Annotated in this window: 56 protein-coding genes, 1 tRNA gene and 1 pseudogene (1 of these 58 cut by a window edge); 22 read left to right on the plus strand and 36 right to left on the minus strand. The window is 60.9% G+C overall.

Features of this window, described 5'->3' with window-relative positions:
• On the minus strand, nt 1-469 hold the 5' portion of the coding sequence (locus VGO04_RS12295) for an invasion associated locus B family protein (protein WP_327496235.1). It extends 158 nt beyond the left edge of the window; the window shows 469 of its 627 coding nt (coding positions 1-469); its start codon is at nt 467-469; the stop codon falls past the left edge of the window.
• Nucleotides 470-741: 272 nt separating this feature from the next.
• Between VGO04_RS12295 and VGO04_RS12300 the strand changes: the two genes are divergently transcribed.
• The gene (locus VGO04_RS12300) at nt 742-2,556 is read left to right on the plus strand and encodes an extracellular solute-binding protein (RefSeq protein ID WP_327496236.1); all 1,815 of its coding nucleotides are present in this window, start codon (nt 742-744) and stop codon (nt 2,554-2,556) included.
• 88 nt (nt 2,557-2,644) lie between these two features.
• Nucleotides 2,645-3,307 (plus strand): DsbA family oxidoreductase, encoded by a 663-nt coding sequence (locus VGO04_RS12305; protein ID WP_327496238.1) that lies wholly within the window; start codon nt 2,645-2,647, stop codon nt 3,305-3,307.
• Between the two features lie 78 nt (nt 3,308-3,385).
• Here VGO04_RS12305 and mfd read toward each other — a convergent pair whose 3' ends face one another.
• On the minus strand, nt 3,386-6,889 hold the full coding sequence (gene mfd, locus VGO04_RS12310; protein WP_327496309.1) for a transcription-repair coupling factor: 3,504 nt from the start codon (nt 6,887-6,889) through the stop codon (nt 3,386-3,388).
• Nucleotides 6,890-6,895: 6 nt separating this feature from the next.
• Nucleotides 6,896-7,201 carry a succinate dehydrogenase assembly factor 2 gene (locus VGO04_RS12315; RefSeq protein ID WP_327496239.1) on the minus strand — a complete coding sequence of 102 codons (306 nt, stop codon included), beginning with the start codon at nt 7,199-7,201 and terminating at the stop codon, nt 6,896-6,898.
• A 220-nt stretch (nt 7,202-7,421) separates the two neighbouring features.
• On the opposite strand from VGO04_RS12315, the gene recG reads away from it, so the two are divergent.
• Nucleotides 7,422-9,527 (plus strand): ATP-dependent DNA helicase RecG, encoded by a 2,106-nt coding sequence (recG, locus tag VGO04_RS12320; RefSeq protein WP_327496240.1) that lies wholly within the window; start codon nt 7,422-7,424, stop codon nt 9,525-9,527.
• Between the two features lie 58 nt (nt 9,528-9,585).
• Here the strand turns inward: recG and VGO04_RS12325 are convergent, their stop codons facing one another.
• From VGO04_RS12325 to glmU, 4 genes are all read right to left on the minus strand, one after another.
• On the minus strand, nt 9,586-10,275 hold the full coding sequence (locus VGO04_RS12325) for a DUF502 domain-containing protein (RefSeq protein WP_327496241.1): 690 nt from the start codon (nt 10,273-10,275) through the stop codon (nt 9,586-9,588).
• Between the two features lie 18 nt (nt 10,276-10,293).
• A complete protein-coding gene (locus tag VGO04_RS12330) occupies nt 10,294-10,791 on the minus strand; it encodes an N-acetyltransferase (RefSeq protein WP_327496310.1) in 498 nt (165 codons plus the stop codon).
• On the minus strand, nt 10,791-12,617 hold the full coding sequence (gene glmS, locus VGO04_RS12335; protein WP_327496242.1) for a glutamine--fructose-6-phosphate transaminase (isomerizing): 1,827 nt from the start codon (nt 12,615-12,617) through the stop codon (nt 10,791-10,793). Before glmS ends, VGO04_RS12330 begins: the two co-directional genes overlap by 1 nt.
• Before the next feature lie 249 nt (nt 12,618-12,866).
• Nucleotides 12,867-14,237 carry a bifunctional UDP-N-acetylglucosamine diphosphorylase/glucosamine-1-phosphate N-acetyltransferase GlmU gene (gene glmU / locus VGO04_RS12340; protein WP_327496243.1) on the minus strand — a complete coding sequence of 457 codons (1,371 nt, stop codon included), beginning with the start codon at nt 14,235-14,237 and terminating at the stop codon, nt 12,867-12,869.
• A gap of 243 nt (nt 14,238-14,480) precedes the next feature.
• Between glmU and VGO04_RS12345 the strand changes: the two genes are divergently transcribed.
• Nucleotides 14,481-16,244: a hypothetical protein gene (locus VGO04_RS12345; protein WP_327496244.1), complete on the plus strand. Its 1,764-nt coding sequence runs from the start codon at nt 14,481-14,483 to the stop codon at nt 16,242-16,244.
• Nucleotides 16,245-16,325: 81 nt separating this feature from the next.
• Here VGO04_RS12345 and VGO04_RS12350 read toward each other — a convergent pair whose 3' ends face one another.
• Complete coding sequence (locus tag VGO04_RS12350; protein ID WP_327496245.1) at nt 16,326-17,972, minus strand: Na/Pi cotransporter family protein; 1,647 nt, start codon at nt 17,970-17,972, stop codon at nt 16,326-16,328.
• Between the two features lie 350 nt (nt 17,973-18,322).
• Here VGO04_RS12350 and VGO04_RS12355 point away from each other — a divergent pair, with 350 nt between their 5' ends.
• The 5 genes from VGO04_RS12355 to glp are packed head-to-tail and all read left to right on the plus strand — an operon-like array spanning nt 18,323 to nt 23,781.
• Nucleotides 18,323-20,215 (plus strand): peptidylprolyl isomerase, encoded by a 1,893-nt coding sequence (locus VGO04_RS12355; protein ID WP_327496246.1) that lies wholly within the window; start codon nt 18,323-18,325, stop codon nt 20,213-20,215.
• A gap of 18 nt (nt 20,216-20,233) precedes the next feature.
• Nucleotides 20,234-21,247, plus strand: coding sequence for an anthranilate phosphoribosyltransferase (gene trpD, locus VGO04_RS12360; protein WP_327496247.1), 1,014 nt, complete (start codon nt 20,234-20,236; stop codon nt 21,245-21,247).
• Nucleotides 21,248-21,261: 14 nt separating this feature from the next.
• Entirely contained in the window at nt 21,262-22,077 is an 816-nt protein-coding gene (trpC, locus tag VGO04_RS12365) for an indole-3-glycerol phosphate synthase TrpC (RefSeq protein WP_327496248.1), read from the plus strand.
• The gene (moaC, locus tag VGO04_RS12370; RefSeq protein WP_327496249.1) at nt 22,077-22,565 is read left to right on the plus strand and encodes a cyclic pyranopterin monophosphate synthase MoaC; all 489 of its coding nucleotides are present in this window, start codon (nt 22,077-22,079) and stop codon (nt 22,563-22,565) included. Before trpC ends, moaC begins: the two co-directional genes overlap by 1 nt.
• A gap of 4 nt (nt 22,566-22,569) precedes the next feature.
• The gene (gene glp, locus VGO04_RS12375; protein WP_327496250.1) at nt 22,570-23,781 is read left to right on the plus strand and encodes a gephyrin-like molybdotransferase Glp; all 1,212 of its coding nucleotides are present in this window, start codon (nt 22,570-22,572) and stop codon (nt 23,779-23,781) included.
• A gap of 206 nt (nt 23,782-23,987) precedes the next feature.
• On the opposite strand, the gene VGO04_RS12380 is transcribed toward glp, so the two are convergent.
• The 8 genes from VGO04_RS12380 to pcsA all read right to left on the minus strand — a co-directional run bounded on the left by VGO04_RS12380 (nt 23,988) and on the right by pcsA (nt 32,890).
• Entirely contained in the window at nt 23,988-25,280 is a 1,293-nt protein-coding gene (locus tag VGO04_RS12380) for a hemolysin family protein (protein WP_327496251.1), read from the minus strand.
• A gap of 165 nt (nt 25,281-25,445) precedes the next feature.
• Nucleotides 25,446-26,189, minus strand: coding sequence for a FadR/GntR family transcriptional regulator (locus VGO04_RS12385; protein WP_327496252.1), 744 nt, complete (start codon nt 26,187-26,189; stop codon nt 25,446-25,448).
• Nucleotides 26,190-26,430: 241 nt separating this feature from the next.
• On the minus strand, nt 26,431-27,501 hold the full coding sequence (locus tag VGO04_RS12390) for a BMP family ABC transporter substrate-binding protein (RefSeq protein WP_327496253.1): 1,071 nt from the start codon (nt 27,499-27,501) through the stop codon (nt 26,431-26,433).
• A 49-nt stretch (nt 27,502-27,550) separates the two neighbouring features.
• Nucleotides 27,551-28,471 carry an ABC transporter permease gene (locus VGO04_RS12395; protein WP_327496254.1) on the minus strand — a complete coding sequence of 307 codons (921 nt, stop codon included), beginning with the start codon at nt 28,469-28,471 and terminating at the stop codon, nt 27,551-27,553.
• Entirely contained in the window at nt 28,471-29,565 is a 1,095-nt protein-coding gene (locus tag VGO04_RS12400) for an ABC transporter permease (protein ID WP_327496255.1), read from the minus strand. The genes VGO04_RS12395 and VGO04_RS12400 overlap by 1 nt, the downstream gene beginning before the upstream one ends.
• Nucleotides 29,555-31,129: an ABC transporter ATP-binding protein gene (locus VGO04_RS12405; protein WP_327496256.1), complete on the minus strand. Its 1,575-nt coding sequence runs from the start codon at nt 31,127-31,129 to the stop codon at nt 29,555-29,557. Before VGO04_RS12405 ends, VGO04_RS12400 begins: the two co-directional genes overlap by 11 nt.
• 48 nt (nt 31,130-31,177) lie before the next feature.
• The gene (locus tag VGO04_RS12410; RefSeq protein ID WP_327496257.1) at nt 31,178-32,155 is read right to left on the minus strand and encodes a quinone oxidoreductase; all 978 of its coding nucleotides are present in this window, start codon (nt 32,153-32,155) and stop codon (nt 31,178-31,180) included.
• Nucleotides 32,156-32,164: 9 nt separating this feature from the next.
• Complete coding sequence (pcsA, locus tag VGO04_RS12415; protein WP_327496258.1) at nt 32,165-32,890, minus strand: phosphatidylcholine synthase; 726 nt, start codon at nt 32,888-32,890, stop codon at nt 32,165-32,167.
• A gap of 275 nt (nt 32,891-33,165) precedes the next feature.
• Between pcsA and VGO04_RS12420 the strand changes: the two genes are divergently transcribed.
• Nucleotides 33,166-34,377, plus strand: a complete 1,212-nt coding sequence (locus tag VGO04_RS12420) for a UbiH/UbiF family hydroxylase (RefSeq protein WP_327496259.1) — start codon at nt 33,166-33,168, stop codon at nt 34,375-34,377.
• Here the strand turns inward: VGO04_RS12420 and VGO04_RS12425 are convergent.
• Complete coding sequence (locus VGO04_RS12425) at nt 34,345-35,307, minus strand: AEC family transporter (protein WP_327496260.1); 963 nt, start codon at nt 35,305-35,307, stop codon at nt 34,345-34,347. The genes VGO04_RS12420 and VGO04_RS12425 overlap by 33 nt on opposite strands.
• Before the next feature lie 133 nt (nt 35,308-35,440).
• Entirely contained in the window at nt 35,441-36,187 is a 747-nt protein-coding gene (locus VGO04_RS12430; protein ID WP_327496261.1) for a cytochrome c biogenesis CcdA family protein, read from the minus strand.
• A 189-nt stretch (nt 36,188-36,376) separates the two neighbouring features.
• Between VGO04_RS12430 and VGO04_RS12435 the strand changes: the two genes are divergently transcribed.
• Nucleotides 36,377-36,452, plus strand: a tRNA-Lys gene (locus tag VGO04_RS12435).
• Nucleotides 36,453-36,545: 93 nt separating this feature from the next.
• Here VGO04_RS12435 and VGO04_RS12440 read toward each other — a convergent pair.
• A complete protein-coding gene (locus VGO04_RS12440; RefSeq protein ID WP_327496262.1) occupies nt 36,546-37,706 on the minus strand; it encodes a hypothetical protein in 1,161 nt (386 codons plus the stop codon).
• A gap of 459 nt (nt 37,707-38,165) precedes the next feature.
• On the opposite strand from VGO04_RS12440, the gene VGO04_RS12445 reads away from it, so the two are divergent.
• Both VGO04_RS12445 and VGO04_RS12450 read left to right on the plus strand, forming a co-directional pair.
• Complete coding sequence (locus VGO04_RS12445; RefSeq protein ID WP_327496263.1) at nt 38,166-38,420, plus strand: YMGG-like glycine zipper-containing protein; 255 nt, start codon at nt 38,166-38,168, stop codon at nt 38,418-38,420.
• A gap of 325 nt (nt 38,421-38,745) precedes the next feature.
• Nucleotides 38,746-39,009, plus strand: coding sequence for a hypothetical protein (locus tag VGO04_RS12450; protein ID WP_327496264.1), 264 nt, complete (start codon nt 38,746-38,748; stop codon nt 39,007-39,009).
• 90 nt (nt 39,010-39,099) lie between these two features.
• Here the strand turns inward: VGO04_RS12450 and VGO04_RS12455 are convergent, their stop codons facing one another.
• Both VGO04_RS12455 and VGO04_RS12460 read right to left on the minus strand, forming a co-directional pair.
• The gene (locus VGO04_RS12455; protein WP_327496265.1) at nt 39,100-39,546 is read right to left on the minus strand and encodes a DUF2441 domain-containing protein; all 447 of its coding nucleotides are present in this window, start codon (nt 39,544-39,546) and stop codon (nt 39,100-39,102) included.
• 108 nt (nt 39,547-39,654) lie between these two features.
• Nucleotides 39,655-40,635 carry a GlxA family transcriptional regulator gene (locus VGO04_RS12460; RefSeq protein WP_327496266.1) on the minus strand — a complete coding sequence of 327 codons (981 nt, stop codon included), beginning with the start codon at nt 40,633-40,635 and terminating at the stop codon, nt 39,655-39,657.
• Nucleotides 40,636-41,024: 389 nt separating this feature from the next.
• On the opposite strand from VGO04_RS12460, the gene VGO04_RS12465 reads away from it, so the two are divergent.
• Nucleotides 41,025-41,168, plus strand: coding sequence for a hypothetical protein (locus VGO04_RS12465; RefSeq protein ID WP_327496267.1), 144 nt, complete (start codon nt 41,025-41,027; stop codon nt 41,166-41,168).
• A gap of 199 nt (nt 41,169-41,367) precedes the next feature.
• Entirely contained in the window at nt 41,368-41,622 is a 255-nt protein-coding gene (locus tag VGO04_RS12470; protein ID WP_327496268.1) for a hypothetical protein, read from the plus strand.
• A 996-nt stretch (nt 41,623-42,618) separates the two neighbouring features.
• Here VGO04_RS12470 and VGO04_RS12475 read toward each other — a convergent pair.
• The 6 genes from VGO04_RS12475 to VGO04_RS12500 all read right to left on the minus strand — a co-directional run bounded on the left by VGO04_RS12475 (nt 42,619) and on the right by VGO04_RS12500 (nt 45,622).
• A complete protein-coding gene (locus VGO04_RS12475) occupies nt 42,619-42,783 on the minus strand; it encodes a hypothetical protein (protein WP_327496269.1) in 165 nt (54 codons plus the stop codon).
• Nucleotides 42,784-42,838: 55 nt separating this feature from the next.
• Nucleotides 42,839-43,363: a hypothetical protein gene (locus VGO04_RS12480; protein ID WP_327496270.1), complete on the minus strand. Its 525-nt coding sequence runs from the start codon at nt 43,361-43,363 to the stop codon at nt 42,839-42,841.
• A 26-nt stretch (nt 43,364-43,389) separates the two neighbouring features.
• Nucleotides 43,390-43,923 (minus strand): hypothetical protein, encoded by a 534-nt coding sequence (locus VGO04_RS12485; protein WP_327496271.1) that lies wholly within the window; start codon nt 43,921-43,923, stop codon nt 43,390-43,392.
• A 74-nt stretch (nt 43,924-43,997) separates the two neighbouring features.
• Nucleotides 43,998-44,321: a hypothetical protein gene (locus tag VGO04_RS12490; RefSeq protein ID WP_327496272.1), complete on the minus strand. Its 324-nt coding sequence runs from the start codon at nt 44,319-44,321 to the stop codon at nt 43,998-44,000.
• A 51-nt stretch (nt 44,322-44,372) separates the two neighbouring features.
• The gene (locus tag VGO04_RS12495) at nt 44,373-44,624 is read right to left on the minus strand and encodes a hypothetical protein (protein ID WP_327496273.1); all 252 of its coding nucleotides are present in this window, start codon (nt 44,622-44,624) and stop codon (nt 44,373-44,375) included.
• Nucleotides 44,600-45,622 carry a glycoside hydrolase family 108 protein gene (locus VGO04_RS12500; protein WP_327496274.1) on the minus strand — a complete coding sequence of 341 codons (1,023 nt, stop codon included), beginning with the start codon at nt 45,620-45,622 and terminating at the stop codon, nt 44,600-44,602. Before VGO04_RS12500 ends, VGO04_RS12495 begins: the two co-directional genes overlap by 25 nt.
• A gap of 41 nt (nt 45,623-45,663) precedes the next feature.
• Between VGO04_RS12500 and VGO04_RS12505 the strand changes: the two genes are divergently transcribed.
• From VGO04_RS12505 to VGO04_RS12515, 3 genes are all read left to right on the plus strand, one after another.
• On the plus strand, nt 45,664-46,068 hold the full coding sequence (locus VGO04_RS12505) for a hypothetical protein (RefSeq protein ID WP_327496275.1): 405 nt from the start codon (nt 45,664-45,666) through the stop codon (nt 46,066-46,068).
• A 78-nt stretch (nt 46,069-46,146) separates the two neighbouring features.
• Complete coding sequence (locus VGO04_RS12510; RefSeq protein ID WP_327496276.1) at nt 46,147-46,362, plus strand: hypothetical protein; 216 nt, start codon at nt 46,147-46,149, stop codon at nt 46,360-46,362.
• 192 nt (nt 46,363-46,554) lie between these two features.
• Entirely contained in the window at nt 46,555-47,259 is a 705-nt protein-coding gene (locus VGO04_RS12515) for a class I SAM-dependent methyltransferase (RefSeq protein WP_327496277.1), read from the plus strand.
• A 179-nt stretch (nt 47,260-47,438) separates the two neighbouring features.
• Here the strand turns inward: VGO04_RS12515 and VGO04_RS12520 are convergent, their stop codons facing one another.
• The 7 genes from VGO04_RS12520 to VGO04_RS12545 form a co-directional block, all read right to left on the minus strand.
• Nucleotides 47,439-47,573 (minus strand): hypothetical protein, encoded by a 135-nt coding sequence (locus tag VGO04_RS12520; RefSeq protein ID WP_327496278.1) that lies wholly within the window; start codon nt 47,571-47,573, stop codon nt 47,439-47,441.
• A 781-nt stretch (nt 47,574-48,354) separates the two neighbouring features.
• The gene (locus tag VGO04_RS33030; protein ID WP_422653419.1) at nt 48,355-48,726 is read right to left on the minus strand and encodes a phage tail assembly chaperone; all 372 of its coding nucleotides are present in this window, start codon (nt 48,724-48,726) and stop codon (nt 48,355-48,357) included.
• Nucleotides 48,726-49,142, minus strand: coding sequence for a hypothetical protein (locus VGO04_RS12525; protein ID WP_327496279.1), 417 nt, complete (start codon nt 49,140-49,142; stop codon nt 48,726-48,728). Before VGO04_RS12525 ends, VGO04_RS33030 begins: the two co-directional genes overlap by 1 nt.
• A gap of 9 nt (nt 49,143-49,151) precedes the next feature.
• Nucleotides 49,152-49,643: a phage tail tube protein gene (locus VGO04_RS12530; protein ID WP_327496280.1), complete on the minus strand. Its 492-nt coding sequence runs from the start codon at nt 49,641-49,643 to the stop codon at nt 49,152-49,154.
• Between the two features lie 12 nt (nt 49,644-49,655).
• The gene (locus VGO04_RS12535; RefSeq protein WP_327496281.1) at nt 49,656-50,084 is read right to left on the minus strand and encodes a phage tail terminator-like protein; all 429 of its coding nucleotides are present in this window, start codon (nt 50,082-50,084) and stop codon (nt 49,656-49,658) included.
• Nucleotides 50,085-50,291: 207 nt separating this feature from the next.
• On the minus strand, nt 50,292-50,738 hold the full coding sequence (locus VGO04_RS12540; RefSeq protein ID WP_327496282.1) for an HK97 gp10 family phage protein: 447 nt from the start codon (nt 50,736-50,738) through the stop codon (nt 50,292-50,294).
• 1 nt (nt 50,739) lies between these two features.
• Nucleotides 50,740-51,777, minus strand: a complete 1,038-nt coding sequence (locus tag VGO04_RS12545) for a phage minor head protein (protein WP_327496283.1) — start codon at nt 51,775-51,777, stop codon at nt 50,740-50,742.
• Between the two features lie 139 nt (nt 51,778-51,916).
• Between VGO04_RS12545 and VGO04_RS12550 the strand changes: the two genes are divergently transcribed.
• Nucleotides 51,917-52,678, plus strand: coding sequence for a hypothetical protein (locus VGO04_RS12550; protein WP_327496284.1), 762 nt, complete (start codon nt 51,917-51,919; stop codon nt 52,676-52,678).
• Between the two features lie 4 nt (nt 52,679-52,682).
• Here the strand turns inward: VGO04_RS12550 and VGO04_RS12555 are convergent, their stop codons facing one another.
• Both VGO04_RS12555 and VGO04_RS12560 read right to left on the minus strand, forming a co-directional pair.
• On the minus strand, nt 52,683-53,045 hold the full coding sequence (locus VGO04_RS12555) for a hypothetical protein (protein ID WP_327496285.1): 363 nt from the start codon (nt 53,043-53,045) through the stop codon (nt 52,683-52,685).
• A pseudogene (locus VGO04_RS12560) lies at nt 53,045-53,335 on the minus strand (DnaT-like ssDNA-binding protein); the annotation flags it as partial. The pseudogene VGO04_RS12560 and the gene VGO04_RS12555, both read right to left, overlap by 1 nt.
• A gap of 47 nt (nt 53,336-53,382) precedes the next feature.
• Between VGO04_RS12560 and VGO04_RS12565 the strand changes: the two are divergent.
• The 3 genes from VGO04_RS12565 to VGO04_RS12575 all read left to right on the plus strand — a co-directional run bounded on the left by VGO04_RS12565 (nt 53,383) and on the right by VGO04_RS12575 (nt 55,370).
• Entirely contained in the window at nt 53,383-53,883 is a 501-nt protein-coding gene (locus VGO04_RS12565; RefSeq protein WP_327496286.1) for a hypothetical protein, read from the plus strand.
• A gap of 447 nt (nt 53,884-54,330) precedes the next feature.
• Complete coding sequence (locus tag VGO04_RS12570) at nt 54,331-54,972, plus strand: DUF433 domain-containing protein (RefSeq protein WP_327496287.1); 642 nt, start codon at nt 54,331-54,333, stop codon at nt 54,970-54,972.
• Entirely contained in the window at nt 54,969-55,370 is a 402-nt protein-coding gene (locus VGO04_RS12575) for a DUF5615 family PIN-like protein (RefSeq protein WP_327496288.1), read from the plus strand. Before VGO04_RS12570 ends, VGO04_RS12575 begins: the two co-directional genes overlap by 4 nt.
• Nucleotides 55,371-55,506: the final 136 nt, after the last annotated feature.

Raw genomic sequence — 55,506 nt, forward strand, 5'->3', positions numbered from 1 at the left:
TCTTGATCGGGTTCGGCGCGCGCTGGAAGTTGACCGACGTGAAGACGACTTCATTGCCCTTCTTCAGGCTGGCGATCAGCTGGTCGGAAAGCGGTGCTTCGGCAACGCACTTGTCGGGCATGCAGATGGCATAGTCGAGCTTGACCGGCTTGCCGCCGTCAATCTGCATCTGGATACCGGTCGGGATCAGGCGTGCGGACGGTACGGAAACCTGGATGATCTTGCGGTTGACCTTGCCGCTCACGGTGATGAGGCCGACAGCGGTCACGAGCTGGCCGTTGTTGGCGGTCAGGAGGTTCTGCACGATGCAGACGTCGTTGTCTTCCTGCTTGGTGCAAACCTTGAACCAGCCCTGCGGCGGCTTGCCGCCTGCCTGCTGAGCCGAGGCAACGCTCGGTACGCCCGCAGCTGCTACAGAGAGCGCCAGCGCCGCCAGTCCTGAGCGAGTAATATTCGACTTGAACATCATTGTGATTCCGTCTCCTGAAATCCGGTAACGGAACAGTTCGTTCCGCAGGTGAGTATCGTCAGCCGCCGTTGTCCTGTTGGCCAAATAAGGCAAATGCATGACCCCGTTTCCGGAAACACCTGTTACATTGGCTTGCACCGATTATCCAGTGTTTCGTGTCATTTTTTGACTTTCCACTGGTCGGATTTTGGACATTCAATCGGTTGGATTCATCGACCACCGTTGGTAACGTTAGGGGAATCGACCTGTTGACGCCCTCACGGGAGGTAACCTTGCGTGCAATTCTTTCCGGTCTGGCGTTGCTCCTGACCGCAACTTCGTTCGGCACCGGTGCCGCAGCCGCTCCGGTGCATGCCATAGCCATGCACGGTGAGCCGGCGCTGCCTGCCGATTTCAAGAATTTTCCCTACGTCAATCCGAACGTGAAGAAGGGCGGAAAGATCTCCTACGGCGTCGTCGGCACCTTCGACAGCGTCAACCCCTTCATCCTGAAGAGCATGCGTACGACTGCGCGCGGCATGTGGGACCCCGAGTACGGCAATCTCGTCTACGAATCGCTGATGCAGCGCTCGCGCGACGAGGCCTTCACCATGTACGGCCTGCTCGCCGAATCGGTTGAGTGGGATGACGACCGGACGTTCATTCAGTTCAACCTCAACGCCAAGGCGCGCTGGGCCGATGGGCAACCGGTCACGGCCGACGACGTCATTTTCACGTTCGAACTCCTGCGCGACAAAGGTCGCGTCCCCTTCGCCAACCGTCTGGCGAAAGTGGCGAAGATGGAAAAGGTTGGCGACCTCAGCGTACGCTTCACCTTCACCGAGGAAGCCGACCGCGAACTTCCGCTGCTGCTCGGATTGTCGCCGGTCCTGCCGAAACACGCGATCGATGTCGCCACGTTCGATCAGACGAGCCTGAAGCCGCCGATCGGTTCCGGCCCCTACCGCGTAGCCGAGGTCAAGCCGGGCGAGCGGATCGTCTATAAGAGAAATCCTGACTACTGGGCAAAGGATCTGCCCTCCAAGGTCGGACAGGACAATTACGACGAAATCTCCGTCGAGTACTTTCTCCAGGAAAACACGCTGTTCGAAGCCTTCAAGAAGGGCGAGATCGACATCTATCCCGAAGGCAGCGCGACCAAATGGGCGCGCGGCTACGACTTCCCGGCAGTGCGCTCCGGTGACGTCGTCAAGGAGACGTTCACGCCGAAGACGCCGTCCGGCATGCTCGGCATCGTCTTCAACACGCGCAAGCCGATGTTCGATAATCTCAAGCTGCGGCAAGGTCTGGCGCTCGTGTTCGATTTTGAATGGGTGAACAAGAACCTGTTCGACAGCGCCTATACGCGCACCCAGAGCTATTGGCAGAATTCGACGCTGAGCTTCCTTGGCGCGCCGGCCGACGACCGCGAGCTCGGCCTCATCGGCGATGCGCGAGAGCGAATCAATCCGGCGATCCTCGACGGCACCTACCGCCTGCCGGTGACCGATGCGTCCGGACGCGACCGCAACGTGCTTCGCGTCGCCGTTTCGCTGATGCGCGAGGCCGGCTACCAGATCAAAGACGGCAAGATGATCGATCCGCAGGGCAAGCCGCTCGCCTTCGAGATCATGAGCCAGAATGCGGGCCAGGAGAAAATCGCGCTCGCCTATCAGCGCTTTCTCGCACCGCTCGGCATCCAGGTATCCGTGCGCACCGTCGACGATTCGCAGTACCAACAGCGCAGCCAGTCCTTCGATTACGACGTGATCATCAAGTCCTTCCCGTCGACGCTGTCTCCCGGCATCGAGCAGTCCGGGCGCTGGTCTTCTCAAGCCCGTGACAGGCAAGGCAGCGATAACTTTGCCGGTGTCGCCGACAAAGACGTCGACCGGATGATCAACAACATCCTCCAGGCACGCACGTCCGAGGACTTTACCGCCGCCGTGCGCGCGCACGACCGGTTGCTCGTCAACAACTCCTACCTGGTGCCCCTCTACCACCTTGATGCCCAGTGGGTGGCTCGGCGCAAGCACATTGCCCGTCCTGACGTCGTGCCGCTCTACGGCTACCAGCTTCCAACCTGGTGGGACCAGAACGCACAATAAAGGGTCGGTTCCCTTTTGGTAACGCATTGAAAGCCGTGTGAAACCGGCTTATCTCGCGTCAGACCAAACAAGGAAAGGCAATCGCACCATGCAAACCGTCAGCATCGATATCGTCTCGGACGTCGTCTGCCCCTGGTGCTATCTCGGCAAGGCAAGGCTCGACCAGGCGATCGCCAACGTGCCTGACGTCGCCGTCTCGGTGCAGTGGCGCCCCTACCAGCTCAATCCCGACCTTCCGCCTGAGGGCGTCGACCACAAGCAGCACCTCGCCGCAAAGCTCGGCGGCCAGGAGGCGGTAGACCGCGCACATGACATGCTCAGCAAGCTCGGTGACGCCGATGGCATCGCCTTCGACTTCGACGCGGTCAAGATTAGCCCGAACACGCTTGACGCCCACCGGCTCGTCCGCTGGGCCGCAACCCACGGCGCCGATGCGCAATCGGCTGTCGTCAGCCTCCTGTTCAAGGCGAATTTCGAAGAGGGCCGCAATGTCGGCGATCACGCCGTACTTCTAGAGATTGCCGAGGCAGCCGGACTGGACCGCCCCGTCATCGCGACATTGCTTGCGTCCGATGCTGACAAGCAAGCGGTGAAGGAAGAGGTCGAGATGGCCCGCGAAATGGGCGTGACCGGAGTGCCCTGCTTCATCATCGAAGGGCAGTATGCAGTGATGGGCGCGCAATCGGTCGAGGTTTTGACCAATGCGCTCACCGAAATCGCACAGATGAAGGCAAGCGGCAAACCGAACTGACGGCGCGATCGCGGTTCAGGAAACCGTACTGGAAATGCCCTGAAGCGCTGCCGCATCGCGCGGCAGCGCGGCGCCTTGCTACTTTGCCAATCCCGCCAGTTGCGTCATCACCATCGCTGCCCCGGAAAGCCGCTTTTCCGGCGTCGCCAGTTCCCGCTGGAGGAAGACACTGTGGTCCGGCCGGATCTTCGCCAGCGTGCCCTGCTTGGCGATATAGCCGACGAGCGCTGCCGGGTTCGGGAATTCCTTGTTGCGGAACTGCACGACGACGCCCTTCGGCCCCGCGTCGAGTTTTTCGACGTTGGCGGTGCGGCACAGCGACTTGATGTAGACGATCTTCAGCAGATGTTGCACCTCGATCGGCAGCGGTCCGAAACGGTCGATCATTTCGGCGCCGAAGCCGTCGATGTCCTTCAGATCCGTCAGTTCGCCAAGGCGACGATAGAGACCGAGCCTGAGATGCAGATCCGGAACATAGTCTTCGGGGATCATGACCGGCGTTCCGACCGAAATCTGCGGTGACCAGCCGGTATCGTGGATTTCTTCCTCGCCCTTGAGCTCGGCGACCGCCTCCTCGAGCATCTGCTGGTAAAGCTCGAAGCCGACCTCCTTGATATGACCGGACTGTTCCTCGCCGAGCAGATTGCCGGCGCCGCGGATATCGAGGTCGTGGCTGGCCAGCTGGAAACCGGCACCGAGCGTGTCGAGGGACTGCAGCACCTTCAGCCGCCGCTCGGCCATGCCCGTCAGCGTCTTGTTGACCGGCAGCGTGAAGAGCGCGAAGGCGCGCACCTTCGAGCGACCGACGCGGCCGCGAAGCTGGTAGAGCTGCGCCAGGCCGAACATATCGGCGCGATGGACGATCAGCGTGTTGGCCGTCGGCACATCGAGGCCGGACTCGACGATCGTCGTCGACAGGAGGACGTCGTAGCGCCCGTCGTAGAAGGCGTTCATGATGTCTTCGAGCTCGGTCGCCGGCATCTGGCCATGGGCAACCGCTACCTTCAGCTCCGGAACGTCTGACTTCAGGAAATCATGAATCTCCGAGAGATCGCTCAGCCGTGGGCAGACGTAGAAGCTCTGGCCGCCGCGATAATGCTCGCGCATCAGCGTTTCGCGGATCACCAGCGCATCGAAGGGCGAGATGAAGGTGCGCACGGCCATGCGGTCGACCGGCGGCGTGGTGATCAACGACAGCTCGCGCACGCCCGTCAGCGCCAGCTGCAGCGTGCGCGGGATCGGCGTTGCCGACAGCGTCAGCACGTGCACGTCGGACTTCAGCTCCTTCAGCCGCTCCTTGTGCTTGACGCCAAAGTGCTGCTCTTCGTCGATGATCAGCAGGCCGAGATTGGCGAAATTGACCGAAGTGCCGAGCAGCGCATGCGTGCCGACGACCACGTCGGTCTTGCCGTCGGCCACTTCCTTCTTGGTGAGCGTCAGTTCCTTCGATCCGACGAGGCGCGAGGCTTGCTGGATGCGGATCGGCAGGCCGCGGAAGCGCTCGGAGAAGGTTTTGAAATGCTGGCGCGCAAGCAGCGTCGTCGGCACGACGACGGCAACCTGCACGCCGTTCATGGCAGCGATGAAGGCGGCACGCAGCGCGACCTCCGTCTTGCCGAAGCCGACGTCGCCGCAGACGAGACGATCCATCGGACGGCCGCTGCCGAGGTCGCCGCGTACCGCTTCGATCGAGTTCAGCTGGTCCTCGGTTTCGTCGTAGGGGAAGCGGGCCGCAAATTCGTCATAGACGCCGTCCTGGGCGACGAGGACCGGAGCATGGCGGGTGTGGCGCTCGGCGGCGATACGGATAAGGCCGCCCGCCATGTCGAGCAGCCGCTTCTTGAGCTTGGCCTTGCGCGCCTGCCAGGCAACGCCGCCCAGCTTGTCGAGGATCGCATCGGTTCCCTCCGTCCCGTACCGTGACAGAAGCTCGATGTTTTCAACCGGCAGGAACAGCTTGGCCTCGTCGGCATAGACGAGCTCAAGGCAATCATGCGGCGCGCCGACGGCCTCAATGGTGCGCAGGCCGACGAAGCGGCCGATGCCATGCTCGGCATGCACGACGTAGCTGCCCTCATCGAGACCGGCCACTTCCGCAATGAAATCGGCACCGCGTTTGCGTCGCTTCGAGCGACGAACCATGCGATCGCCAAGGATGTCCTGCTCGCCGATGATAACGAGATCACCGGTTTCGAAACCGGCCTCGATGCTGAGAACGGCCGCGGCCGCTTCGCCCGGCTTCAGCGCCTTGACCTCAGCAAGAGCCTTGATCGGCTTGACGTTGCCGAGACCGTGCTCGGCAAGCACCTGCAGCAGGCGGTCGAGCGAGCCCTCGCTCCAGCCTGATATCACCACCTTTGCGCCTTTCGAGCGGCGCTCGGCGATGTATTTCACCGCCTGGTCGAAGACGTTGACGCGCTCGTTCTCGGCGTCCCCTTCGCCTGCCGACTTCGCCCAGCGCATGCCCTGGCGCGCGTCGACCGTCATCACCTGCCGGGCCTCGCCTTCATGCTCGTTGAACGGCGAAAGGCGAATGGCGTCGCGCGCGCTCAAGGCCGCGCTGAACCCTTGCGACGTCAGATAGAGCAACTCAGGCGGCGCCGGCTTGTAAGGCGTGCCCTGGGTCGCCTGCGCCTTGCCGGGCGATGCGGAGGCCAGGCGGGCATCGTAGTAATCGAGAATGAGCTTCGATCGCTCGGTCGCAGCCTCGCGCGCCAGGTGATCGGTGACAATCCGGAACCCTTCGAGATAGTCGAAGACCGTCTCCAGCCCGTCGTAGAAGAGCGGCAGCCAATGCTCCATGCCGGCATAGCGCCGCCCTTCAGAAACCGCCTGATAGAGCGCGTCGTCGCGGGTGGCTGCACCGAAAAGCGAGAGATACTGCTTGCGGAAATGGCTGATCGTCTCGGGCGTCAGGGACACCTCGCTCATCGGGTTGAGGTCGAGAGACCGGACCTGGCCGGTGGTGCGCTGGCTCGCGGGATCGAAGGAACGGATGGTTTCGAGCGTATCGCCAAAGAAATCGAGGCGCAGCGGTTCAGCGCTTCCGGGCACGAAGACATCGAGAATGCCGCCGCGTACGGCGTATTCGCCAACTTCGCGCACGGTCGCGACCCGGTCGAAGCCGTTGCGCTCGAGCCGGGCGGCAATGTCGTCCATGCGCACCTGGTTGCCGGGCCGCGCAGAAAACGCGAGGCTCTGGATGACGTCCTGCGGCGAGATCTTCTGAAGCGCGGCGTTGACGGTCACCAGGACGATCGCGGCGTGCGGCTTCTTCTTATGCGCGATCAGAGCGCTCAGCGCCGCAAGGCGCCGGGCCGACGTGTCTGCGCTTGGCGAAACGCGGTCATAGGGAAGGCAGTCCCAGCCGGGCAATGTCAGCACCGGAATATCCGGCGCGACGAAACCCAAGACCTGCTCCAGATCAGCGATCCGCTGGCCGTCCGAGAGAATATAGGCAACCGGCTGGCCGGCGCGCGCTAGTTCCGCCAGCACCAACGCTTCAGCGCCTGAGGGAACCGGGCCGACCGTGATCTCCCGTTGTGCGTCGACAATCTTCTTCGGATCAAGGCCAGCCAGCATCATCGGTTACTTCATCCCTTCGGGAAGCTTGTCGAAATCGGGACGATAGGCAGCGATGCGATCAAACATGGGCGTCCGATAGCGCTCCGGCACCGGCTGCTCGCCCGTGATCCATTTGACGAGATCGTTGTCCTCTTCGCGCATGATCGTCTCGAGTTCGTCGAGATCTGCGTCGGAAAGCACCGACAGCTCGGCTTCGGCGAATTGCCCGAGAACGAGATCCATCTCGCGAATACCACGATGCCAGGCACGAAACAGGATCCGCCGTCGACGCGGATCGAGATCGGCGCTGGTGCGTGAAATGCCTGTCATGGGAATTCCTTCCTGCCCGCTCGAAAGAGCGCCGCGGGTCTTACCAGACACGCGAGAACGCTCCTGCGTTTTGATACCTGGGCGTGCCGCCGGCCTTCGGTGAAAGCACTCAAACGCGGCGTGCCCCAGGGTAAGGTTTGTCGTCCATGGGCTCTATAAACTCTGAATAGGTGATTGTCAGCCTTGCCAAAGCCGGATTTATCATCGCAATTTCATTGCCATGCGCCCTGCCCTGCTCGATCCACTCTTCTCGCCACTCGACACGCTTCCCGGCATCGGCCCGAAGATCGGCGAGCTCTATGCCAAGCTGCTCGGACGCGAAACGATCGAGGATTGCCGGGTCGTCGATCTCGTGTTCCATGCCCCGCATTCTCTGATCGACCGGCGCCAGCAGCCCGGCATTGCGCATGCGCCGCAAGGGGTGATCGTCACGATCACCGGCCGCGTCGATCGGCATCAACCACCGCCGCGCGGGAAGCCCAACCTGCCCTATCGCGTCTTCCTGCACGACGAGACCGGCGAATTGGCGCTCACCTACTTCCGGGTCAAGGGCAACTGGCTGGAGAAGTCCCTGCCGGTAGACGAAACCGTCATCGTCAGCGGCAAGGTCGACTGGTTCAACGGCCGGCCCTCCATGGTCCATCCGGATTACGCGGTTCGGGCTGCCGAGGCCGACAACCTTCCGCTCGTCGAACCTGTCTACGGACTGACGGCCGGGCTTTCACCGCGGACATTGCGCAAGTCGATCGAGGCGGCTGTCGCCCGCGTTCCGGAGATGCCCGAATGGATCGATGAGGCTCTCATCGACAAACAGGGCTTCCAGAGCGCCAGCGACAGTTTCCATGCCTTGCACGAACCCCGCGATGCCACCGACATCGATCCGCAGGCACGCGCCAGGCGACGCCTCGCCTATGACGAGTTTCTCGCCGGCCAATTGTCACTGGCGCTCGTCCGCCAGCGTCTTCGCAAGGTTGCGGGAACACCTGTTATCGCGACCGGTGCTCTTTCTCGCCCCGTTATCGCCGCCCTCCCGTTCTCCCTGACGACCAGCCAGTCCACGGCGATTACCGACATCCTGAAGGACATGTCCGGCACGGAGCGCATGTTGCGCCTGTTGCAGGGGGATGTGGGCTCCGGCAAGACCATGGTGGCGCTGATGGCGATGCTCGCCGCAGTCGAGTCCGGCGGTCAGGCCGTACTGATGGCGCCGACCGAAATTCTCGCCCGCCAGCACCATGCGACCCTGGCGCGGATGGCGGCTCCGGCTGGCGTGACGATCGACGTGCTGACCGGCCGTACGAAAGGCAAGGAGCGCGACGCGATCCTGGAGCGGATCGCGTCGGGCGAAACGCGCATGGTGATCGGCACCCACGCCCTGTTCCAGGACACGGTGAACTACCAGAGCCTGACGCTCGCCGTCGTCGACGAACAGCATCGCTTCGGTGTCCACCAGCGCCTGCGGCTGACCGCCAAGGGGATTTCGCCGCACATGCTTGTGATGACGGCGACCCCGATCCCGCGGACCCTCGTGCTTGCGGCCTTCGGCGATATGGACGTATCCAAGCTCACGGAGAAGCCGGCCGGGCGAAAACCGATCCAGACCGTGACAATCCCGACCGAGCGCGTGGGCGACATTGTCGATCGGCTGGATGCCGCATTGCGCGAGGGCAAGAAGGCCTACTGGATCTGCCCGCTGGTCGAAGAATCGGAAGCCGTCGACGTGATGTCGGCCGAAGAGCGATACCAGACCCTTGTCCAGCGCTTCGGCAATCAGGTCGGGCTGGTGCATGGCCGCATGAACGGAGCGGAGAAGGACGCCGTCATGCTCGCCTTCAAGAACAGCGAAATCCGCCTGTTGGTCGCAACGACGGTGGTTGAAGTCGGCGTCGACGTGCCTGATGCGACGATCATGGTCATCGAACACGCCGAGCGTTTTGGGCTCGCCCAGCTGCACCAGCTGCGCGGGCGGGTCGGGCGGGGCGACGAGGCCTCGACCTGCATCCTGCTTTACAAGGGGCCACTCGGCGAAACCGGGCGGGCGCGGCTCTCGATCCTGCGTGACAGCGAGGACGGCTTCCTGATCGCGGAAGAAGACCTGAAATTGCGCGGCGAAGGCGAGCTGCTTGGCACGCGCCAGTCGGGCACGCCGGGCTTCCGCATCGCCAGCCTCGAGGCCCATGCAGACCTCCTTGAAATCGCCCGCAAGGACGCCGCCTACGTGATCGAGCGCGATCCGGACCTGACGTCGCCACGCGGCGAAGCGCTCCGCACGCTGCTCTATCTCTACCGCCGCGACGAAGCGATCCGCTTCCTGCGCGCCGGCTAGAGCAACTCCAGGAAAAGTGTAGAACGGTTTTCCGTCCGGAGTTGCGTGATTTCGCCGCTCAGGCGGTCTTCTGCTGGTTGATTTTGACGGGCGCGTTGGCGAGCGGCTTGTAGTCGGGGGTCACGAGACCGCCTGAAATCAGCAGCTTGGCAGCGTCTTCCGCGCTCATTTCGAGCGGGGTAATCTTGTCGCGCGGAACAAACAACAGAAATCCGGCGGTCGGGATCGGGGTCGGCGGCAGGAAGACCGCCACCATGTCCATGCCGCGTTCGTCGAAGATGGAGGCGATCTCGCCTTTGACATCGGTCGCGATGAAGACGAGCGACCAGAGACCCGGGCTCGGATACTCGATCAACCCGGCCTTCTTGAAGGAGGACGACTGTTCCTGCAGCACCGTCTGGAAGATCTGTTTCGTCGATTTGTAGATCGTGCGCACGAGCGGCGTGCGATTGACGAGGGACTCGGCGAAATTGACGATCGAGCGGCCAACCAGGTTTGCCGTCATGAAGCCGACAAACGTGATCACGAAGATGGCAACGAGCAGGCCGAAGCCGGGAATGGCGACGGGCGAATAGGTATCCGGGTTATAAAAATTCGGCAGATATGGCTTCACCCAGCCGTCGGCCCAATCGATGAATGTGCGCACGAGCCAAACGGTGATCGCCACCGGTGCGCAGATGATCAGACCGGTCAGGAAGTAGTTGCGCAGCCGGGTACCGATGTAGCTGCGTTTCGAATGTTCCGTCATGCTTCTTCCGTCTAAATCTCACGCAACCCCGAAGGCCGGATGATAGGCGACCGTGCCGGATGCCATGGCGCCGGACAACGCCTGCGCCATGAAATATTGCGGCGCACAACCGGGGAATACAAGAGCCGATTCGTTGCGGAAGCCGAACTTTTGATAGTAGGCGGGGTCACCGACGACAACGCAGCCTGAAGCCCCCTCGGCACGCAGCCATTCCAACCCTTCGCGGATCAATTGCCTGCCGATCCCCTGCGCCTGAAGATCCGGCAGGACCGAGACGGGACCGAGACCGAACCAGCCCTCTTCGGCCGGCGTCAGCGTCACCGGCGAAAACGCGATATGACCGACGATGGCCTCGTCTTTTTCCGCAACCAGCGAGAGGCTCAAGGCACCTGCCTCGCGCAGCCGCCCGATGATGAACGGCTCGCTCTGGTCGCTGTGCGGATGGCCATCAAAGGCCGCGGCAGTCACATCGTGGATCGCCTGCTCGTCGCCCGGACGCTCGTGGCGGATGTAGATCATTCGACGGTCACCGATTTGGCAAGGTTGCGGGGCTGGTCAACGTCGGTGCCCATGAACACTGCCGTGTGATAGGCAAGGAGCTGGATCGGCAGCGAGAAGATCATCGGCGCGATGATTTCGTCGACATTCGGCAGCACGATCGTCGCCATCGTCTCGAGCTTGGAGGCCGCCGCCCCCTTTTCGTCGGTGATGAGGATGATCCGGCCACCACGGGCGGCCACTTCCTGCATGTTCGACACCGTCTTTTCATAGAAGCGGTCATGCGGCGCGATGACGATGACGGGCATGTTTTCGTCGATCAGCGCGATCGGCCCATGCTTCAGCTCGCCGGCGGCGTAGCCCTCGGCGTGGATGTAGGAGATTTCCTTGAGCTTCAGCGCGCCTTCCATCGCCAGCGGGAAGCTGGTGCCGCGGCCGAGGTAGAGCACGTCTCGGCACTTCGACAGCTCGCGCGACAGAAGCTCGATCTGCGGCTGGATGGCGTTCAGCACCTGGCCCATGATGCGCGGCATTTCGGCGAGGTGGCGCACCAGAACGCGCTCCTCATCCGCGCTTACCGTGCCGCGGGCACGGCCGGCGCCGATTGCCAGCGACGCCAGCACGGCCAGCTGGCAGGTAAAGGCCTTGGTCGAGGCGACGCCGATTTCCGGGCCGGCCAAGATCGGAAACACCGCGTCAGACTCACGCGCTATCGTCGATTCTCGGGTGTTGACGACGGCCCCGATCTTCAAGCCCTGCTCCTTGCAGTAGCGCAACGAGGCGAGCGTGTCGGCGGTTTCGCCGGACTGCGAGATAAACAGCGCCGCCGCCTCCGATGACAGCGGGATCTCGCGGTAGCGGAACTCGGAGGCAACATCGATCTCGACCGGCAGGCGGGCGTAGCGCTCGAACCAGTACTTGCCGACGAGACCGGCGAGATAGGCCGTGCCGCAGGCTGAGATCGCAAGGCTTGGAACCTTGGCAAAATCGATGGCGCCGTCCGCTGCCTTGATGCGGTTTCCGGCAAAATCGATGTAGTGACCGAGCGCGTGCGAGATCACCTCCGGCTGTTCATAGATTTCCTTTTCCATGAAATGGCGGTGGTTGCCCTTGTCGATCATGTAGGCCGCGGCGAGCGAAATCTGCTTCGGGCGATCGACGGCGTTGCCGGAGAGATCGAAAATGTGGACGCCGTTTGCGCCGATCACCGCCCAGTCGCCGTCGATCAGATAGGTGATCTCATTGGTGAAGGGAGAGAGTGCGATCGCGTCGGAGCCGAGGAACATCTCGCCCTTGCCGTGGCCGATTGCCAGCGGCGGACCGTTGCGCGCCGCCATGATCGTCGAGGGATCATCCTGATAAAGCACGGCGAGCGCATAGGCGCCGGTGACGCGCTTCAGCATCGCGTGCATCGCCTCGCGCCGGCCAAGGCCCTCGCGGCGGAATTTCGAGAGCAGATGCGCGACCACCTCGGTGTCGGTGTCCGTCTCGAACCGGGCGCCGCCGGCGATCAGTTCGTCCTTCAGTTCGGCGAAATTTTCGATGATGCCATTGTGCACGACGGCAACGCCGTCGGTGAAATGCGGGTGCGCGTTGCGCTCGGTCGGCGCACCATGGGTCGCCCAACGCGTGTGGGCGATGCCGATGGTGCCGCCGAGCGGCTCTTCGCGCAGCCGGATCTCGAGGTTGACGAGCTTGCCCTCGGCGCGCCGGCGCTCCAGCTTTCCGCCCACCACCGTGGCGACCCCGGCAGAATCATAGCCGCGATACTCAAGCCGCTTCAGCGCATCGACCAGTCGTTCCGATACCGGCTGGTTGCCAACGATGCCAACAATACCGCACATAGTCGTCTCCGAATTCGTCCCCGCGCCGACATCGACGCCTTAACCAATTGGGGCGGTTGTCCCGCCCGGTGTGTAGCCTTGGTAAAGCATTTACGGGGCGAGACAATCCGCCCCGATTTCACTTTCGGTTTCAGTATTTAACGCCGTTGCGTCTTTCCCTGGTCGAACCGGCCAGACGGAAAAGCGCAGAATAAATCCAAACGCCGCAGCGAAGCGTTGCGCCTTCGCCAAAAGGCGCGTGCCGCTGACCTATTCGGCCGCCTTCGCCGCCTTCTTGGCGGCCTTCACCGCCGCATAGCGTTCGCGCAGCAGCTTTGCCCTGCCCGGCTTGATGTCCTGGCGCGCCCGGCCGAAGGCGACGGCATCTGCCGGAACATCCTCGGTGATCACGCTGCCGGAGGCAACCAGCGCCCCGTCGCCGATCGAAACCGGAGCGACCAACGACGAATTCGACCCGATGAAGGCGTTTTCGCCGATCCGGGTCTCATGCTTGTTCACGCCGTCATAGTTGCAGGTGATCGTACCGGCGCCGATGTTCGTGCCCGCGCCGACATAGGCGTCGCCGATATAGGTCAAATGGTTGACCTTGGCGCCTGCACCGATCTCCGCCTTCTTGACCTCGCAGAAATTGCCCACCTTGGACTTCTCGCCAAGGTCCGCACCGGGCCTCAGCCGCGCATACGGGCCGACCGTCGCACCATTGCGAACCGTTGCGCCCTCGACATGCGAGAACGCATGAATGATTGCACCGCTTTCGACGCGCACGCCGGGGCCGAAAACGACATTGGGTTCGATCAGCACGTCCTGCTCGAGGACCGTGTCCCAGGCAAGGAACACCGTTTCCGGCGCGATCATCGACACGCCCGACAGCATGAGCTCATGGCGGCGGCGCTGCTGCCAGAGCCGCTCGATGAAGGCAAGTTCGGCACGCGTGTTGCAGCCGGTCAGCTCTTCCTCCGGCGCCTCGACCGCGATTGCGTGGCCGCCGATCTCTCTGACGATCTCGACAAGGTCGGTCAGATAGTATTCGCCCTTGACGTTGTCATTGCCGATACGAGCGAGCAGATCGAGCGCCTTGCGACCGTTGATCGCCATCAGCCCGCCATTGCAATAGGTGATGCGGCGCTCTTCGTCCGTCGCGTCCTTGTGCTCGCGGATTGCGAGCAAGGCCCCATCCTTGACGATGAGACGACCGTAGCCGGTCGGATCCGCCGTCTCGAAGCCGATGACCACGACGTCATTGCCGGCAGCCAGGCCTTCGCGCGCAGCCTTCAGCGGCTCCGGCTTGATCAGTGGCGTGTCGCCGAAGACGACGAGAATGTCGTCATAACCTTTCGCGATGGCTTCGCGGGCAGCAAGCACGGCATGTCCGGTGCCGAGCCTTTCCTTCTGCAGATAGGACGAAATCGACACATCGCCGATATCGGCAGCCGCGGAGACCGCTTCCGCGTCGCGCCCGACGACCAGTGCGACATCGGAAATCGACGCGCGCGCCAGAGCCTCGACAACATGGGCAATCATCGGCCGGCCGGCCACCGGATGCAGCACCTTCGACATGGATGACTTCATCCGCGTGCTTTCACCCGCAGCCAAAACGATGGCCAGGCACGTCCGTTCCATGTGTCTCTCCTTGGTCTTTCGCGGGCCGGAGCCCTTCGGGCGATCCCTTAAATCGGAATCAGCTCAAGTACAAAATCGCGCCCGATTCGGCGCGGTGCTAGCAGCAAGATATTGCGAGAAGCATAATTCGCACAATCACGTCGCATTAACCGGCTTAAAACCCGATGATGGCATAAGGAAGCGCGGGGCCTGTGTCGGCAAAGAGTGCGGGTGCATCGCTCCCCTCGGGAGAACGACGCCGCGATGCACAGCCGCACCGATTTCGACACATCGTCAAGCGTCAGAGGCGAGACCTTGCTTCTTGTTCGCTCTCCGCTCCTGCTGCTTGCCGTGACCTTCGGCGTGCTGGCGCTTCTGCTCACCTTCACGATCCCTCAGCCGATCGGCCCTATGTTCTGGGATCATTACCTTTATCTCGACGCAGCCAACCGCATCCGTGATGGACAAGTGCCTTCGGTTGACTTTTTCACGCCCGTCGGCGCGCTCGGCTACTACCTTTTCACGGCCCTGCAGAGCATTTTTCCCAAAGGCCAGCCCCTGCTGCTTGCAAGCTGGTGCCTGCTCATCGTCAGCGGACCGCTGATCGGCCTCGTCGTCTTCGATGTCAGCAAACGCTCGGCATCTCTCGCCTATGCGATCCTGGTTCCATTCCTGATTTTCTCGGTATTGCCGTTCAATACCGGCGATTTCTACCCCTACCCCGGCTCCGACGGGTTCGGCATCTATAATCGGCAGATCTGCCAGCTGCTTTATGTACTGGCAGCGGCACTCGTTCACGTGCGCGACCGTCGGCTGCTCGCTCTTTCGGTCGCGGGTGCCATGGCCGCCCTCTTCTTCGTGAAGATCACCGGCGCCGTCGCCGGCACCCTCATGTGCCTGATGGCCTTTGCGGCTGGGCGCTTGCCCTTCAAATCGGCGCTCGCGGCTGCGGCTCTGGTCCTGACCGTGCTTGCAATCGTCGAAGTCTCGCTTGGCGGGGTCTCCGCCTATCTCGCCGATATTCTTGCGCTGCTTTCCGTCAATGACGGCAGCCTGCTGCCGCGCCTGTTGCAAGCGGCGTCGCTGAATGCGGGCCTCTTGATCCCCGCCGGACTGCTTTGCCTGCTGCTGTTCGGAATCCACGCCGCATCTTTCGGCCAGTCGCTGCGACGGCTTGGCGCGAGCCCCTCTCCAGCGGCAGTCGGCAGAGCATTCGACCAGCCGTTCCTCTGGCTTGCCGCTTTCGTTTTGGCGGGCATTGTTTTCGAAAGCCAGAACACTGGTAGCCAGGCCTTCATTTTTCTGCTGCCGCTCCTCCTCAAACTCATCGTCGACGAGGCCGTTGGCGCTAGGTCCCGACCGGTTGTAATCGGCGTGGCCATGCTTGCGCTGGCAGCCGCCTTGCCGCCCATCACTGCCGTTACTCAGAAAAGTGCCCGCGCCTGGATCGGCGCGATCAACAACGTGCCGCTGGAAAACCGAAACCTTGGCACGATGGGGGCGGTCAATGTGCGGCCGATCCTGGCGCTGCGCGCCGAGCGCCTGCGCGAAATCTACCAGGCACAGCGCCCCGCTTTCGACGCCTTCTCCTCGGCCGGCGAACTTCCGTCGTTCCTGCTCTACAGCGACTTCGATTTCCAGGCAGGATGGCTGGCGAATGTGGACGAGGCCATCGACGCGATCCGGGCCTACGAAGCGGCAACCGGCATTCGCTTCCAGACGATCTTGAATATCGATTTCGCCAACCCGTTTCCCTGGCTGATGGACCGCAGCGCCCCGGAACATGTGGCGATCGGCGCTGATCCGTTCCGCGCCGTTCCGTCGCCGGATGCCGATGTTCTCGCTGCTGTCTCCGCCGTCGACATTGCGCTGGTGCCGACATGTCCAGTCACCAACGTCAACCAAACACTGCTGGCGCTCTACCTGCCAAGCCTCGAGCCGAACCACAGCCGTGTTAAGCTGACAGGCTGTTACGATGCCTTCGTACGCAACGGCCTGAAGCCTGCCCCGGGAGCCAAGAGTTCGTAGGCGACGACAGAACGAGGCAGGATGCCCTCGAATCAGAGTGCTGGAGCGCCCCTCGGACGTTCGTATTGAACGCAGGGCGTTCTAGGCGCCGGGCCGAAGCCTGCTCTCGCTCAACAGTCCGTTTTCCTCAAGGATGGGATAGGCAACGGATGCGATGTGGGCGTTGACGCGCTTCAAATCGCGCAGCATGTCGAGATGCAGGGAGCTCGTCTGCAAGCTCTGAACCAGCCCGTCGCGCAAGCGCTCGATGTGTCTCTCGGCCGAGCGCTTTTCCATATGCCGGACGTTGACCTTCACCTCGATGAGCTGCTTGGCGAGATCGGCGTTTCTCGTAACGAAGATCGTTTGCGCAACACGCAGGTTGTCGATCGTCAGGTTGAAGAGGCTCTTCAGTTCCTGATACCCCTCCTCCGAGAACTTCAGGCCGTTGTTCACCTTCTTGGCGATCTGCTCGCAGAGCCCTTTCTCGATGATATCGCCCATGTGCTCGAGATTGATGGCGTAGTCGATGATGACGATCGAACGGCGGCCGTCCTCGGGGCTCAAACCGTCACGGCCGAGCCGAGACAGGAAGATCTTCACCTCCTGCTGCAGGAGGTCGACCTGCTTCTCGAACTTCGCGATGTCGCGGATGTCCGACAGTTCGTTGTTGTTGAAGGCGTTCGCAGCGCGCATCAGCATCATCTCGACCAGGTCGCCCACGCGCAGGACCTCGCGGGTGGCACCGGAAAGCGCCATCACGGGAGTGTGCAGCGTCGCCTCGTCAAGATAGCGCGGGCCGGTTTCTTCAGCCTCGCCGTCGGGGATGAACCGGATCATCAGTTGCGACAGCAATCCGGCAAAGGGCCAGGCAAGGACAGCAACGGCCAGATTGAATGCAAGATGAATGTCGACCGGAAGGTTCTGTTGCGGCAACGGCAGGCTCTGGAGAAAACCGACGCTCACGCTTGTCAGAGGCAGCGCGATCAAACAGCCAATGGCGCGGACGACGAGATTGCCAAGGGTGACCCGCCGCGCCGATGGCGCCGACCCAAGGGTCGCCATCACGGGCGGGATGGCGCCACCGAGGTTGGCGCCAAGCACGAGCGCCACCGTCAGCCCAACGGTCAGGATGCCGGCCGACGACAAGGACAAGACCAGCATGACGACGGCCAGGCTGGAGGACGACGCAAAGGCAAGACCGGCCGAGAAGATCAACGCCACCGGCCAAGCGCTATCGAGCATCCCGAGGAAAGTCGCGAGCGCCGGGCTATCGCGCATCGGCTCCGTCGCCGCACCGAGCAGATGCAGCGAAAGAAGCATCAGGCCAATGCCGACGAATGCCGAACCGAGGCCCTGGCGCGCGTTCGATCGGCTGGCGCGGTGCAAGACGACGCCAACCAGAATGACAAGCGGCGACAACCACTCAATGCCCGTCGCGACGATCCAGGCCGTCATGGCGGTGCCCAGGTTGGCACCGAGCAGGACGATCTGCGCCATGCGCGAGCGGATCAGCCCCTTCTCAACAAAGGACGCGGTCATCAGCGCCGTGGCGGTCGAGCTTTGCAGGGCCAGTGTTGCGACAAGACCCGTCGCGAAGGAGCGGATCGATCCTTCTGTCCCTTGCGCAAGGCCGGCACGCAGCCGCGCCCCGAAGGCGCGCGTCACCCCGTCCTTGACGAGGGACAGCCCAAATAGAAGCAGCGCAACTGCCCCGAACAGGTTTACCATCACGATTGTTGATTGCATTGGCGTGTCTTCCTGCCGGCCGCTTCAGAATCGCTCGGCCTATGCAACACAACCACAGTTCCGAGGCGGATTCGAGCCAATGTGACAGATAAATTTCAATTGCCGGCTAATGAATCTGACATCCGTGTGACAACGCCCTTGGGACAGACCGACGCAGTGGGCACGCGTGAGGGGGCGCTCCACCGGATATAGGGTGACGGGCATTGAAAACCGGAGACTTTGCGCTGACGCGCGATCCCGCAAATGGGCGCAATTTGCGGCAAACAACCCTTCATTTCCTGTTTCGTTTGTTCTAAGGAACGATCTCGTTTGGCGAACAGCCACCGCAATACAACGAGGTTTCTGCCCCCATGCTCGAATTCCTGAGAACTGCCGCCCAGACCTGGGTCGTCAAAGGCCTGCTAGTCATTCTCGTGTTGTCGTTCATGGTGTGGGGCGGCTCATCGCTGACAATGACGAACCAGACGGACGCGGTGGTGACCGTCGGCGACGTCAAGGTGAAGGCGCCAGAATTCCGGCTTGCCTACGAAACAATGCTGGCGCAGGCCTCCCGCCAGATCGGCACGCGGCTGACGCCGCAGCAGGCTCGCGCCTTTGGCATCGAGCAGCGGGTCTATTCGCAGATCGTCGCCGGTGCAGCGCTTGACCAGCTTGCCAACGACATGAACCTCGGCCTGTCGCAGGATCGGCTTGCAAAGCTGATCGCCGACGACCCGGCATTCCACAGCGTCAACGGCCAGTTCGACCGGACGACGTTCTCGAGCGTGTTGCGCAATGCCGGCCTGCGCGAACAGGATTACATCAACAGCCAGAGCCAGACGGCGATCCGCTCGCAGATCGTCGACGCGCTGTCCGACGGCTATGCTGCTCCGAAGGTCCTCACCGACGCCATCGGCGCGTACCGCCACGAGACGCGGTCTGTCGACTACCTGCTGCTCTCGAACGCCAACATAGACGCGGTCAAGGCGCCGGGCGATGACGTGCTTTCCCCCTGGTACGACAGCCGCAAGGCCAACTACCGCGCACCGGAATACCGCAAGGTCAGCTACGTGAAGCTCGAGCCGGCGGACGTTGCCGATACGGCAGCCGTGACGGACGACGAGATCCGCACTGAGTACGACCGGCGCAAGGACAGCTTCCGGACGGCCGCATCGCGAACCATCGAACAGCTCGCCTTCCCGTCGCGCGCAGCTGCTGACGCTGCCTCGGTCAAGCTTGCCTCGGGCACGAGCTTCGATGATCTCTTCAAGGCCGAAGGCAAGAGCGCTGCGGACGTTCTTCTCGGGGACTTCACCAAGGACCGCGTGCCTGACGCCAAGATCGCCGATGCGGCCTTTGCCGTTCAAACGGACGGCGGCGTGACCCCGGTTGTCGACGGTGCTTTCGGCCCGGTCATCCTGCGCGTCACGAACATTCGCGCTGAAACCGTCCGCAGCCTAGACGAGGTCAAGAACGAGCTGCGCCAGGACATCGCCCTTTCCGCGGCGGGCGAAGAAGTCATGCGCCTGCACGACAAGATCGAGGACGAGCGGGCATCCGGCGCGCCGATCAAGGAAGTGGCCGATCAGCTCAAGCTGAAGCTGGTGACGATCGACGCAATCGATGCAACCGGCAAGGACAAGAACGGCGACGCAGTCGCTGGCCTGCCGGAGCAAGCGGCTCTTCTGCAGGAAGTGTTCAAGGCGGACGTCGGCGCAGAGACCCTGCCCGTGAACGTCGGCCGGGACGGCTATGTCTGGTTCGACCTCGACGAAGTCGTCCCCGCGCGCGACCGCACGCTCGACGAGGCGCGCGACGAGATCGGCGCCGACTGGATGGCTGAGCAGCAGCGCGCGGCCCTGGCCAAGCGGGCCGGCGAACTGAAGCAACGCCTGACGGACGGTGCAAAGCTAGCGGACATCGCGACCGAACTTGGCCTCGTTGTCGAAACCAAGACCGGCCTGACGCGCGCCACCTCGGATGCTGCTCTCAGCCCCGCAGCGGTCGCAGCCGCCTTCTCCGGCGCGAACGGCCATATCGCCAACGCAACCGGCCTCGGTGGCGAGGGACAGGTCCTGCTTCAGGTAACGTCCGTTGAAAATGCCGGCCCGGCAGACGCCCTGCAGGACGACAGCCGCCAGATCGATGCGCTGGCGCGCGTCAGCGGCGAAGATATCCTGGACCAGATGGTCGCAACGCTGCAGGCCGCCTACGGCGTTTCGATCAACCAGACGCTCGCCGAGACGGCACTCGCACAACGGTAGGTTCCGAGGAAATGAACGATGAGTGATCTCAAACCATTCGTTGCCAAGGTCGCCGCCCGCGAGCCGCTGAACCGCGAGGACGCGCGCGCCGCCTTCGAAATCATCATGTCGGGTGCGGCAACGCCGTCGCAGATCGGCGGCTTCCTGATGGCGCTGCGCGTGCGCGGCGAAACGGTCGATGAGATCGTCGGCGCGGTCGGCGCGATGCGCGCCCGCATGCTGCCGGTCGAGGCTCCGGCCGGCGCGGTCGATATCGTCGGGACCGGCGGCGACGGTGCCGGAACCTACAATATCTCGACGCTGGCTGCGCTGATTGTTGCCGGTGCCGGCGTGCCGGTCGCCAAACACGGAAACCGTGCCCTGAGCTCGAAGTCGGGCACCGCGGACGCGCTTTCATGCCTCGGCGTCAAGCTCGATATCGGCCCCGAAATCATTTCGCAGTGTATTCGTGATGCCGGTGTCGGATTCATGTTTGCCCAGCAGCATCACTCGGCGATGCGCCATGTCGGCCCGACGCGGGTGGAACTCGGAACGAGAACCATCTTCAACCTGCTCGGTCCGCTCTCCAATCCGGCCGGCGTGAAACGCCAGCTCGTCGGCGTCTATGCACCGCAGTGGGTTCAGCCGCTTGCGGAGGTGCTGCGCGATCTCGGCTCGGAAAACGTATGGGTCGTTCACGGCGAAGGCCTCGACGAAATCACCACGACCGGCACGACTGAAGTCGCCGCACTCGAAAACGGCAAGATATCGACCTTCACCCTCACGCCGGCCGATTTCGGCCTCGAGACGGTGACGCTCGATGCGCTCAAGGGCGGCGACGGCGCGCACAATGCCGTGGCGCTCCAAGCCGTGCTCGACGGTGCCGAGAACCCCTACCGGGACATTTCCCTTGCCAATGCAGCGGCTTCGCTGATGATAGCTGGACGGGCGAAGGACCTCACGGAGGGCATGGCGCTCGCCCGCCAGTCGCTTTCGAGCGGCGGCGCCAGGACGGCGCTGCAGCGCCTGATCAGCGTTTCGAACGCGGCCTGAGGAAGGATCGGCAGATGACGGATATCCTGCGCAAAATCGAAGCCTACAAGCGCGACGAGATCGCGGCTGCGAAATCGCAAGTCTCGCTCGATGCGCTCAAGGCGCGAATCGCCGAGCAGTCCGCTCCGCGCGGTTTTCACAAGGCCCTCATTGCGCGCAAAGAGGCGGACGCGTTCGGGCTGATCGCCGAGATCAAGAAGGCGAGCCCTTCCAAGGGCCTTATCCGCCCGGACTTCGATCCGCCGGCACTTGCCAAGGCCTATGAGGCCGGTGGTGCGGCCTGTCTCTCGGTGTTGACGGACGCACCGAGTTTTCAGGGTGCGCCGGCATTTCTTGAAGCAGCTCGCGCCGCCTGTGCGTTGCCGGCGCTGCGCAAGGACTTCATGTTCGACACCTATCAGGTGTTCGAGGCCCGGGCCTGGGGTGCGGATTGCATCCTCTTGATCATGGCGTCGCTTAGCGACGACGACGCCCGTCGGCTCGAGGACGCGGCGTTCGCGCTCGGCATGGACGTGCTCATTGAAGTCCACGACGCAGAAGAGATGGAGCGTGCGCTGATGCTCGCCTCGCCGCTCGTCGGGATCAACAACCGCAATTTGAGGACGTTCGAGGTCGATCTCGCCGTTTCGGAACAGCTCGCGGCGATGGTGCCGGCCGACCGCCTTCTCGTCGGTGAAAGCGGGATCTTCACCCACGAGGATTGCCAGCGGTTGGAAAAGAGCGGAATCACCACCTTCCTTGTTGGCGAAAGCCTGATGCGCAAGAGCGATGTCGAGGCCGCCACGCGCACACTCCTGACCGGCGCGACAAACACGGTGGCGGCCGAGTGATGGGTAAGCCGACGCTCACACATCTTGGTGGCAGCGGCGAAGCGAACATGGTGGATGTCGGCGACAAGACCGAAACGGTGCGCGTCGCCGTTGCCGAAGGCCATGTCCGCATGAAGCCGGAAACGCTGGCACTCATCCTGGAAGGCGATGCCAAGAAGGGCGATGTCATCGGCACTGCCCGGCTCGCGGGCATCATGGCCGCCAAGCAGACGTCCAGTCTCATTCCGCTCTGCCATCCGCTGATGCTGACGAAGGTGACGGTCGACATCACGCCCGACCCCAGTCTTCCGGGCCTTCGGGTCGAAGCCCTTGCCAAGCTCACGGGCCGCACCGGCGTCGAAATGGAAGCGCTGACCTCGGTGAGCGTTGCCTGTCTCACGATCTACGACATGGCAAAGGCCGCCGATCGCGAGATGGAGATCGGCGGGATAAGGCTCGTCAGCAAATCCGGCGGCCGCTCCGGCGACTATCAGCGCGAAGGGAAATAGGGCCATGTCGCTGCTATCCGTCGAAGACGCGCTCGACCGAATCCTCCGCAGCGCCAATCCGCCGCAACTGGGCGAGCTGGTCGGCCTCAATGACGGGCTTGGGCGTGTGCTGTCGCAGGATATCCCGGCACGCGTTACGCACCCCGCCTTCGACAATTCGGCGATGGACGGCTATGCCGTTCGCCACGACGACATCGCCACCATCGGCGCAGAAGTGACAGTGATCGGCCAGTCGGCGGCAGGCCATGGTTTCAAGGGTGAGCTTAAGCCTGGTGAGGCCGTGCGCATCTTCACCGGCGCACCGGTGCCGTCCGGCGCAGATACGGTGATCATCCAGGAAGACACCGAGCGCCTGCCCGGCAACCGCGTCCGAACCAAATTCGTGCCCGGCAAGGGCCGGCACATCCGGGCGGCCGGTCAGGACTTTACGGCCGGGGAAGCAGCGCTTTCGGCTGGTGACGTGCTCGATGCAGGACGGCTGACGCTCGCCGCAGGCATGAATCACGCGAGCCTCCCCGTCTTCAGGCGTCCCCGTGTCGCTATCCTTGCCACCGGCGACGAACTGCTGCCTCCCGGCAGCGCTCCAGGCGACGACCAGATCATTGCCTCCAACAGCTTCGGCGTGGCGGCGATTGCACGCGAGAATGGCGCCGAAGCGATCGATCTCGGCATCGCAAGCGACGAAAGCGACGCCATTGCGGCAAAGATCGCGCAGGCACGGGCCGCGGATGCCGACGTGATCGTGACGCTTGGTGGTGCTTCGGTTGGCGACCATGACCTGGTCCAATCGACGCTGCTTGCCTGTGGCATGACGCTTGATTTCTGGCGCATCGCGATGCGGCCGGGAAAGCCGCTGATGGTGGGGCAACTCGGCACAGCTACAGTGCTTGGCTTGCCAGGCAACCCGGTCTCTAGCCTCGTTTGCTCGCTGCTCTTCCTCGAACCCCTGCTGCGCAAGCTTGCTCGCCTGCCGGGACGTGAGCGCATGGCGACCGCGCGACTGGCAAGCCCGCTGCCGGCCAACGACCTCCGGCAGGACTACGTGCGCGCGCGGCTCTCCAGGGCCGATGACGGAAGCCTGATCGCCCACCCGTTCTCGCGGCAGGACTCGTCGATGATGAAGGTCTTTGCGCAGTCTGATTGCCTGATCGTGCGTGCGCCGTTCGCGCCAGAGGCCCCCGCTGGCGGCGCCTGCGACATCCTGAGACTGCGCTGAAATCAGAGACGGGCGCGATCCCCATCACGGTTCGCCCCTCTGTCGGTCCACGAGACGAGAGCCCACCACACCGCGCTTGATCTGAAAGGTCGCTGCCGAGCTTTGCCAGCATCGATCAGGGGGAAGCACGCAAACGCGTGCTCCAGGAGAAATGTTGCCCTCGGCCCAGGCAGAGGCGCCCGAACCACGATCTCAATAGATCGCAATCAGTTGGCGACTTCGTCGCTGCGGCTGACCAGGATCTTGTCGATACGACGGGCGTCCATATCGATCACCTCGAAGCGATAACCGTGGGCGATCGCAATATCGCCCTCCTCCGGCGTCTTGCGCAATTGCTGCACGAGGAAACCGGCGATCGTCTCGAAGTTGCCGTCGGCATCGATCCCCTCGATACCGATCGTCAGATGGATTTCGTCGATGGGCGTACGGCCGTCGACCAGGTAGCTGCCGTCTTCGCGCTGGCGGATCAGGGCATGCTCAATGTCATCGTAGTTCGACGGCAGCACGCCGACGATCGCTTCGAGGATGTCGGCGATGGTGATGATGCCCTCGGTGCTTCCATACTCGTCGACAATCATCGCCATGTTGATGCTCGACGCCTTGAAGGCTTCCAAGGCCTTCAGGCACGACGCCGTCTCCGGCAGCGTGTGAATTTCCTTGATGTACTTGCGCACGTCGAACGCACCGGATGTCGGAGCGTTCAGGATTTCCTTCGCCAGAACCGCGCCGAGAACTTCGCCGCTCGGCCCATCGACCACCGGATAGCGAGAATGGCCGAACTGGGTAATTTTGCGGCCAACCATCTCCAGGCTGTCGTTGACGTCGATGAAGCTCACCTCGGTGCGATGGGTCATGATCGACTTCACGTTCCGGTCGCCGAGCCGGATGATCCGGCGCAGCATTTCGTGCTCCGACTTCTCAATGGCACCACTTTCGACGCCTTCGGCCATGATCGCGTGGACTTCCTCCTCGGTCACATGGTCGGGATCATCCGGACGAATGCCAAGCAGACGCATGGCGAGCGACGCCGCGGTCTCGAAGAGGTAGACGACCGGAGCTGCAATCCGCGACAGAAGAAGCATCGGGCGCGCGACAAACATCGCCAGCGCCTCGGAGTTTTTCAGCGCCAGCTGCTTCGGAATGAGCTCGCCGATGACCACGGACAGGAACGTGATGAGCGTGACGACAAGCACGAGCGCGACCGTGTTGCCGTAGGGATGGATCCAGGCGATCTCATCAAGCAAGGGGGCGAATTTTGCCGCGATCGTCGCGCCGCCGTATGCGCCGGCCAACGTGCCGACAAGGGTGATGCCAACCTGCACCGTGGACAGGAACTTGCCAGGATCTTCAGCAAGCCTCAGCGCCACTTCGGCGCGCTGATTTCCCTGTTTTGCCATCTGGCGAAGCATGGGCTTGCTTGCCGAGACGATTGCCATTTCCGAGAGAGCAAAAAATGCATTGATCAAAAGCAGGACGAAAATGACAAAAAACTCGGACATGGTCTCCAGATCACCGTTGACGAAAGCCGCTCCGCGAGGAACGGCCCTTCACCAGATAAGGCCAGCGAACGATCTGAGCAAGCGCAAGCGTTGAAATCGATGCAATCTTTTGAACATTGAATGCGGCAAGCATTCGTTTCTTGAACAATGCCGACCAGCGTTGGATCAGTTGTGTTTGTGCAGGGCGCTGCGAACACGCTCCCGGCCGATCTTGATCACATTCTCCATCGCGAGCCGCGCACCCATTTCGTCGCGCCGGCCGATTTCCTCAACGATGCGAATATGATTGCGAGCGACATCGTCGATGCCGCCTTTTTCGGCGACGGGCGAGCTCAGCTTGAAGACGCCGACCAGAGCTGCCTCGATCAAGCCGCCGACGGTTCGCATGAAGGGATTTCCGGAGGCCTCGGCAACGGCAAGATGGAACTTCAGGTCCGCGACAGCGAGGCTCTCGGCCGTATGACCCAGTTCGCCCATGGCGACGGCCAGACGCATCATGCGGCTGATCTCGGCTTCCGAGGCGTTGCGTGCGGCAAGCGCTGCGGCATGCGGCTCGAAGGCCAGGCGCACTTCACTGAGGTGGTAGAGGAAATCTTCGTCGACGCCGCATTCGAAATGCCATGTGAGGATATCGCTGTCGAACAGGTTCCAGTCGTTGCGTGGCGTCACGCGGGTTCCGATGCGCGCGCGCGGCACGACCAGCCCCTTGGCGGCCAACGTCTTCATCGCCTCGCGCAGCACCGTCCTCGATACCTTGAAGCGCGCTGCGAGTTCCGGATCCCCCGGCAGGATCGACCCCACTGGAAACTCGCCGGATATGATCGCCTTTCCAAGTTGGTCGACGACGTGTGCGTGGCTCGTTCGCTTGCGCGAGCCGGACACCACGGTTTCCAGCAAACTCCTGTTCAATCGATCTCCTCCAGGCACTCCCCTGCCTGATGCCTGCCACCAAAGGCTCCCCGCATACGAGACGGGGAACACGTCATTTTGTGCAACGAATGTAGTTTGAACTGCCGATTCCGGAAAGCCCCGGCACGGGCACAAAATCGCATTCCGCGCAGTGCGAAAGGCGGCAGCAACCTATGCGCGCCAGAAACAACAAACCCCGCGTTTCGGCGGGGTTTGTCGGCTCTCTCGTTAACGATACCGCTTACTTCGGCAGCTGGTCGTCGACGCCTTCGACGTAGAAGTTCATGCCGAGCAGCGTGCCGTCGTCAGACGACGCACCGGCTGCAAGCCACTCGCTGCCGTCCTGCTTCTTTAGCGGGCCGGTGAAGGGCTTCAGTTCGCCCGACTTGATCTTGGCTTCGGTTTCCTCGGCCAGCTTCTTAACGTCGTCAGGCATGTTGGTGTAGGGCGCCATCGTCAGGATGCCGTCCTTCAGGCCGTCCCAGCTCGAAGTCGTTTCCCACTTGCCGTCGAGGAATGCCTGCGTGCGCTTGATGTAGTAGGCGCCCCAGGTATCGACGATTGCCGTCAGCTGGGTCTCAGGGCCGGCCTTGATCATGTCGGACGCCTGGCCGAAGGCCTTGATGCCACGCTCGGCGGCAACCTGCATCGGAGCGGTCGTGTCGGTGTGCTGGGTCAGGATATCCACGCCCTGGTCGACCAGCGCCTTGGCGGCATCGGCTTCCTTGCCCGGGTCAAACCAGGTGTTTGCCCACACGACCTTGATCTTGAAGTCCGGGTTGACCGAACGGGCGCCAATGACAAAGGAGTTGATGCCCATCACCACTTCCGGGATCGGGAAGGAGGCGATGTAACCGGCGACACCCTTCTGCGACAGCTTGGCGGCGATCTGGCCCTGGATGTAGCGGCCTTCGTAGAAGCGGCTGTTGTAGGTCGCGACGTTCGCCGCGGTCTTGTAGCCGGTTGCATGCTCGAACTTCACGTCCGGGAACTTCTCGGCGATTTTGATCGTCGCGTCCATGAAGCCGAAGGACGTGGTGAAGATCAGGCCGCAACCCGAGCGTGCCAGACGCTCGATGGCGCGTTCCGCATCCGGACCTTCCGGCACGTTTTCAAGGAACTGCGTCTCGATCTTGTCGCCAAGCGCCTTTTCCAGTTCCTGGCGGCCGATGTCGTGCGCCTGGGTCCAGCCGCCATCGGTCTTCGAACCGACGTAGACGAAGCAGATCTTGGCCTTTTCCTGGGCGCTTGCACCCGTGGCAAAGCCGATCGCGGCCGCGGTGCTTGCGAGGACGAGCAGTAGTTTCTTCATTTTCTTGACCTCTGTCGGTTTGAGAAATGTCCGTCTGAAATGCTTGCTTTTACCGGTCCGGCACAAACGGTTTGCCGAGCGATGCCGGCGTGTTGATCAAGGTCATGCGCCGGTTATGGGAAATGAGAATGAGCACAACGATCGTCGCGAGATAGGGAAGCGACGACAGGAACTGCGAGGGAATGCCGATGCCGAAGGCCTGGGCATGCAGCTGGCTGATCGAGACGGCGCCGAAAAGGTAGCCGCCTGCCACGAGCCGCCACGGCCGCCATGACGCAAAGACGACCAGTGCCAGCGCGATCCAGCCGCGACCGGCCGACATGTTCTCCACCCATTGCGGCGTATAGACCAATGACAGCTGCGCGCCGGCCAGACCGGCACAGGCGCCGCCGAACATCACAGCAAGATAGCGCGTGCGGATGACGTTGACACCGAGCGCATGGGCCGATGCATGGCTGTCGCCGACAGCGCGAAGCTTGAGGCCGGCGCGGCTCTTAAACAGGAACCAGTTCACGCCGGCGACGATCGCGATCGAAAGATAGAAAATGATGTCCTGATGAAAAAGGAGCGGGCCGAGATAGGGAATGTCAGACAGCAGCGGAATGGCGATCGGCTGCAGCTTGATGCCCTGGATGCCGAGGAAGCTCTCGCCGAGCATGCCGGAGACGCCGATCCCGAGCAACGTCAGGGCAAGACCAGTCGCCACCTGGTTGGCGACCAGCGTCAACGTCAGGAAGCCGAAGAGCAGCGAAAAAAGCGCGCCGCAGGCGACGCCGCCAAGCATGCCGAGATAGGGCGATCCGGTCATCTGGGTGATCGCGAAGGCGGAGACCGCCCCCATGATCATCATGCCCTCGACACCGAGATTGAGGACGCCGGATCGCTCGGTCACCAGTTCGCCGATTGCAGCCAGCACCAGCGGGGTTGCGGCGGTGATGACGCTCAGAAGGATCGCTTCAACGATACCCATCAGCGGCTCCCCTCGGGGTTCTTGCCGGTCAATCGATCGAAGACCAGCCGGATGCGGTAGTGAATGAGTGTGTCGCAGGAGAGCACGAAGAACAGCAACAGCCCCTGGAAAACGCGCGTCACCTTTTCCGAAACGCCAATCGAAAGCTGTGCGGCCTCGCCGCCAAGATAAGTCAGCGCCAGAACCAGGCCCGCGGCAACGATGCCAAGCGGATTGAGGCGACCGAGGAAGGCGACGATGATGGCGGTAAAGCCGTAGCCGGGCGAGATGACCGGGCGCAGCTGCTGGATCGCGCCGCTGACTTCGGAAATGCCGGCAAGCCCGGCGAAAGCGCCCGAAAGCAGCATCGAGAACCAGATCATCCGCCGCGACGAGAAGCCGGCAAAGCGCCCTGCCCGCGCCGACTGGCCGAGAACGGAAATCTCGAAGCCCTTCAGCGTGTAGCGCATCATGAACCACACGAGGATTGCCGCGATGATCGCGAAGGCGAAGCCCCAATGGGTCCGTCCCGATGCAATCATCTCCGGTAGGATCGCGTCGGCGGCAAAGGTTCGCGTTTCGGGAAAGTTCATGCCGCCGGGATTGCGCCAGGGACCGCGCACCAGCCAGTCGAGGAAGAGCTGTGCGACATAGACCAGCATCAGGCTCGTCAGGATCTCGTTGGTGTTCATGTGCGCCTTGAGGAAGGCGGGGATGGCGGCAAAGAGCGCACCGCCGAGCATGCCCATCAGCATCATCAGCGGCAGCACCAGGGGCGACTGCCAGTCATAAAAGACGACCGGCAGGATCGAACCGGCGATCGCGCCCATGATGAACTGGCCCTCGGCGCCGATATTCCAGTTGTTGGAGCGAAAACAGACGGACAGTCCGACGGCAATCAGGATCAAAGGTGCCGCCTTGATCGCCAGTTCGTGCAGCGACCAGACTTCGCTCAAGGGCTCGACGAAGAAGCTGTAGAGCGCCATGACCGGGTTCTTGCCGAGCAGCGCGAACATGATGCCGCCGAAGACGATCGTCAGCAGGAAGGCGATGAACGGCGACAGGATCGAAAACAGCGTGGAGACCTTGGCGCGCTTTTCCAGTTCAATGCGCATGCGCGGCCTCCGTGCCTTCCGTCTTGCCGTACATGCCGCCCATCAGGAGACCGATCTTTTCGCGCGAAAGCTCCTGCGCCGGATAGGGATCGGAAAGCCGCCCATCGCTGATGACGGCGATTTCCGTCGCCACTTCGAAGATTTCGTCGAGATCCTGGCTGATCACGAGCACCGCCGAGCCCGCCTTGGCGAGATCGACCAGCGCCTGGCGAATGCGGCTTGCGGCGCCCGCGTCCACGCCCCAGGTCGGCTGGTTGACGACGAGCACGCTCGGCTGGCGGTCAAGCTCTCGACCGACGATAAATTTCTGCAGGTTTCCGCCCGACAGAGAGCCTGCCGGCGGGTCTTCGCCGCTCTTGCGCACGTCCATCGCCTCGGAAATGCGCTTTGCAGCGCTTGCGACGGCATCGCGCCGGATGATGTTGAGGAAACCGCCGCCGAGAAACGCCTTGGCGTCCGAGCGGCTGCGGGCCAGCACCAGATTGTCTGAAAGCGGTAGTGCCGACACGGCCGCGTGACCGTGGCGCTCTTCGGGAACGAAACCGGCGCCCATCAGACGGCGCGTATTGATGTTCTTGCTGCCGACGGACTTCTGCCGGATCTGCACCGCATTGTCGTCGGCAACCGGATACTCGCCGGACAAGGCATCGAAAAGCTCGCCCTGGCCGTTGCCGGCCACTCCGGCGATAGCCAGCACTTCGCCGGCATGCACCTTGAGACAGATGTTCTTCAGCGACACGGCAAAGGGCGTGCGCGCGGGCACCGTCAGATGGCGGGCCTCGAGCTGAACCTGCCCCTTGGTGCTGGTACCCGCCGCGCTTACGGCCGCCACATCGCCGCCGACCATCATGCGCGCCAAGGACGAAGGCGTCTCCGCCTTCGGATCGCAGGCCCCGGTCACCTTGCCGTGGCGCAGCACCGTCGCGCGATCGCAGATGCGCTGAACTTCCTCGAGCCGATGGCTGATATAAAGAACCGAGCGCCCTTCGGCCTTCAGCTTGTAGAGCGTCTCGAAAAGGCGGTCCGCTTCCTGTGGCGTCAACACGGAGGTCGGCTCATCGAGAATGATGAGCCGCGGGTTCTGCAGCAGCGCGCGTACGATCTCGATGCGCTGGCGTTCACCAACCGAGAGATCGGCCACATGTGCCTTCGAGTCGAGCGGAAGGCCATAGGCATGCGACAGCCGCGAGGCCTCGTCCGCGACCTTGGCAAGGGAGATGTTCGCATCCAAGGAAAGCGCAATGTTCTCAGCGACAGTCAGCGCCTCAAACAGCGAAAAATGCTGAAAAACCATGCCGATGCCGAGCTTGCGGGCCGCGGCCGGATTGGCAATGCGCACGCTCTGGCCCTGCCAGTGGATCTCGCCGGCCGTCGGCGCCAGGACGCCGAACAGCATCTTCACCAGTGTCGATTTTCCGGCACCGTTTTCGCCGAGAAGGGCGTGGATCTCGCCCGGTTCAATCTGCAGATTGATCCCATTGCAGGCTGCAAAGCTGCCAAACAATTTCGTCAGGTTGCTCACAGTCAACAGGTGACCGTTCGCCGCTACTCCCTCAACAGGCACGCTGCCCTCTTTCCCCTCTGTCGATCCGCGTCCGCCTTAGGGCTTCGATCACGGAATCAGCAGTGTTGTTCCACTCGTTTTTCTTGTCTCAAGATCCGTATGCGCCCGACCGGCATCGGCAAGCGGATAAGTCTGATTTATATTGATACGCACTTTGTTGCTTTGCACAATATCAAACAGGGAATTTGCACACGCTTCCAGCGCAGGCCGCGTGGCGACGTAACCAAAGAGTGTCGGACGCGTCGCGAAAATCGACCCCTTCTGCGCGAGAATGCCGATGCTGAACGCGTCTACCGGGCCGGACGAATTGCCGAAGGAGACCCATAGGCCGCGCGGCTTCAGGCAATCGAGCGAAGCCGGATAGGTGTCGCGACCAACGGAATCGTAGACAACGTCGACGCCGCGGCCGTCCGTCAATTCCTTGACGCGAGCGACGAAATCGTCGGTGCGGTAGTTGATCACGTGGTCGTAGCCGTGCGCCAGCGCCAGATCGATCTTGTCCTGCGATCCCGCAGTGCCGATGACCGTCGCACCGAGCGCCTTTGCCCATTGCCCGGCGATGAGGCCGACACCACCGGCGGCGGCGTGAAACAGGATCGTCGTGCCCGGACCGACCTGATAGGTCTGGTTGAGCAGATATTGCGCCGTCATGCCCTTCAGCATCATCGCGGCCGCGGTCTCAAGGCTGATGCCATCCGGCACCCTGACGAGCTGCGAAGCATCGACATTGCGCTCGCTGGCATAGGCACCGTCAGCCGAAGCATAGGCGACACGGTCGCCGACTGAAAACAGGCTGACGCCGTCGCCGACGGCGGTCACGGTGCCCGCGCCTTCCTTGCCCGGCACGAAGGGCAGGCCCGAGGCCGACTTGTAGAGGCCGGTGCGGAAGTAGACGTCGATGAAGTTGAGGCCAACGGCGGCCTGGCGAATCTGCACCTCGCCCGGCCCCGGTGGCGAAAGAGTGACGCCCTCGAGTTTCAGGACCTCAGGTCCACCAAGTTCGCGTACCACAATCGCCTGCGCCATTGCCTGCTCCTATTTCCGGCCGAGACTTGGGAAAATCTGCAGCACGAAGCCAATCACATAGAGATAGATGCCCGTTACGACAAAACCGGTCACGACCCAGGCGGGCGTCGCGAAATGCAGCAGCAACGCGTAGATGCCCAGCGCCGACCAGGCGAAGAATATGCCGAGATTGAGTGGCCGCAGCCGCTGCACCCGGACCGGATGGAGAAAGTTGATCGGCAGGAAGGTCAGGGCCACCGACACGAAGACAACGATCGACGCCGTCAGTTCGCTCGCCTGGATGACGAACAGCGTAAAGACGATCATGTTCCAGACGACAGGAAACCCGGAGAAGAAGTACTCGTCCGTCTTCATGCCCATGTCGGCATAGTAGATCGCGCTCGACACGACGATCGCACCGGCCGCCACGAAGGACCAGGGCTCGCCGATCATGCCGCTCTGATAGAGCGCGAAAGCCGGCAGCAAGACATAGGTCACGTAGTCGATGACGTTGTCGAGGGTGTCGCCAGACCAGTTGGGCAGCACTTCCTTGACCCGCACCTTGCGCGCGATGGGGCCATCGATACCGTCGACGAACAGAGCAAGTCCCAGCCACCAGAACATATCGACGAAGCGATGTTCAGCGGCAGCCACCACGCCCAGGAAGGCAAGGAACGATCCCGAAGCAGTCAAGATATGCACGGAGAAGGCGCGGATCTCGGCGTAGGGAACTCGTCTGTAGTTAAAGAACTTCATTAGCGGACGACGCCTACCCCTATTGTTTTCCCCGTGCGGGCGTGGAAGCCCACCGCGGCCGCTCTGCGGCGCATTGGGCGTAATATGCACCCTTTGCAACGCATCGCCACTAAAATTCAAGCGTTGCAGCCTCCGTTCGCCACATTGTCCTGTGGACACGTTCAAATTGCTTCTGCGCTGATTCTACCCATTTATTTCGCGCTCGCCCGCGACTAGAGGTATGATCGAGGCCAGATCAAGGGGCCCCAATGCGCGCGGAAAGGGCTTGCTGCACCATGGATCACTACGACATCGCCATCATCGGTGCCGCGCTTGCCGGATCGCTCGCCGCCATTGCGCTTGCCGACGCCGGCTACCGCGTTGCGCTGATCGGCCCGGAGGCGGCGGTTGCCGATGGCCGCACCACGGCTCTGATGGACCAGTCGATCACGTATCTGAAGGCGTTGGAGCTCTGGGAGAAGATCGAGCCGCTGACGGCGCCGCTTTCCACCATGCGCATCCTCGACGGCACCAATCGGCTCCTGCGTGCGCCGCCAGTCAACTTCCGGGCCTCCGAGGTCGGGTTCGACGCCTTCGGCTACAATATCCCGAATGCGCCCTTTATCGACATCCTCAGGCAGCGGGCAGAAGCGAGCCCCACGCTAACGCGCATTACGACCTCGGCAATCGGCTTCGACCTCTCCGATACGGCCGCGACGATCGAGCTTGCCGATGGCGGCCGCTGCAGCGCCGATCTGCTCGTCGGTGCCGACGGTCGCCGTTCGCCGGTGCGAGAGGCTGCAAACATCTCCGCCAGCACCTGGTCCTATCCACAAACGGCGGTCGTCCTCAATTTTGCGCATGAGCTGCCGCACCAAAACATTTCGACCGAGTTCCACACCGAAAGCGGTCCTTTCACGCAAGTGCCCCTGCCCGGCAACCGCTCCAGCCTTGTCTGGGTGCGCAAGCCCGACGATGCCACACAAACGCTGTCGCTGGATCTTGCCGCGCTGTCGCGCGCCGTCGAGGACCGGATGCAATCGATCCTCGGCAAGGTGACTGTCGAGGGCACGCCGCAGTCCTTCCCGCTTTCGGGCATGACGGCGCAGCGGTTCGGCAAGGGGCGCGTTGTGCTTCTCGGCGAGGCGGCGCACGCCTTCCCGCCGATCGGCGCGCAGGGGCTCAACCTCAGCCTGCGCGACGTGATGACGCTCGTCGAACTCATCGGCGCGCCGAAGGGAGAATCGCTCGCCGCCGATACCGGCAACCGTTTCGACAGCCGTCGGCGTCTCGACATTGTCAGCCGCACGGCGAGTGTTGACCTCCTCAACCGCTCGCTGCTCTCAGGCTTCCTGCCTGTCCAGGCGTTGCGGGCGCTCGGCCTTCACGTGCTGTCCGCCGTCGGACCGCTGCGTAGCCTCATGATGCGCGAGGGCGTCCATCCGGGCAGCGCCCTCAACGCGCTTAAGGATGGCTTAAGGGAAAAGATCGGTCGGAAGAGCGCCTGAGCGGATCAGGTAAAGGAGACCCGTCACCGTCGCCACCGACAGTGTCGTGGTGATCAGGATCGTCGCCGAAGCCCGCTCCTGCCAGACGCCATATTGATGACCGATGACGAAGACGTTGGTCGCTGTCGGCAGTGCCGCAAGCAGGACGGCGGTCTGGACCCAGATCGGGTCGTAATTGCCCGTCAGGCTCATCGCCACAAACATGATGATCGGATGCAGCACGAGCTTTGCCGGCACGATGTAGCCGATCTCGACCGGAATGCGCTTGATTGGCCGGAGCGCCAGGGTAACGCCCATGGCAAAGAGCGCACAGGGTGCCGCGCATTGGGCGAGATAGTCGATCAGCCTCTGCATGGGCACCGGCGGCTGGACGGCGAAGAAAGCGGCAACGACGCCGGCAAGCGTCGCCAGTATGAATGGGTGAAGGATGATCTTGCGCGCGACACTCGCGGCAAGCACCAGCGGCTTTTCCTGCCGGCCACCGGCAATTGCCATCATCGCCGGGGCGACGGCAAAATGCGCTGCGTTCTCGAAGCTGAAAATCAGCGCCACCGGCACCGCGGCCGCGTCTCCGAGCGCCAGAAGCGCCAGGCCCGGCCCCATGTAGCCGATATTGCCATAGGCTGCGCCAAAGCCCTGGATCGTCGCCTCAGCAATGGAGTTGCGTCGCACGTAGACGCCGACCAGAAATATCAGCGAAAAGACGATGTAGGTCGCCCCGACAGTGGTCAGGATAAAGTCAGCCCGCGCGAGTTGCTCGATCGGCGTGCGCGACACAAGCTTGAAGAACAGAGCCGGCAGCGCGAGGTATATGATGAAGGTGTTCAGCCACCCCATCGCTTCGCCCGGATGATGGACGAAGCGCGCCGTCAAGTAGCCCAGGAAGATCAAGCCGAAGAAGGGCAGCACCAGGCCCGCGATTTCCGTCATGTCTCCACCCCGCCCTTGCCACTTTCGTTTCCCCCGCACGCGGTCGCGCCAGGGCGACACGCCTAGCCCAGGTCAGAGCCCGAGCATTAGGCCAGTCCTGTCGAAAAGTGATTCCGAAATACGAGGGAATGCCCTAGCCGATTTTCATCAGGATCGGGAAGGTCTGCTGGAACCAGATGGCAACGGAACTGATGAAACCGAACAGGAATGCAAGGCCGGCAAGCACCAGAAGCCCGCCCATCAGCTTCTCGATCAGGCCGAGATGGCGGCGGAAGCGGAAGAGGAAGCGCATGAACGAGCCTGAAAAGGCAGCCGCGATCCAGAACGGTACGGCGAGACCCAGCGAATAGATCGCGAGCAACAGGGCGCCGTCGCCGACGGTGTCGCGCGCAGCGGCAACGCCGAGGATCGTTCCGAGCACCGGGCCGATGCAGGGCGTCCAGCCAAAGGCAAAGGCCAGCCCCATGATATAGGCGCCCGAGAGCGTCGCCGGCTTGCCGCCGCCCTGAAAGCGGGCTTCGCGCGCCAGCAAGCCGATCTTGAACACGCCGAGGAAATGCAGGCCCATGATGATGATAATGACGCCGCCGACCCGCGACAGCAGATCCATATGCTGCCTGAGAAGCAGGCCGATGGACGAAGCCCCTGCCCCGAGCGCCACGAAGACGGTGGCAAAACCGAGCGTAAAGAGCAGCGCCGCCGGCAGAACCGCCCGCCTGGTGCTGCCGATCGTCGCCGCATCGCCGCTGCGAAACTGGTCGACCGAGACGCCGGCCATATAGCAGAGATACGGCGGCACCAGAGGCAGGACGCAGGGCGACAGGAACGAGAGCGCGCCGGCAAGAACGGCGGTCCAGATGGAAATATCGGCAATCGACAACGGCAAGAACTCCGGCACGCGGCATTTGGGCTATCCCTTAGCCGCAGGATCATAATGATACCAATCACCTTTTGGCGATCATGGTGCCTGCCCCTTTGTTCGGGAAAATCGCAATTTTTCGGTTGACCGGCGGGAAACACGCGTGCATATGTCCGCCCACTTCCGCCGGGCTTCACGGCCGCGGCCAGGGAGCGCGTAGCTCAGCCGGTAGAGCAACTGACTTTTAATCAGTAGGTCCAGGGTTCGAATCCCTGCGCGCTCACCATTTAAAATCAGATATTTAGCCGAAACTTTCTTGCCCATCGCGGGATAGCCAGTCGCCACCGAGTCGCCAATTCGGCGAACAAGAGCCACTCCTCTATTGTGGCTCCTTAACCGAGACCCAGATGTTCTTCTGTGTGGCGACGCTTTCGTACCAGTTCAAGCCGTACTCCAACACCGAAACAACATCTCCAAGCACCGGAATCCGCCCGATGGCCAATTTAGCGGTAAAGAACCAAGGGCTTGCGTTCAGTTCCTTATATCGCGCCAAAAACTTGATCTCACGGGATGCCTTTTTAATGTCAGCCCGGATCCTGGTTTCAACCGATGGGTCGCGACTTCCCACCTCGGACAGCCACTCGAAAATTCTCTCGCGTAGTCTGGACATTTCGCGAGAATTTGCCATTTCGATTGCTTCCTCTATCCCTCTAGGATCAGGAACAACGCGCAACTCGTCACGGAAACTCACAGAAACTAAAGCAGCTAGACCTGCTGCTTCTTCCTTTTTTTGAGGCGAAACATAGGGAAGCCTGGCTCCTGGGCTTCCTGCAGCCAAGGCCTTTTCCTCGACGGCAGACCAGAAAATCGTCGCAAAATGCCTGACGTAAAAATCGTCCAACTTGTCGAGCCAGAGTTCGAAGTCTGGATCTCGAAGCAAAACTTCAGGAATGCCTTCGAACTTTGCTAGGGCCTCTTCAAAGCCAATGCCGTAGCCCCAGGGAGATGCGGATAGATCTCTTGCGTACCAATTGGTCAACAAATCGACCGCCCCGAGTGCCGCCTCCTTGATCATTGTGTTCCCGGTGTAGAAAGTCGCATTGCGACGGAGCCTCGCCGTCGCGCTCATTCTTTCTTTGACCAAAGAAGCGTGTAGAATTGGAAGAATTTGGTTTCGCTGCTCTTCGAATGACCGATAGGCGCGATCGTGGCACTCCGTCATGAGGGCGCTGATCGCCTCCTCGTGGATGCCAATTGTTTCCGACAACTGCGAAGCCCTGATAATACGGGGCGAAACGGACCGATATTGGAATCCAGCTCGAGAGGCCAGTCCCTCCAACCTGAATTCAGACTCCGTCCCCTCAATCTCTGGAAATAGGCAGAGGTAGGAGAGGATTTGTGAATTCTGACCGAGTCCTTTGACCGCGTCTGAAAAATCGTGGAGTTCTCCATAGACATAGTCATCCCGCGTCAAGAGACCTTCTCGTAGCGCCTGTGCCTCAAGTGCCGCTTGAAGTGTGGGGGCCAAAATTGATTGCATTGGTGCTCCACCATTTCCTTTCGGCTGCCTCCATCTAACGACGATAGGTTGTAAATCTCTTCACCAATCCCTTAAAAAACGCACGTCCACCGACTTAGCAGCGGCTAGGAAGCTCGACAGAGTGGCTCTACACGATAAACCGCCGGCGGCTGCGACCGGCGGGTCGACGGCGCTCTCGTAGCCTATCTGACCAGCGCACCGCCGGACTCTGGTCTTTGACAGTGCCAAGCATAGGGACAGCCGCCATGTTGAGCAGCTATCGAAGTGCGGCGCACCTTCGCCGTTCAATCGAACACCCGTGGACTTCGGTTTCTCCGAGGATCTCGGCGGCGCCTTGTGCGCGGACGTCGTCGGACAACGCACTCGACATTTTCGCATGTTGCGTAGATGCTGGAGGCTCATGCCGTAGTTGCAACGTGGTGAAATCCTCAGACGGAAATCGGGCAAAGGGGTGAAAGCATGAGAAAGTTTGTCATTGCGCTTGGACTGATTGGTACGCTTGCGTCCTGCACGCAGACGGAAAAAGGGACCGCGATCGGGGCCGGAACCGGTGCAATCATCGGCGGCGCCGTCAGCGACAGTTGGGGAGGCGCGGCGATCGGGGCCGTGGCGGGCGGCGTTATCGGAAATCTGATCGGCCGTTCCCAGGAGCGCGAAGGCTACTGCGTCTATCGTGATCGCTATGGACGGCGGTACGAGGCTCGTTGCCGATAGGGCGACGGCGTAGGGCGGGGATGGTTCTCGATCGACGATTCGAAGCGAGAACCTGGCAAGCGCTTTCGGGCACTTGGAAACTCCGCGGCTTCCACACTCTCGAGGCCGGCGCCCACATCTGTGATGTTGGCGGCGGCACTCAGGAGTAAGGTGACGTGGCGCGCCCGCGGATCCACGAACCGATGTCGCCGATCTTTGGCGCCGCGACCACGAAGTTCAGGCCGCGGCGTGCAGTCGGTCTTACGAGACCCAAACAGTGCGCCCAGAGCCACCTTATCCTGAACAACCTGAGACGTCGTCCAACAAAGCGTGTTACACTTTTGAAATGACGGATGAAGAGCAGACCTACGAGTTTTCGGAGTTTTCCGGCCGGTTCAGTGACGATGGTGTCGTCGTCGAATTGCGGATTTATCGCCCCTTAGGCACCAACCGTGATTGGATTCTCGAAGTGGTTGATGAAGAAGGCTTTTCCACCACGTGGGAAGAGCCCTTCCCGACCGATCGAGAAGCTTTCGAGGAATTCATCGCAACCGTCCAACGTGACGGAATCCATACCTTTACCGACGAGCCGCCACAGACCGTCCACTGATGGAAGGGCATTGGCCATCGCTGTGACGACGATCTGTGGTTGCCAGTTGGGCTACGTCGCAACCGCGCGGCGCTGCGGTCCCGCGCGTCTTCAAAACGTCCTGACAACCCGGATTGGCGATGCCGTAAGCACTTCACGATCCCCCTCTCCGCGGCCTTCCCAGTAGGCGCGAGCCTGACGTTGAAACGAATCAAGGAAGGACGTCGCCTCGTTCTCATTCAACAGGCTTAGCGCCCCGGCATGCTCCGGCGCGCCCAGTTCGACGACTTCCACTTCGTGAAGGACCTGCAGAAGGTGCGGGTCGTACGCTGCCTGATATCGCATGGCCTCCTCGTATGTCGGGCACATGAAACAGGCATTCAGCCGTGACGGCGCGCTCGCGGCGAAGTCCTGACGGGCTTGTTCGAACAGCAGTTCGCGGGCCATCCGCCAGCCGTCGCCAAACTGATCACGTCTGTATCGCCGGATCATGCGGCCGAAATTGCCGGGCTCGACGATGCTGCCTTCGCGAAGCCTGATTGGCGACCAGTGAAACATTCCGATTCTCTCCCGCAAATATTGCGGGAATTCCTGACATGCGACCTGAGATTGTCAATGGACTTACGGTTTCCGGCCATGCCCTTCGAAATCGCTCGTTTCAGACACTCACGCCACCGCTGCTCGTCGCGCCAATCGCATCTTCAGCGGGCTCATGCCGTATTCACGACTATAGGCCCGCGAGAAGGCGGACAAACTGTCAAAGCCGCAGCGCAGCGCAATCTCGCGGATCGGGCTGCCCGAATCGCGCACCAACCGGTGCGCAACCTGAAGCCGGAGGCGAAGGTAGTACGCGCCGGGGCTGGTCGAGAGCCCTCTGGTAAAGAGCAATTCCAGCTTGCGCTGCGAGATCGACAACCGTTTTGTCAGTGCCGCGATGGTCAAGGGACGTTCGAGCGTGCGTTCCATCAGGCGGATTGCTTCGGCAAGTTCCGGATCGCGCGTCTCGATCCGGCCGAGCGAGACATAGGGTTGCACGTCGGCAGCATTATGCGTCTGGTCGTAAACGAAGATGCTGGCGACATCGAGCGCCAAGGCCGACCCCAGCCGTTGCGTGATCCAATGCAGCATCATATCGAACGTCGGCGAGGCGCCCCCGGAGGTCCAGAATTTTCCGTCAATGACGAAACGGTCGCCGAGCACCGTCAACGCGGGAAAAGCCTGGCTAAAATCTTCAAGCTCCTCCCAATGGGCCGTCGCCTTGCGCCCGTTCAACAGACCGCTGCGACCAAGCAGCCAGCAGCCCGATTCGATACCGGCGACAATATCGAAGTGCCGCGAGCACTCCTGCAGCGCTCCGATGAATTTCCTGCCCGCGTGGCGATCGAGATTGAAGCCGCCGATCACCAGCAGCGCATCGCCGGCAAGCGGTTGCCCGAGCAAACCGTCGACCGCGATCGGCACGCCGCAGGTCAGCGTCACCGGCGCGCCATCGGCCGAAAGCAACCGCCATCGAAACACCTCGCGACCCGAGATGCGGTTGGCCGCCCGCATCGGATCCAGCACCGAGGCGAGCGACATGATCGACGACTCCGGCAGGATGACGACGGATACTTCGATCACAGGCTGTGGACGTCCGTCAGAAGGCATGCGGTAAATGTCAAATTTCGAGCGGAAAATGTCAATTCCCGCAATGGCGTTCGGGCATTATCACTAAGTATCGATCTCCCTACGCGCGGCGCTGCAGCCCCGCGCTGAGACGTTCCCCTTTCCGCCTTTTGCCGGAACGGGCCGGTCGGAAACCATCCGCCGGCCCGTTTTTTTTTCATCTGACCGCCACGCACGGTGAGTGTCGAGCCGGACGATCGCGCAATCATCACCCGGCGTCCCCATCAAATTGGCCGAGAATTGCGCGCGCCTTGAAACGGATGCTCATGGCAACGCGTTTTGCCGATAGCTCGGCAAGAACCAATGCGTTGCCTTTCGCGCGGCCTAACCTAGGTAGAGGTTCGAGTACACCAAGCAAAGGAACGCTCTGCATGAACCGAAACAGTCTGTACCTCGTGATCGCCCTTCTCGCCGTCGCCGTTGTCGGTCTCGGCATTTACGTCTACCAGGAGGAAACCAAGCCTGGCGTCGAGATCAAGATCGGTGAGGACGGCGTCTCGGTTAAGGAGAACTGAAAGCGCTCCGGCGATGCGCCATGAGACAGGGCCCCAAGTCGGGCGATGCCGAGTTCGGCCAAAATCCGCTGCACGGCTGAAAAGCACGTGGACGCTGGAAACGCAGGCACTAATGGACCCGCAGCGGTCGCAAACGTTTTAGCGAAAGCTTGAGGATAGGTTGGCGCGCTCTACTCTCGCAAGCGAGAGGTCATTCACTATGGCGAAACATCCGAGATTCTTGTCACCGAAGCGACCGGGTTCGTACTCGGACAGAGATCTCGACTGCCAGACCGCCATCGAGGATGTCTTTAAGACCATCGCCGATTACGCTGTAGCGGCCGGATGGGCGGAGCGTGAGGTGGCCAGCGCACTGATCGAACTGGCCCATAACCACTGGTTCGCATTGGACGCCCGGGACCGCATGCTCGAACAGGCCGCAGACACCAACACCCGCAAGTCGAAGGTGCATTAGTCAGCTAGTTCCGAGCGATGCCGTCATTCTGCGGCTGCCAACAACATCACGTGCAACTCTGAATGGCTACATAAAAGCCTAAAGCGCCATCCAGTGGCACATGAAGAATTCAGCATAAGCATATGAAATCGTTGGCGACCCCTGCAGGATTCGAACCTGCGACAACCTGCTTAGAAGGCAGAAAGCGAACTGAGGGTTTCCAGGCAGTGCAGCGAAACGGTTTACAATCACCGCCCCGCTTTTCATTGAATAATCCGAGGTCGATGTAAACGGTTTTGCGTCTTCACCGGTCGCGTTCATAGACCATAAACGTCTCGTCGTCACACCTCTTTGGTGCTCCATCTGGCACCGTATCCACCGACCTACCGGACAGCAGGTGGGCTCAAAGGAGATCCAAAAATGCGCCCGCCGCTCCAAAGGAACCTGTCACAGAGATTGTCAAGACCGCGAAAATTATCGGTACGCCCACGTCAATCAACATGGCAACAAAAAGTCGGTATCGATAAAGAAGATTGTCACGAAATCGATGCTCGGCTTGCCACACCTCAACTGGTGACGATCTAAAACCAGTTCGGAATGTGTGCCGAAGAACCTCTCCCCAGGATAGCGCCCTACCGGCGGGCGACGACTGATTTGCCTTGTTTGCTTCACGTTCTGCGTTCGCTAATCCGAATGACTGCGAGTATTCGAGTCCCCGTATAATGAAAACAGCAAAAAAATATAAAAGGAACAGACTGGTGAACCCTACGAGGACGCCCCTATCGAGATTCAAAGTCAGACCGGATAACTCTACGACACTTCCCTTGATATCTAAGTTGTGAAGCAGGAGAACGGTAGCGGAGGTCACCATTAAGGCCTTCCGGCTTTGAAGAAAATTATCATGGTCGAGCATCAAGTACATTGTTCCCTCCATGTTCTAGACACCTAGACCAAGATCACGCAGTGACGCGGGTGTGGTATCTTTTGGCATACTCCTGCAACCATAAGATTGCCGCTTTAACCTTGTGCCGATCGCAGCCCCTTGTAGGACGCGTGGCGCAGCTTTCCGTCCTGCGTCCAAGCGCGGTACTCGACGTCAGCAACCAACAAGGGTCGAGCGAACACCGCACCCTTTCGCCTCAGCGCCGCCGCCGGCGTCTCGGCCGGGATCGCATTGAGCAATTCGCGACTGGCGCCCGAAACTACGCGGCACTAACTTCTGGTCAAAATGAAGATCTCAAAAGTCGCGCCGTATGTTGCAACGCTCCAACCACTCCGCCGGAAGCACGTTGATCGCGACATTTGGCTTCAGTTCATAAAAATCCATAAGACGATAACTCCATGCATACGGAGTGCAGTTCTTCAGCGCCGCAGCATGGAGGAAATACTGCCATTCAACCGGTGCTTCTTGTATCGAACGGAGGAAGGAGTTCTCGAAGAAAACGTCAGCATTGAACGCATCGATCTTCTCATGCCTTAGACGATCAACGTACATTCCCACGGACAGCACCGACATATACACGCCGGTCACTGCAAAGATTAGAATTCTGTAAGGTAGATTGAGCCCCATTCTGGATGCGATCAAGAAAACCACCGCAGCTATCGTGAAACTGCTGGCGACTAGTACTCTCCAGTACGCCGTTCCGAGACGATCGGACCACATGGTTGCAAAACCAATAGGCTCGCCGATGTCGCCAAACACCATGTAAGCGAAGGCACAGTACGCAAGAATTGACAGCCAGACGGACCGTTTAAGCTTCATTTTTCTCGCGCACCCAGCGTCGGCAATCACGGATTGTCGTAGGAGAAGACTTCGACAACCTCTGGGTAAGGTTGCGGTCGCATGTAGCTGCTATGGTAGCGCAGCTTCACTTTCTCCACTCTTTTTCCATCGGCGGTCAGCCAAATCGAGACGTCTGCCGTGTACGGAACCACCGCCCATTTCGCAGTGTAGTGCGTGTCGCTCGGGCCTGAAGCTGAAGAGGTCCCGCCGTCAACTAGTTTGCACGACGAAAATCTGGGGCCTGAAGAATAGGATAGCGGAGCGGTTGCTTTCCGAGCTCCCTGCCGCAGGAACCCGTCTGCATATCGTTCAAACTCCATATTCTCTGTCACGCGATACTCGTGGCTGAAGGTCTCCTTGCCGTTCTCTATCCCAAAGACCTTTGCAGAATACGACGCCGATGAACGAGTGGCCGCGTACGTCTCGTTGACGACTGCGCAAGTTGGGTCAAGGCCAGGCTCCGAGCTCGCGAAAACCTGAGTCACCAGCGCGGGGGCAAGCAAGGCAGCGATGCCGCCGGTTGATATCGCCTTCTTCATTGCGTCCCTCACGCAGCTTCTCCTCACTAACTTGATAGCGGTAAATCAACCAAAAGCTGCATCCTGTCAACGCTCTACGGGACGTGAAACCCGCCCTTCATCATGAAGGCAACCACGCCAGCGACCATGGCGCTTAGAGCCGCGCCTATCACGATCTTGCCCAGCCAACGGATGTTGCCGCCGAGTTCGTCCATTTTCTTGTTCAGGCTCGTGTCGACGGTGTCGATCTTGCGATCCATCAAGCCAAACTTCTCCAGCAAGTTTTTCCACTGCTCGTCCTTCCGGGCGTCGGTCAGGTCGGACTGCTGGCGCCATTGCTCCATACCGGAGAGCCGCCGCTCCGTGTCCGAAGCCTCCTGTTCCAATGCAACCACTCGCGCGCGAAGGTCGGGTTCCATATCGTCGATCCTGCCGGTCAAAATTGTGCCCCTCGTATGCAATTCTGATGATCACTGCGCAGCGTCGTGAGCGCTGCACTCTTCTTTCGTCCAGACGCGGGCGCCGCATAGGCCCGCGACTGTGTCATCAATCTTGTCCTGGTCTGCCGGCGTCGCGCCGCGCGCGCCGATAAGCGACGTCCCGACGACCGACCTAGCCGTCAGGTTGAGTTGCTCTTTCGACGCATTGACCCGAGCCGTTGAGGTACACCCAGCCCCGCTCACGGCACAGGCGACGATTAACGCGAGCGCGATCCGCTGCATTGGTCAGTTCTCCGATTGCTTTCGTGGTGGCTGCTTGGGCTTCGGCGCGCTCGGCGGCCCTGCCCTCGTCTCGCGCCTCGGGCAGCAGCCAGACGGCGTTGGCCGCCTGCATGGCGAGGAAGACGACGAGGCCGCCGGCAGCAGCGCCAGCGGCCAGAGAGATACGGCTGAACATCACCCAGCCTCGCGAACGCGCCGGATGAAGTAGTACAGCCCGACGCCGATGCCTGCGACGAGCGCAGCGGCCAGAGCCACTGCACCGGGCCATTGCCGGCAAATAGGGCACCGCCGGCTGACAGAAGGCCACCAAGCGGCCCCCATGCTTCCGGTTTCTTCAGCACCTCGCCGAGTCCGGTGTCGCGGCTGTCTGCCTTGGCGCCTGCTTCCGGCGGCGTCTGTGTCTTCTCGACGTCCGACCCGCTGGCATTGGCGGCCAGGCGCAGCGCATTGCCGATCACGCCCGGCTGGTCGGCCCACTGCTTCTTCGGATCCTTGCCGATGACACGGATCGTCCAGCCACGCCCGTTCACCGGGAACCCCGTCTGGGGATTGGTCAACGACCGCAGATAGGCCATGCGGGCCGCGCAGTGTTCGCGGATCACAGCGCCGACGCCACCCGGATACCGGCGGACCGCCGCAAGCGTCTGCTCGCCGACATGGCCATCCTCTCGGGCGCCGACGACCTTCTGCAGCGTCTTCACCGCGCGTGCGGGCCCGGAGTTCACGCCGAAGTCAAAGGCGGCGTAGTCGAGCCCAGGTGGAAGGAGGTCGCCACCGCTCTGGCCCCAGTAGGAGCGCCGATAAATGTCCTCGGCCTCCATCTTGGTCAGGCCTTTGACCTGGTCGGCAGTGACCGATGAGACGCCGCGGTGCGCCACGATCGTCGTATGCGTGATTCCGTACTTCGTCGGGCCGCCGCGATCGGAAGCACGATTAGAATAGCCGCCCTCATCCCCGAACATGAGTTCGAGAGCGACGGGAAGAGTTTCCCGAGCCATGTGGTTCACCTTGTTGTTGGGAAAAAGCGGACCGCGCTCAAATGCGCGACATCTTCACCGGCTGGAGCCATTCCAGCGGTAGGCGGTATTTCATGGCGATGTCCTTGTGGATTACTGAGGGGAATCTCGTCGTCTCGACAACTTGTCCGCGATCTGATTGTGTGCACTGCTCAAGCATCAGGAATGACAAAATGCACCCAGAAACGCTCGCTTTGATCGGTCGAATTCTCTTTGGTGCCGCGTTAATCCTGAATGTCGCGTGGGATCCGGCATCGAAACGTGTCTGCGACGACCCGTGGGGCCTAATCAGGTACCGGCGCTACTTCGCCACCAAATTGGGCAAATGCCATGCTGCGTTGATAGGAGGGCTCTGGGTGACAGCCTTCTCGGTTGCCATCTGGGGGCTTGTCGTGGCGAAACAGCTGCAGAAGGCCGGTGTACATTAGTCACGTGGAGCGACCGTCACGCTGGCAGCCTTACAGATATCCCGTCGCGGTGACGCGGGAGCACAGAGGGGAACGTCGATGGATGCTTTGGGCGCGGTCGTAGCGATAGCGGGGCTGTTCTGGCTAACCAGAAGGCCCTTGGCTGAGAGCTTCCTGCGTGACATCGATAAGGGTCGAAACCTGCCCGCCGAACAAGCCGCCGCACGTGGCCGCCTGCATGACTGGATCGCTGGATTGCCTTCTTGGCCGGGAGCCGCGCTTATCTTCATCGGCGGCACTGCAATCTGCTTATGAGGTTGCTCTCGTTCACTTTGCCCTTCGAGGCATCGCGAACCTGCTGATCGGTGATGACGCTCATCGTGCTGTCCTCGGAGTCGAAGAGATCAGGATGTCCCAAGGCCCTTCGAGAGGTGTCGGAAGGAATGCTTGCTTGTCTGAATATCCCGATTTAATGAGACAACAATTATTGAGACGGAGCACGTTCTGGTGGCACATGATCTTTCCTTCCATTCGGGTGAGCGGCAGATTGCCGGAAGCTACGAAGACGTCCGTGCTGACCATCGCTTTCGCTACGAGTGGGCCGACAGGCTGATCCCCCCAGGTGGATTTGGATTAGACGCGTTCTGCGGCAACGGCTATGGCGCCTGGCTCTTAGGAAAACAGCGTCAAGTCTTGGCATTGGACGGCTCGAAGGAAGCGGTCGACTTCGCCACAGATCACTTTGGCGGCCCGCGGGTCCATTTCGCCCATGCTTACTGGCCGTTTGAACTCCCTCGCGAAGCTTTCGACTTTATCGTCTCACTGGAATCCGTCGAACATGTTCCAGATGGGGCGAACTTCTTTGCCGCATTGTCTTCCGCCCTGAAGCCGGGTGGTATCCTCATATACTCGACGCCGAATGAGGACCTGCTTCCTCTGTCCGCGACTGGCAACCACTTCCACCATCGTCACTACACGACTGCTCAGGCCAAAGAACTGGCATTCGCTGAGGGGTTGGAAACAATCACCTTCGCGGGTCAAAATACGTACGACATGACACCCGAAGGCAAACAAGGCGGCTTGCTGACCGAAGCCGAAATGGCTCTGCAGGACGGCGTGCCTGGCCAATTCAACATCTTCGCCTGCCGGAAACCGATGCCCAAGCCTCAAGGTGGGTGGTTCAAAAAAATGCTCCTGAGAGCCTTCGGCTAGAAAGCTCGATTTCGCACTTTGTGATCAGGCCGCGGTCTTCCATCAGGCGTCCTCACCAGGTTTATGAAAAAGACCCCAGATCCCACGAGGAGGATCTAGGGCCTTCCGTCTGAGCGTTCGAATTCACAGACGCCCGCTTGTAGGGCGGACGGCTTTGTAACTCAAGCTTGTAGCGTGCCTCAAGCTGCGGTTTTGTGAGTCTCGCGCCAGAGTTCCATCAAATGATCAACGCTGATGCCCGTGAGGTCAGACGCCTCCTTGAACGATGAGCCGGAAGACAGCATGGCGAGAGCGGTTTTCTCTTTGTCGGTCATTGGTCGCTCCTAATAGTTGCCCACATAAGAAAACCCCGTCGGCTAAGGCGGGGTTCCATAAACATTTCAGTTCTTTAGGATTACTGCTTCTTGATGAAGGCGACGTTGTAAACATTGCCGTCGTCCAAGCGGCCGACCTCTTCAGCAAGCTCCCCGCCTCGGAAGAAGAACGGGGTGTAGCCGACACTCTTCATTAGGTCGAAGTAACCGCGCTAATCTGTCTGCGAGACAGCCTGAAGCTGGCCAGGATGAACCTCCGACATGACGATGGGGGACTGCGTCGTAAGGATGCGCTCGGCGCCTCTCATGACGTAGGGTTCCGCTCCTTCGATATCGACCTTGAATACTCTCGACGGCGGCGCCGACACGCTTGGCTGCACCGGTAAGTTTGTCGAGCTTGCTGGTGGCCTGGTCAACGCCGGTCGTTTTGGCCTCGATGCCTAAGGAAGCGAGTTCAGTCATTCTTCACCAACCAGAGTATACAGGGCCGCAGATCTACAACCAAAACGAGGATGTGATGCGTTCCATATTGATGTTGCTGATGGTCGCCTCGTCGACGGGTACCGCGCTCGCGGCCTCTCCACAGGTAGTGGCCGGTGGCGGAGACCGGTACACGAACTTTGCGGCATGCGAGCAGAATCCAATTCAGGACGGCAAGTTTGGCGGTGACGCGTATAATTCCGCGCTCGACGAATGCATGAAGGGCAATGGATACCGTCTTAAGGCGGAGTGTGGCAGCAAGCGTGACAGTGACTGCTACGAAAGAGGCACATTTTGGTGGCTAGGTCTCTGACGACCGCTTAACCACGCGGCGATTTCTTGCCGCCCCGCGTATCCGAAGCTTCGCTTCCGCCACATCGGCCGCCGTCGTCTGACGGTCGACAGTGTCGGGCTTGCCGGTCCTGTTGATGATGGAGAGGGTCACCTGATCCATGCGACGGATCACGGAGAGTTCCCAGGGATTGATGGCCGCTCCGGTGAGGCGACAGAAGGACTCTATCTCACCGAAGCTGATGGGGTTGGCAGCAAAGCCGGACTGCCGGCTGTTGTGCAGTTCGACGAACCAATCCCAGATATGAAGCCCGAAGACGAGTTCTTCGGGCGGGGCATCATTCTTGCGCCGAGGCGCGAAATGCGCAGCCGCAAAGGCGATTAAGTCCTCTGCGACCGCTTCGTAAAATTCGCGTCCTCGTCGGCGGCCTTATCCACCTGCTCGGCGATGAAGAAGTACCGAGGATCCGAGATGATCTGCATGACGCTCTCGGGAGTGCACTCGACCGGTGTTTTGTCCCTGGTCATGTTCCAAGAGACGATCGAAGCCGCGACGATTTCATTCGTGCGCTCCTCGACCTCCTCTACCGTACCGACCTTCTTCGGGTTCTTCTTGTTCTCGCGGATGGCGGAGTTCGCCAGGCGCCGCTGCACCCGCTTCACTCGTTCCGATCGGTAGGAGACGATTTCAATTACAAGGCCGGTCTTGTCGCCTGTGATCGGGTGAAGGATTTCGAGCGGGAACGCCTGCTCGAAGTCAAAGGCGATTTCCTTGTCGAACTTGGCAAGATCGGACATGAGTGCTCCTTAGATGACGGCCGGCTCGACGGTGAGGATCTCGGTATTGATCCCGATGTTAAAGGTGCGGCGAAGCACGTTGTCGCCTGCGCCGACCTGCTTTCGAGCCGACATCACGAGACCACGGAAGTAGTCGACGCTATTGGAATAGGTCGCGTCCGGAGCGTCCTCGTATTCGACCTTGATATTGTATTGGAACTTCGTCTTCTCCGCGTCGCGAAGCGCCTGCTGGCCGGAGTCGAGCGGATCGTCTCCGACGACGAGAGCAAGAGTGCCGGCGTCCCGCGCACCCTTCAGGTGGCGAACACGGCCGTCAGACAACGACTGGAAAGTTACGTCGGCGGATTCGTCGCCGATCTCGCCGCCGTCCTCAACTTCCTTGATCTCAACCCAAGTCAGGGCCTCAAAGGCTGCGATTGCGGCTGCATCGCCGCTTGCATACGGAATGGCGGTGGTCCCGCCGATGAAATAGCGGGCCCCAGTGGCCGTCGTGATCGTCATGGGAGGTTTCCTTTAGGCTGCGAAGGTTTCGTATTGAATGGTCACCGGGACCATCAACGAGCCGTTGGCTGGCGGGAGCGGGATTGCATAGGTTTTGCGGTTGACCTTCACCTTCACGCCGCTCTCGTAGAGGATCAGGTCTTTCGGAAAATGGGCGACGATCTGGTCGGCGCGCTGCAACGGCACGATGATGCCGGTACCGCTGCTGTAGTGGACGTTGACTTGCATGATGCCGCGGTGCTGCTGGCGACCAGGCCCGACGGTGCGTGTTCTTGTCGGGCTCGGCAGAAACACCACCTCGAGGTAATCCTTCGGCTTCGTCTGCCCCGCCGGCGGGAACGTGACAAACGGCGCGGCGATTGGCTGGGCCGGCGTGAAGGTCAGCGACACCAGTCGGTCAATCAGCGCCTTGAAGATGTTCGCTTCCACACCTGTCGGCATTCGTGTAATCCTTCCCGGCGATGGCCGATAAGCTCTCCGACGATCAGGTCTACGAACGCCTGCACGCCGCCTACCTCGCCTTGGGCCGGGAGGATGGAGAGACCGTGAGGGGCGACACCGCCCTGAAAGCCGCGCGTCGCGCCATCCTGCTGCTTCAGATGGGCCACCTAGCCGCACAGGACAGCGGATCGGACGAGAACCGGGCAATTAAAGCCCCAGACGACGCTTCAACTCCGACGCCTTCTGATTGACGATGCCCTGCCACCGCTGGGCCGCGCTGCGGACGAACGCGTCCGGCGACTGACCGTTTGCCCCGAACTCCCGGTGAACCGCGTTGCCGGCGGTGAAGCCGACATAGATGGTGTCGTTGACGTCGGCGCCGAGAATAACGGCCTCGATCTGGCCGACGTCGAACGCGTAGGTTTGACCGGCAACGGGGCCAAACTGGCTTTTGATCGTCGGCATCGCCGTTGTCGAAGCGAGCGCAGAGGCCCGTAGGAAGCCCGTATCCACCCGCATGCGCCCACCGGCGCCCGTCGGCTTCAGCATCTCCTCGGTGACGTCGTGCACGGATTCCTTGAAGACGGCTTCGACGGCGCCCGGGATCTTCTCTGCGAACGCGGCAACGGTGGCACTGAACGAGAGCTTCGCCATATCAGACAGCCTCGGCACGGAAACGGCGGACGACGGCGCCGATGTGGTCGATCTTGTATTCCAACCGGCAACGGCAGCCGGAAATCTCGCTGACCGGGGCGCGTGGGTCGCCCGGATACCGGAGTAGCGCTCCGGACGGGCTCTGAAACACCTCGTCGATGCCGATCGATGTGCCGTTCAAGACACGGTGCGTATGACGGACGCGCTTGTCGCCTGCGTTTCGCCACGTCTTCGTCACGTCCTGCGCCTGGACCTTCCCGCCTTCGATCTGCTGGCGGATCGCTTCGTCACGAGCAGAGCCGAGCGCAATCACGGTTTCGGTGCGCGCCAGCATCTCACCACGGAGAAGCAGGTTTTTGTCGCGCAGCCGACCGATGATCCTCGCGAGGTCGTCGCCGGTTATCGGCTTACCCTCCCGCATGGCGGCTGCAATGGTGCGGTCGAAGCGCTTGTCACGGGTCTTGAGCTCGAAGTACTCGCCCATCAGCTTCGGATCACCGGAAGCAAGATTGACGCGCGCCCGCTCGATGAACGCGATCTGGTGGCGCGTCAGACCGATGACGCCGCCCTCGCGCTGCTTGCCCACCCGATTGACGCGGCCGACAACGTCGAGCGCCGTCGAGCGAGGGCTCGCGCCCCGGGCAAGGCCTGCTTCCAGCGCCTGGCGGATGCCCTGCCGCTGATCGTCCGTGATGTGTGTGACCATCGTCGACGACAATTCGCGCAAAATCGCCTCGGCGGCCGGGTTGCGGACCCCGAAGCGCCAGATGACGCGGTTGCCTTGCGGGTCTGCTACCTTCGGGAGCTCGGCGACTGCATTCGTGCCCCCGGCATTGAAGGCTTCCTGCAAGGCGATTTCGAGAGCCGAGAAAGCCTCGGGCTCGATCTGCATGGCCTCGATTGCTCCGCTGATGTCGCCGCGCTCGAGCCGTTCGATGACGCGCGCTAGGACGATGGACGCGCGTATCTCGTCTATTGCCTCGCGGAAAGCCGCGGCGAGCTTTGGCTCGTAGGTGAGATGCAGTGTATGGAGGTTCATGAGCCGTAGCGATCCAGGTTCGTGACCGTAAATTTGTTACAAGCGCCGACCTATTTGGACATCAGAGCGTCGAGGCCTTCAGCGCTATTCACGAATGTTAGAATTTCAGTAGAGTAAGAGCCAAATACAGAGGCCACACATGAGCGAAGACACCCAAGATGGACGTCGTTCGATCTGGACACCCATTGTACCCGTAATAGCCGGTGGTGCGCTGACACTGATCGGCGGTGTTATTGGTTCCTATTTCACGTTCATCAATGCTGGCCGCGATCTCGATATAAAGATGATCGAACTGAGCCTTAGTATCTTGGGCGGCGAGAAAGGTGGTGCGGACGATCCCGCTGAAGATGTTTCCTATGTGGAAGCCCGTCTGTTCGCACTTCGTACCCTGAAGAAATATTCAGGAGTTGAGATCGCAGACGAAGTTATGAGGCCGTGGGCGCAGGGCGGGCGGATTCCTTCCGCTGCCGCTGTTCTCCCTTACCCAAATACCACCGGATTACCATCTGGCGGTCTTGGTGGTGGCTTTGGTGGCTTCGGTGGCTTTGGTGGCCCTGGCGGCGGCCTGGGCAGTGGCGTTGGTGGTGGCTTCGGTGGCTTCGGTGGCTCTGGCCGCGGCCTGGGCAGTGGTTTTGGTCCCAGCGTTGGTGATTTTGCACCTTCGCCTATAGCCGAGATTCCGAATGGTTATTCGCCCGTCGCTGCGATTGAAGGCAGTAACATCATCACCAAATCCGTCAAATCGAATGATCGCCTCATACTGGGAAAACTATCGGCTTACGATTGCCTCGGGTTTCGCGACGCTTACATCGAAAAACTCGTCACACCGGATGCTTTCAAAACTTGGAAAAGTTCATTTTGTAAGAGCACGGAGAGCAATAGGTCCGAGCGTCCCGATTGAGTTGTCAATCATTCCTTCCTTGTACAATGAAGACGACAGCGGTCACGCCGTCGTACTTGTTCGGGTCGCTATTCGCTATGGCGTAGTCGGTACCGTTGGCGGTCACCACGTCGCCGACGGTCGGCTCGATCGCCAGCCCGACTGACGAGATGTAGATCTGCATGTCGCCGGTCTTGATCGTGGTGCCGTCGATGTAGCGGGCCTCGTAGGCCATCGGGACTAGCGTTGCCGGGTGTGACGTCACGGTGGGCTCGCCGCCGTAGACGTTGTCCGGAGGCGTCAGGCGTTTCACAGCACCTTCCTGGCCGAACTTGGCAATTAGGCGCCGTGCCGTGGTTTGCAGGCGCGCGTAGAGCGGGTTGACCATCACACCACCAGCGCTCCTGGCCAGATCGGCGTTAGGAACGCCCAGAGCAGCCCCTCGATCGCGGTGACGACGGGCAAAAGGCTGCTCGGGTTCGTCAGCTCGAGGAAGGCAGCCTCGTAAGAGGCATTGATGATGGGGACCGGAACCTCGGTCGGCGGGATCGCCTCGCCGTAGTAGGTTGACGCTCCGGTGCGCGGCCATGCCCGCTCCTGTGCGTATCCACCAATGCGATGGCCATTGAACCTCGGTTCGTACCGATCGATCACCAGAGAACCGCGTTGGCGCGCTGCGATCTCGGTATGGTTCATACCTTATAAGGTTCAAATCATACCCTATCATGTCAAGCGCAAAGGATATTACTTGTACCCTTCTCTCGGGTATTTTTTATACCATGGCAAGTGACCAAGAGAAGTTTGAGAGAGAAGAGCGCGCGAAACGCCTTAAAGCAGCACGTGAGACCGCCGGTCTGTCGGGACCGAAGGGCGTGGTGAACGCGTCCGACGGGAAGATAAACGAGAACGTCTACAAAGCTCACGAACAGGGTCGCAACGGTTTCACCGTCTCTGATGCTCGTGAATATGCCGAGATGTTCAATGTCTCGCTCGAATGGCTTTACCTGGGTATCGGCTCACCGGTACCGAATGAGCCGGCACCATCAAAAGCAGTCGGCGAAGCAGAGGTGAAGAAGCTGCTCCGCCGGATTGATGGGCTTCCAGAAGAAGCGCTTGACCCATTGTGGGGGCTCGTCACCTTTTACCTTCCGAAGGGCGGCGACCAACCATCACATAGCCCCTCTGATGATCAATCTGCACGCCCCACTCTCCACCGTGCAAAATAGCCATTGCTATCGAGATCTCGGCTGCTTTTCGTTTGATGACGGTCTCCATCTCCTCTTCGGTCTTTACGCCAGTGCCGTAGAGGAGATCCGCTACTGTCTCCTCGGCCTTGGTTGCATACTTGCGACGGATTTGATGGATGATCGCCATGGCCCGCCTACACCCGTTCTGTGTCGTTGATTTCCGGTAGTTTGCCGACGTGAGAATAGGTCATGCTCTTGCTCCCCTGAGCGCTTGAATTGGGCTAAGCACGGCGGTAAAATGAGAACGAAACAAGAACAATGTTAGGGATCAATTCGCATAGGTTAACAGCCACAGGATGTAGCACCGACTCTCTGAAAAGCGCCGCTGTCTTGTGTTGCGCAGCTTGGATTGCGCACAACGGAATGTGACTACCCGCCAATATTTCTTAATAGATGGGAGTCAGTTGGGGTGATAGTGTTGTTGTCATGAACGACAAAACGACAAAGAACGTTATTGCCGCGTTTACCGAAGAGCAGGTGGAACGTCTTACCGGTGTCACTGTGCGCCAGCTGCGCACATGGGACCGTACGAAGTTCTTTGTCCCCAGCTTGGCCTATGAAGACCGTAGCCGCCCGTACGCCAGGCTATACTCGTTCCGCGATTTGGCGTGCTTGAAAGTGCTCAACGCGCTTCGGAACGAATCGAGTGTTTCACTCCAGCACCTTCGAGAAGTTAAGAAGAAACTGGCCCATTTGGGTGATGACGCATGGGCAAAGACTACGCTTTATGTGCTCAACAAAAAGGTCATCTTCGACAATCCAGAGACGAAATCTAAGGAAGAAATTGTTTCTGGACAGGGCATTCTACAAATCCCGTTGAAAGTCGTCACCGGCGAACTGCAGAGCGCTGTGGATGCCATGCGCCGGCGCGACGAAAGCTCGGTCGGCAAGATTGAACGCAAGCGCGGGACTGGAGCGGCCGCCACGATTTCTGGCACGCGTATCCCCGTGTCTGCTGTTAAGGCATTTTCGGATGCCGGCTACAGCATCGATGAAATCCTGAAGGAGTACCCCACCCTGGATCGCAACGACGTCATCGCGGCCATCAATTACGTGGATGCCGCTTGAAAGCACCGAAGAAACCTTTGCGATTTTTCTTGGATGCAAGCGTCCCCGATTCTGTTGGCAAGGTTTTATCGGATGCAGGTTTCCCGGTGATTTACCACCGAGAAGCGCTCGCAGACGGCACGAAAGACCCTGTCGTCTGCCAAACCGCAATTGAGAATGAGGCTGTCCTTGTCGCCGTCGATGCCGACATGAAGCAGCTTACGAAGCGGTTTGGGAAAACTGAGGACCGCTTCCAAAAGCTGGACCTCCTGATGTGTTCCTGCAACGCAGTGATGACATCGAAGCGTGTGGCCCAGGCACTTAGCCTGATCGAGCACGAGTGGCGCGAAAGCCAAACCAAAACTTCCAAGCGACTTTGGGTGGAGATCACCAACCATCACATCCTGACGTACCGGTAGTCCCCTCGCCTATTCCCAACGATTATCCTTTTTCTCAGCCCGCCCTAATCGGCGGGCTTTTTGCTGCCTGCGATTCGAGCAGGGTTCGGGCAGCGCGCAATCAATAAGGTATTTTTTATACCCCTTCATATTGACG

It is taken from the genome of Ensifer sp. (genome assembly GCF_035999185.1).
Taxonomy (GTDB): Bacteria; Pseudomonadota; Alphaproteobacteria; order Rhizobiales; family Rhizobiaceae; genus Ensifer.

Coding starts and splice junctions, on each gene's coding strand:
- VGO04_RS12305 (WP_327496238.1), top strand. CDS start 2,645: ATGCAAACCGTCAGCATCGATATCGTCTCGGACGTCGTCTGCCCCTGG.
- mfd (WP_327496309.1), bottom strand. CDS start 6,889: ATGCTGGCTGGCCTTGATCCGAAGAAGATTGTCGACGCACAACGGGAG.
- VGO04_RS12315 (WP_327496239.1), bottom strand. CDS start 7,201: ATGACAGGCATTTCACGCACCAGCGCCGATCTCGATCCGCGTCGACGG.
- recG (WP_327496240.1), top strand. CDS start 7,422: ATGCGCCCTGCCCTGCTCGATCCACTCTTCTCGCCACTCGACACGCTT.
- VGO04_RS12325 (WP_327496241.1), bottom strand. CDS start 10,275: ATGACGGAACATTCGAAACGCAGCTACATCGGTACCCGGCTGCGCAAC.
- glmS (WP_327496242.1), bottom strand. CDS start 12,617: ATGTGCGGTATTGTTGGCATCGTTGGCAACCAGCCGGTATCGGAACGA.
- glmU (WP_327496243.1), bottom strand. CDS start 14,237: ATGGAACGGACGTGCCTGGCCATCGTTTTGGCTGCGGGTGAAAGCACG.
- VGO04_RS12345 (WP_327496244.1), top strand. CDS start 14,481: ATGCACAGCCGCACCGATTTCGACACATCGTCAAGCGTCAGAGGCGAG.
- VGO04_RS12350 (WP_327496245.1), bottom strand. CDS start 17,972: ATGCAATCAACAATCGTGATGGTAAACCTGTTCGGGGCAGTTGCGCTG.
- VGO04_RS12355 (WP_327496246.1), top strand. CDS start 18,323: ATGCTCGAATTCCTGAGAACTGCCGCCCAGACCTGGGTCGTCAAAGGC.
- trpD (WP_327496247.1), top strand. CDS start 20,234: ATGAGTGATCTCAAACCATTCGTTGCCAAGGTCGCCGCCCGCGAGCCG.
- trpC (WP_327496248.1), top strand. CDS start 21,262: ATGACGGATATCCTGCGCAAAATCGAAGCCTACAAGCGCGACGAGATC.
- moaC (WP_327496249.1), top strand. CDS start 22,077: ATGGGTAAGCCGACGCTCACACATCTTGGTGGCAGCGGCGAAGCGAAC.
- glp (WP_327496250.1), top strand. CDS start 22,570: ATGTCGCTGCTATCCGTCGAAGACGCGCTCGACCGAATCCTCCGCAGC.
- VGO04_RS12380 (WP_327496251.1), bottom strand. CDS start 25,280: ATGTCCGAGTTTTTTGTCATTTTCGTCCTGCTTTTGATCAATGCATTT.
- VGO04_RS12390 (WP_327496253.1), bottom strand. CDS start 27,501: ATGAAGAAACTACTGCTCGTCCTCGCAAGCACCGCGGCCGCGATCGGC.
- VGO04_RS12395 (WP_327496254.1), bottom strand. CDS start 28,471: ATGGGTATCGTTGAAGCGATCCTTCTGAGCGTCATCACCGCCGCAACC.
- VGO04_RS12400 (WP_327496255.1), bottom strand. CDS start 29,565: ATGCGCATTGAACTGGAAAAGCGCGCCAAGGTCTCCACGCTGTTTTCG.
- VGO04_RS12410 (WP_327496257.1), bottom strand. CDS start 32,155: ATGGCGCAGGCGATTGTGGTACGCGAACTTGGTGGACCTGAGGTCCTG.
- pcsA (WP_327496258.1), bottom strand. CDS start 32,890: ATGAAGTTCTTTAACTACAGACGAGTTCCCTACGCCGAGATCCGCGCC.
- VGO04_RS12420 (WP_327496259.1), top strand. CDS start 33,166: ATGGATCACTACGACATCGCCATCATCGGTGCCGCGCTTGCCGGATCG.
- VGO04_RS12425 (WP_327496260.1), bottom strand. CDS start 35,307: ATGACGGAAATCGCGGGCCTGGTGCTGCCCTTCTTCGGCTTGATCTTC.
- VGO04_RS12440 (WP_327496262.1), bottom strand. CDS start 37,706: ATGCAATCAATTTTGGCCCCCACACTTCAAGCGGCACTTGAGGCACAG.
- VGO04_RS12445 (WP_327496263.1), top strand. CDS start 38,166: ATGAGAAAGTTTGTCATTGCGCTTGGACTGATTGGTACGCTTGCGTCC.
- VGO04_RS12450 (WP_327496264.1), top strand. CDS start 38,746: ATGACGGATGAAGAGCAGACCTACGAGTTTTCGGAGTTTTCCGGCCGG.
- VGO04_RS12455 (WP_327496265.1), bottom strand. CDS start 39,546: ATGTTTCACTGGTCGCCAATCAGGCTTCGCGAAGGCAGCATCGTCGAG.
- VGO04_RS12460 (WP_327496266.1), bottom strand. CDS start 40,635: ATGCCTTCTGACGGACGTCCACAGCCTGTGATCGAAGTATCCGTCGTC.
- VGO04_RS12465 (WP_327496267.1), top strand. CDS start 41,025: ATGAACCGAAACAGTCTGTACCTCGTGATCGCCCTTCTCGCCGTCGCC.
- VGO04_RS12470 (WP_327496268.1), top strand. CDS start 41,368: ATGGCGAAACATCCGAGATTCTTGTCACCGAAGCGACCGGGTTCGTAC.
- VGO04_RS12480 (WP_327496270.1), bottom strand. CDS start 43,363: ATGAAGCTTAAACGGTCCGTCTGGCTGTCAATTCTTGCGTACTGTGCC.
- VGO04_RS12485 (WP_327496271.1), bottom strand. CDS start 43,923: ATGAAGAAGGCGATATCAACCGGCGGCATCGCTGCCTTGCTTGCCCCC.
- VGO04_RS12490 (WP_327496272.1), bottom strand. CDS start 44,321: ATGGAACCCGACCTTCGCGCGCGAGTGGTTGCATTGGAACAGGAGGCT.
- VGO04_RS12495 (WP_327496273.1), bottom strand. CDS start 44,624: ATGCAGCGGATCGCGCTCGCGTTAATCGTCGCCTGTGCCGTGAGCGGG.
- VGO04_RS12500 (WP_327496274.1), bottom strand. CDS start 45,622: ATGGCTCGGGAAACTCTTCCCGTCGCTCTCGAACTCATGTTCGGGGAT.
- VGO04_RS12505 (WP_327496275.1), top strand. CDS start 45,664: ATGCGCGACATCTTCACCGGCTGGAGCCATTCCAGCGGTAGGCGGTAT.
- VGO04_RS12510 (WP_327496276.1), top strand. CDS start 46,147: ATGGATGCTTTGGGCGCGGTCGTAGCGATAGCGGGGCTGTTCTGGCTA.
- VGO04_RS12520 (WP_327496278.1), bottom strand. CDS start 47,573: ATGACCGACAAAGAGAAAACCGCTCTCGCCATGCTGTCTTCCGGCTCA.
- VGO04_RS12525 (WP_327496279.1), bottom strand. CDS start 49,142: ATGTCCGATCTTGCCAAGTTCGACAAGGAAATCGCCTTTGACTTCGAG.
- VGO04_RS12530 (WP_327496280.1), bottom strand. CDS start 49,643: ATGACGATCACGACGGCCACTGGGGCCCGCTATTTCATCGGCGGGACC.
- VGO04_RS12535 (WP_327496281.1), bottom strand. CDS start 50,084: ATGCCGACAGGTGTGGAAGCGAACATCTTCAAGGCGCTGATTGACCGA.
- VGO04_RS12540 (WP_327496282.1), bottom strand. CDS start 50,738: ATGGCGAAGCTCTCGTTCAGTGCCACCGTTGCCGCGTTCGCAGAGAAG.
- VGO04_RS12545 (WP_327496283.1), bottom strand. CDS start 51,777: ATGAACCTCCATACACTGCATCTCACCTACGAGCCAAAGCTCGCCGCG.
- VGO04_RS12550 (WP_327496284.1), top strand. CDS start 51,917: ATGAGCGAAGACACCCAAGATGGACGTCGTTCGATCTGGACACCCATT.
- VGO04_RS12555 (WP_327496285.1), bottom strand. CDS start 53,045: ATGGTCAACCCGCTCTACGCGCGCCTGCAAACCACGGCACGGCGCCTA.
- VGO04_RS12565 (WP_327496286.1), top strand. CDS start 53,383: ATGTCAAGCGCAAAGGATATTACTTGTACCCTTCTCTCGGGTATTTTT.
- VGO04_RS12570 (WP_327496287.1), top strand. CDS start 54,331: ATGAACGACAAAACGACAAAGAACGTTATTGCCGCGTTTACCGAAGAG.